We start from the raw sequence: 54,922 nt of genomic DNA, 5'->3' as shown, positions 1-54,922 counted from the left end.
GGCAGCGGCCACGATCGCTTTTTCGTCCATCGGGGGTTCAGTCGGCATCATTCCCATCGGGACCTCCTTCGGCTTCATCCAGCTTGCGAATCGGCGCTAATTCACGTCAGCGACCTAGAAATGTAAAGGTAAGACGATAGAACGGGCTGACAAGCAAGTTTTGAATGACTATCTCGTGACGGTTGCTGCCTTAAACGCAAACCGGGACAGAAGAATGGCAAGCGAAGGTTTTCCCACATCTGACGCTATCGGCGGTTTATCGGCGTTGATTACACGCGCTGCGGAGCAAAGCGATGGGAAAAAGCGCGGGCTGCCCCCTGTCGAGCTTTGGAATCCGGCTTTTTGCGGCGATATCGATCTGGAAATTCGCGGTGACGGCAGTTGGTATTACATGGGCACGCCCATCGGCCGTCAGCCGCTTGTCCGGCTTTTTTCAACCGTGTTGCGGAAGGACGAAGATGGGAAGACCTATCTTGTCACGCCTGTGGAAAAGCTCGGAATTCGGGTTGAGGACGCCCATTTTGTTGCGGTCGAGGTGGATAAAAGCCTGCGCGACAGCGAGCCGGTGCTGACCTTCAGGACCAATGTCGGCGATGTGGTGGAAGCGGGCGCCGATCATCCGCTAAGCTTCGTCGTTAAAGCTGGCAGTGGCGAGTGGAAGCCCTATCTAAGGGTTCGTGGACGTCTCGATGCATTGGTTTCACGCGCGGTCACCTACGAACTTGCCGAGATGGGCGATATCGAGACAATCGAGGGCGTCGATACGTTTTGCCTGCGATCAAACGGAGCGCTCTTTCCTATTATGCCGGCTGATGAGTTGGATGCGTTGTCTCGATGAACACTGTTGCCCCGGAACGCTTTCCGCTTTTTTCTGCGAGCGAACTTCGCCGCCGCGCTCTTCATCAAGTGGGTAGTCCGTTAGAGGTTGCTTGGCGCGAACATGGCGATCATTTGCTGAACCCCGATATGTTCGAGATGATAGAAGCGATGACGCTGCGCAAAGCAGCGGTTCTCGTTCCCGTCGTCGATGACGGCGAGGAAGCCAGCGTAATTTTTACGACAAGAACGGCGACCCTTAAAAAGCATTCCGGACAGGTTGCTTTTCCAGGCGGTTCGATCGATCCGCAGGATGCCTCGGCGGAGCGTGCCGCCATGCGTGAGGCAGAAGAGGAGATCGGTTTGCCAGTCGATTACGTCGAGACGGTTGGGCGCCTTCCCGATTACCTTGCTGCCAGCGGGTTTCGCATTACGCCTATTCTTGCCATCATTCGGCGTGGTTTTGATCTTAAACCCAATCCCGCAGAAGTTCACGATGTCTTCGAGGTGCCGCTGTCCTTCCTCATGAACCCCGACAACCATCAGCGCGACAGCCGCGTGTGGAATGGCTATGAGCGTCACTTTTACCGCGTTCCCTACCAAGATCACATGATCTGGGGCATTACCGCGGGAATCGTGCGAACTCTCTATGAAAGGCTTTATGCATGACCAGCCTCGCGCACCATGACTGGTTCAAGGACCCCGCCTTGCAACGCGTTCTATCGCTGTTGAACGGGGCAGGGGCCGAGACCCGCATTGTGGGTGGCGCCGTGCGCAACAGCCTGATGGATCTTCCGGTCGGGGATATCGATCTTGCAACGACGCTCATGCCGGAGGAGGTCATTGCGCGCGCTGATGCCGCTGGCATCAAAGCCGTTCCGACCGGTATCAGCCACGGAACGGTTACGCTTGTTGTTGATGGCGAACCTTTCGAGGTAACCACATTGCGAACCGATATGCAGACCGATGGTCGCCATGCTCAGGTGGTCTTTGGCCGGGATTGGGAGGCGGATGCGCACCGACGGGACTTCACCGTCAACGCGCTTTATCTCGATCAGGACGGCCGCGTTATCGATTTTGTGTCCGGTCTCGCCGATATCGAGCGGCGCAACATCAAATTCATCGGCGAGGCGTCGAGACGGATTGCCGAGGATTACTTGCGTATTTTGCGCTTCTTTCGTTTCTTTGCCTGGTACGGAACGGGCCGGCCCGATGCAGATGGCCTGCGTGCCTGCGTTGCCGCACGAGGGCGCCTGTCGACGCTTTCTGCAGAGCGCATCTGGTCTGAGACGCGCAAACTTCTGTCCGCAGACGACCCTGGTCGGGCTCTGCTTTGGATGCGGCAGGTCGGCGTCTTGACAGAGGTCCTTCCTGAGACAGAAAAATGGGGCATCGACGCCATGCCAGGATTGGTTGCCGCTGAAACCGCTTTGGGTTGGTCTCCTGATCCGCTCCTGCGGCTCGCATCGATCGTGCCGCCTGACGCCGAACGCATTTCTGCGATGTCACAAAGGCTGAAGATGTCCAAGGCCGAAGCCGGCTTTCTCCAGGATTGGGCGAAGACACCAAACATCGACGATGAAATGTCCACCGCAGGCTTTAAGCGATTGCTCTATCGCCGTGGGACGGCCGGGATCCTTGCAAAGCTTAAACTATCGACTGCCGTTGCGCGCTCCAAGGCGGAAGGAGATACGCGTGAAATGGCCCGAACCGCTCGCTTGATTGCGTTTTTGGACGAGGCTCGGCGGTGGGAGAAGCCACAATTTCCGCTGAGCGGTGCGGATGTGATTGCCTTGGGGGTACCTGCCGGTCCAGAAGTCGGAAAGATGCTGACTGCTTTGGAAGATCAATGGGTTGAAGAGAATTTTGCAGCTGACCGCGCAGCGCTTCTTGGCCGCTTGAAAGACGCTCCGGGTATTTCAGATAGATAACCTCGCTCGAACTATCGGTTCAAGCGAGGCGCCTCTGGTTCAATATGAGGCTTTCTTATCTCTTCAAGCTTTCAACGTCTTTCGTCGAACAAGCCGATTAGGCAGCGTTGGCCTCGTCGCGAATGCGTGCCTTGATATTGTCCACCATATTTTCCCGGATGACAGTCTCTCCATGGGCTTGGCGCATATGCTCGACGGCGCGGCGCACCACTTCCGCATCATCGCTTGCACGCGTATGCCAGTCGCAACCTGGGACAAGAGTACCACATTCAAAAAGACGCATTGTCTCCTCCAACATCTCTGGCGCGATGTGCGATGTGATCCTGTGCAAACACCGCACCGACTGAATGACTTGTTATGCCAGATGTCTTGAGGGCTAGTTTGACCCCTCAAGCCACTCCGCTGATCGAAGATGTCGGCCCTTACGCTATCGTCTTGTGCCGCTAAACCTTCGACATTCATGCAACGTCGAATGGAAACGTCTTGTTCCCGAGATCGGCATGTTTCCGCATGCCTGGGTTCGCAGATGAAGGAGCTTTCCAAGGCTCGGTGTCAGTCTGGATAAATCGAAAAATGTCGACGCTCCTTCGAGCATCGACATCCTTCTTTAATTTATTCGCCCAAGGCCCAAGCGCGATAGCAGCTGTCGAAATTGTTGTTGCTTGCTTCCTTAACGGTTCCCGCAAGCTCCTCCGGCGATTTGCCGCTTGCCAGTTGCAGTTTCACCTGCTCGACGTAGCATGACAATGGCAGATCCGATCCGCTCTTCATGCGCATATCTTGCGCGATCCGCGTCAGGAATTCAGGCGTATCGATTGCCCGAGATTTCTCCATGACGCTTGGATAGGCTGGCGAGCCACTCTGTATGGTCATTGATCTCCTCCTCAAATGTAACGCAGATTAATCTATAGTTAGAACACACTCCCAATTCGGAAAGATCACGCGGCGACGCGTTTTGCCAATGTTCTCTACCGTACATTACGCAAAGCGAACGAAGCAGGTCTCCTCAAAACGCCTTCCGTCTCACGCTCTATAACGCATTGCCATACGCAACCCGGCATCAAGAACCTAGGAGGCACGGAGGCTTGCGAGCCTTCATCTATGCCTCGATATGGCCGCACTGAGCTTGCGGCAAGTCGTCAGCGCATCCCTATCAAGGCCATCTCACCATAGGCGGCATTGATGACAGGATGGAGTCAACATTTCCGCCGGTTTTCAAACCAAACACGGTGCCTCGATCATAGAGAAGATTGAACTCAACATACCGCCCGCGTCGAATCAATTGTTCCTCACGATCTTGTTCCGTCCACTGTTTATTGAAATTTGCCCTGACGATCCGTGGGTAGACATCTGCAAAGGCTCGACCAACATCCTGCGTGAATGCAAAATCGGCATCCCAGCCGCCGGCTTCTTCACTGGAATGAAGCCAATCATAGAAAATTCCGCCGATGCCGCGCGACTCATTGCGATGCTTCAAAAAGAAATAATCGTCGCACCACTTTTTATAGGTTTCATAATTGGCGACACGGGCATGTGTACGGCATGGAGCTTCCAATGCTCGATGGAAGAGGATCGAATCTTCGTCTTCCTGCGTTCGGCGCCTGTCCAGGACCGGCGTCAGATCGGCGCCGCCGCCGAACCAGCGACTTCCGGTCACCACCATACGTGTGTTCATGTGAACCGCGGGCACATTCGGATTGACCGGATGGGCAATCAGCGAAATACCGGAGGCCCAAAACGCTCCGTCTGCGGCTGCTCCAGGCATCTGCGCTCTGATGTCCGGAGCGAAAGTGCCATACACCGTTGACGTGTGAACGCCGACTTTTTCAAAGACGCGCCCCCTCATCATCGACATGGTTCCGCCGCCGCCTGCGCCTTCTTCCCGCGACCAAGCGGTGGCGACGAAGCGCCCCGGCTCGCGATCCGACAGGGGACCCGTCAATTCGTCTTCCAATTGCTCGAAGCTCGTGCGTATTTGGTCCCGCAGGCTTTCGAACCATGTTCGAGCGGCCATTTTCTTTTCTTCGATATCCTCTGGTAAACCGAGCGGTAGATCCGGTCTTTCCATCGAGAACTCCATCTCACTTGCGCGTTGCGACGCGATTGCGTCCAAAACCTGTTGTCTTCTTCAAAATTGTAGGAGACGACAGGTGGGCGATAAGATCCGATTGGCTGGCGCTATTCCAAACCGGCGCTTTGGTAGCAGGTCGTTAGCTCTTCTTCCATCCAAAAGCTCGTTCTGGTCGCGACAAGGCTGAAGCGAGGGGAGGTCCCTGTTCGATATTGCAGCATCTGATTCCTCAAGTATTGGAATCGACTCGCAAAAATCATCTTTCGGCACTACCTTGATTGCCAGAGGTAGCTTTGATGACGAAAATCCCAGGACCACCGTCTTTCGAAGGGCTGAAGCGCAGAATTGCCCAACATCGCGAGCGTCAGGATAGTGGGCGCAGCCGTGATCACTTTGTGCGAGAAACCTACCGGCTCGGCGTGTTGGACGCACGAGCCAAGGCCCGTGAGTGGTTTGACCGGTATCCGAAGGCAGCCTATTGGACAGAGGTGGAAAGTTGGCGCAAGCTGGATGGCGACCAAATCGAGTTCACGATGCGGCGGCTACCTTCTGCCGACTGATTTCGGATATTCACTCTGCCGCCGGGCGCAACCGGCTCTCGATCAACAGGCCGCTTTCGTCGAGGATGGGGTGAGCGACCGAGATGATGTGCGCATTGACCCGCTTGAGGTCGCGCAGAAGGTCGAGGTGCAGCGAACTGGTGCGCAAACTGTCCGGCCGTCCATCGCGCAAGCGCTCGAGATGCCTTTCCGAGGATTGCTTTTCCATTCTGCGCACTTCCACTTTCACTTCCATCATCTGTCGGGCGAGATTGAAGTCGCGGGTAACGAAAATCGTCTGTGCAATGCGCAAATTATTGATCGTTAGCGTGAATAGCTTCATCAGTTCCGCATAGCCGTCGGACGAGAAGCTGAGGCCATTTGCGATCTTCTTATTGATCTGCTCGGCAAGGCCCTTCTCGATGATATCGCCGATATGTTCGAGATTGATAGCGTAGTCGATAATGATAATCGAGCGACGCGCATTTGCCTCATCGAGACCGTCACGGCCAAGCTTTGAAAGATAGAGCTTTACCTCCTGCTGAAGCTTGTCGACGCGCCGCTCGAGTGACGGAATGTCCCGGAGCTTGGAAGCGTCGGTTTTTTCGAATGCATCCGAACAATCGAGCAGCATCCTTTCAATGATATCGCCGACTGCAAGAACCTCACGGGTGGCGCTGGCCAAAGCGACCACGGGCGTCGAAAGCTCGTGATCATCGAGATATTTTGGGCCATCGACAGGCTCGGCACTATCGGGAATGACCCTTGCCATCAGCTTGGACTGGCTTTTTGAAAACGGCCAGGCGAGGATGGCAAGGACGATATTGAATGCCAGGTGCGCATCGACGGGCAGGCGCTCCGGGGATAACGACAAATGCGCAAGCCATCCTGCATTGAGATCGGCGAGCGGCATAGCGATGAGACAGCCGGCTGCTCGCGTCAAAAGGTTGCCGAGCGTTACGCGTCGCGCTGCCGGTGTGCCACCAATGGAAGCTAGTACCGGCGGAATGGCACCGCCGAGGTTGGCTCCCAGCACAAGAATGACAGTCAGGCTTGGAGAGACCGTGCCGGTTGAGGCGAGTGACAGAACCAGCATGATGGCCGCAAGGCTCGAAGACGATAGCGCCGCGATCGCGGCAGAAAAGGCCAGTGCCACCGGCCACGCATTGTCCAGCAACGTGACGAACGCGGCGAGGGCAGGCGAGTGGCGGATCGGCCCGGTCGCGGCATCGAGAAGGTGTAGGGACAAAAGCATCAACCCGATACCGATCAACGCGACACCGCCGCCTTGGCGCGCTGTTGATCCGGCTCGATAAAGAATGAGGCCAGCAAAGATAAGAAGTGGAGAAAGCCATCCGATCCCGGCAGCAACGATCCAAGCTGTGACCGCCGTCCCGACATTGGCCCCCAGCAGAACCACTTGAGCCATTCGCGGGTTCACAAGAGAGCGCTCGATGAAGGATGAGACCATCAGTGCGGTGGCCGTCGAGCTCTGCAGCGCGACCGTGGCAATGAAGCCGGATACGAACGAACGAAGAGTGCTGCGCGTGCCCGTCGCAAGCCCGGTGCGCAGCTTTGCGCCAAACGCGCGTGAGACACCGTCCTTAACCTGGGCGAGACCAAAGAGCAGGAGCGCAATCGCACCCAGCAAATTGATCATGACGACGGTGGATTCCATTGATTATGCCTGCAAAGTAAAGCGCGTGGTGATCGGATAGGAGACTGAACCGAACGCGTGACCAGCGCTCATGTTTCCGGCGAAAATAATTGCCCGGCTAATAACTATATACCTGTTTCGGTCGTCTGCAACCGCTGTTTGCGACATTGTCTTTTCAGCTTGACCCGGCCGTCGAAAGGCATCGTTTCAAAGGTGCAAGATCAACAATTTAGCGTGTTGCGGCTTTATCGCCAGACCGTTTGCCGCATGGCTTCGCCGAGCACCATCGCGGCCGAAACGGCAAGGTTAATCGAGCGTAGGCCCGGCTGCATTGGAATCACAATGCGCGCATCCGCCATTTCGTGTACTTCATCCGGTACGCCTGCACTTTCCCGGCCGAACAGCAGGGTATCACCGTCGCGGAACGTGAAGTCGGTATAACGCTCAGCGGCTTTGGTGGTCGCTAAAACCAGACGATGGCCTTCTTTTGTGCGCCAGGCATTGAAATGTTCGAAATTGACATGCCGGATCAGCATAGCGGCGCTGATATAGTCCATTCCGGCTCTCTTCAGATTACGATCCGAAATGTCGAATCCAGCCGGTTCTATGATGTCGACAGCGCATCCCATGCAGGCAGCAAGGCGCAAGATCGTGCCGGTATTGCCGGGGATATCGGGCTGGTAGAGGGCTATGCGCAGTTTGGGGGTTGGTTGTGACATGGCGTGTCTTTAGCAGGATAAACGGCAAACAATAAGATTGAGGTGGCGCGCCAATGCTCCATTTGTTGCCTGAACGCAACAAATTTGACCGTAATTTTCTTTTCTCATCCGCTTCCACTTTCCTTTGGGGAGGCTTTCGGGTTACTAAGAAAGTGTTATGAACCTTCAGCCCTCAAGGAGGCTTCCATGGATAATGCCGTGCGTATTCGCCTCCCTCGCCAGATCAATACCATCTGGTCATAGGCGCCTCGCGGTTTCACGCAATTTTCCCTTCTTTATCTCATTCTGAGGCCGGCATATCGGCCTTGCCCTGATAGTTCTGTCGCCGTGGCCCGATGTGGTTTGAGAGGTGGCAGGCAGATAAGACTATGGAGCATTCCCTATGGTCCTCACGAACCTGTTTTCGTGGTTTGAACGGCGGCTTGATCCTTACCCGCAAGAAGCCCCAACACTGCCGCCCAAGGGGCTGCTTGCCTTTTGCTGGCACTATACCAAGGCGGCATGGCCGTGGCTTCTGTTGCTCGCCACCTGCTCCATGCTCATCGCGTTTGCCGAGGTGATGCTCTACCAGTTCCTCGGCAATATCGTCGATTGGCTGTCCGGCGCAGATCCTGCCCACTTTCTTGAAAAGGAGTGGCTCCGTCTGATGATGATGGCGCTCTTGCTGCTCGTCGGTTTGCCGCTTACGGGTGTGGTCCACACCTTCACGATGCATCAGGTTCTGGCCGGCAATTTTCCGATGATCGCGCGCTGGCAGATGCACCGCTTTTTGCTGCGTCACTCGATCAACTTCTTTGCCAACGAATTTGCCGGCCGCGTTTCGACAAAGGTCATGCAGACCTCGCTAGCCGTTCGCGAAGCAGTGATGAAGATCATTGATGTCTTCACCTACGCAATCAGCTTCTTTATCTCGATGCTGGCGCTCGTCATCGCCGTCGACTGGCGCTTGGTCTTGCCGCTTGTATTCTGGGTGGTGGTCTATGGATTGATCCTGTCGCACTTCATCCCGAAGCTGCGCAAGCTATCCAGCGAGCAAGCAGATGCCCGTTCGATCATGACGGGGCGGGTCGTCGATAGCTATACAAACATCGGCACCGTCAAGCTCTTCTCTCACGCCGGACGTGAGGAGGCCTATGCGCGCGAAAGCATGGACGGCTTTCTTTCCACCGTGCACCTGCAGATGCGGCAAATCACGCTGTTAAATATTTGCGTTGATCTCAACAACGCGGTTGCTCTCTTTGCGGTGGCAGCTTCCGGTATCGGCTTCTGGATGGGAGGCGGTGTGACCGTGGGATCGATCGCCGTTGCAATCGGTCTTGCCATGCGCATCAACGGTATGTCACAATGGATTATGTGGGAAGTCGCGGCGCTCTTTGAAGCTGTTGGCACGATCTACGACGGTATGTCGATGATGACCAAACCTCATGAGGTCGTCGATAAAAAGCAGGCTAGCGAGCTTGCCGCGAAGCAAGGTCATATCCGCTTTGAGAAGATCAAATTCCATTATGGCAAAGCCCGGGGCGTCATCGAGGATCTAAGCCTCGACATTCGGGCCGGCGAGAAGGTCGGTCTTGTCGGACGTTCCGGCGCGGGCAAGACGACCTTGATGAACCTCTTGTTGCGATTCTACGATCTCGAAGCTGGTCGTATTACCATCGACGGTCAGGATATTGCGGGGGTTACGCAGGATAGTCTTCGCTCTCTTGTCGGCGTGGTGACGCAGGATACGTCTCTGCTGCATCGCTCGATCAGAGACAACATTGCCTATGGCCGGCCGGACGCAAGCGACGCCGAGATCATCGATGCTGCAAAACGTGCGAATGCATGGGAGTTCATCGAGGGGCTTCGCGATATGCAAGGACGCATGGGACTTGAGGCACATGTCGGCGAACGCGGCGTCAAGCTGTCAGGAGGCCAGCGTCAGCGCATCGCCATCGCCCGCGTCTTCCTCAAGGATGCACCGATCCTGGTCTTGGACGAGGCGACTTCGGCGCTCGACTCAGAGGTGGAAGCAGCTATTCAGGACAACCTGTTTGCGCTTATGGAAGGCAAGACCGTTATCGCGATTGCCCACCGCCTTTCCACGCTGACGCAGATGGACCGCCTCATCGTGCTCGATAAGGGGCGCATCGTTGAGACCGGGAACCATCACGAACTGGTCGCAAGTGGCGGAATCTATGCCGACCTGTGGATGCGCCAGTCCGGCGGTTTCCTTGGAGATGAAGCGCACGACGCGGAGGAGGCAGCTCAATAGCCGACCGGGTAAGCGCCTACGATAAACAATAAAGCACCGCACCCGGCATCGGGTGCGGTGCTTTGAAACCAAACGCTGTCGTCAAAGACTATCGGCCCAATCGATCGCACGATCCCTATGGATGCGGATGACGGAGTTGCACAGTGACGGCATTTTCGGCGCGTCGTTTCTGTCCAGCCACTCCTGGAGAGCCTCCATCATCAGGGCGTCGACGTTCAAGCCAAGCCGCATGCTGGCGAGCTTCAGTTGTTCTGCCAGTTGAGAAGGCAGCTGAAAGCTGGACATGCCGGTTTCCATCGATCTCTCTCCGTCTCAAATAACATGCAGCGCTTTAACGACCCAACGACGTCGATCCGTCGCTTCTATTCAAATCTTACGAAAATATAAGTTTTGCGGATCACGTGCCTGGCTTTGCTCATTGACGCGAGAGGCCTATATCCGTTGCATGCTTCTTAATCCGCTCTTCCGGCTCTTTGAGCGCTGGGTCGATCCTTTCAAACCGCGAGAAGATCTGAGGCCGCCGTCTTCGGCGTCGGGCTTCATTCTCTTCTATGTTCGCCAAGCCAAATGGGCTTTCCTGGCCATGCTGGCCTTGGGGGGCATTTCTGCCGCGATCGAAGCATCGCTCTTCTGGTTCGTCGGACGGCTCATCGATATTCTTGCAACCGTTAAGCCATCGGATGGATGGAGTGGATTGCTTGCTGATCACGGCGGCGAACTCTTCAGCATGTTCGTCATCATCGGTATTGGCCGGTTCATGGTGATTTTCCTGATCGCGCTGGTCGATCAGCAGGTTATCACGCCAGGATTTTACAACATGGCGCGCTGGCAGGCCTATTTGCATGTTTCGCGCCAGTCTCTTTCCTTCTTTCAAAGCGATTTTTCAGGGCGTATCGTAACAAAAGTCTGGTCTGGGGGCCAGGCTGCCGGCGATCTTGTCACGACGTTGATGGAAAGCGTATGGTTCGTCGGGATTTATGCCATAACCACCCTGGTCCTGGTGGCGCGTCTCGATATTATCCTAGCGCTCGTTGTTCTTTTCTGGCTGGCGGCCTTTTCCGGGCTGGCGCGCTATTTCGTACCACGGATCCGCATCCATTCGCGGGAGACTGCGGAGTCGGCATCGCTTTTGAATGGTCGTATGGTCGACGCCTACAGCAATATCCAGACCCTGAAGCTTTTTGCGCGCAATGAGGAAAACGACCGCTATATGCGGCATGGCTTCGATATCTTTCAAAAGACGGTGCTTCGCTTCACCCGCTTCATTACGGGCGTTCGCGCCTCGATGGCCCTGCTGTCCGGCATCATGATCGTGACGATGTCGGCGCTGAGCGTCCATCTTTGGCTCAGTGGGAAAATCAGCGCCGGCGCGGTCGCCTTTTCACTTTCACTCGTTCTTCGGCTCAACTTCCTGCTCGGGCGCATGATGACGCAGTTCAACGGTATCATGCGAAATCTCGGTACCGTGCAAAATGCGGCCGAGATGATTTCGCGACCGATCGAGATGGCCGATCGCCGCGATGCACCCGATCTTATCGTTCGCAAGCCCTCGATTTCGTTTCAAAACGTGCGCTTTCATTATGGCAGGGCGGGCGGCGTCATCGACGATTTTTCACTTGATATCGGCCCTGGGGAAAAAGTTGGCCTAATCGGTCGCTCTGGCGCGGGAAAATCCACGCTCGTCAATCTTCTACTGCGTCTTTATGGGCTTGAAGGCGGGCGTATCTTGATAGACGGGCAGAACATCGCTGAAGTCCGGCAAGAATCGTTGCGCATGCAAATCGGCGTCGTCAGCCAGGACACCGCGCTTTTGCATCGCTCGGTCCGCGACAACATTATGTTTGGGCGCCCAGATGCCAGCGAGGCCGATCTCGTCGAGGCCGCACGCCGTGCCGAAGCGCTCGGATTCATTGAACAGCTTCGCGATCAGCAGGGCAGGGTGGGCTTTGATGCTCATGTCGGCGAGCGCGGCGTCAAACTGTCCGGCGGCCAGCGCCAGAGAATTGCCATCGCGCGCGTGCTTTTGAAGGATGCGCCGTTCCTCGTGTTGGATGAGGCGACGTCTGCGCTCGACTCTGAGGTTGAGGAAGCTATTCAATCGAACCTTGAACAGATCATGCAAGGAAAGACGGTTCTTGCCATCGCGCACCGGCTTTCGACCATCGCAGCGCTTGACCGACTTGTCGTGATCGATGCAGGAAAGATCGTAGAGCAGGGGAGCCATCGCTCCCTGCTTCTGGCAGGTGGGCTTTACGCTGAGTTATGGGCGCGTCAGTCTGGCGGTTTCCTGACGACCAACATTCCCGAAGCAATCTAGGGAGCCAGAGAAAAGGATGCCTCTAGTCCGTAGTGGTTCGAGCCAGCATTGTCTTTGATCCTACTTACTTTGATGAGCTGAAGCGGGTTTCTGGCAAAGATGTGATCAATAGCGATCCCGAACGGACCTGCTCTGATCGGCCACGTGGCTGGTTCGGGAAAGACCGTTTTTAGCTGTTCTCTGCGCATGAAGCGCTGAATGCCGGGCGTCAGGACAGACGAATTGAAGTCTCCCGCAACCACGAGAGGTTCCTTGATGGTCCCAATCTCGTAGGAAATGTCCTTCAGTTCGTCGAGCTGGAAGTCGTCGAAGTATGGCTTCGTCAAATGCACGGCAAGAAAATCGACACGCTTGCCGGCAAACTCGATGGCGGAATGGATCATGCGGTTTTGCCAGAGTTCGCCAATGCTCATGATCTTTTGTTCGAGGAATGGATGCTTGGAAAGCACGAGAGTGTCGCAGCTTTCGGCCGTGCTTTGACATCCAATGCTGTAGGGGTAGGTTGCCTTTATTTGCGGCAGATCGGCGAAGATGGGCTCAGCCTCGAAGACGTTGACGACGTCGGCACCGGACTTGCGAATGATCTGCGTGATCTTGTCGGCATTTTCATAATTCTCGTTCTCGATGTTGAACGAGATCATGGAAAAAAGCTGCGGTGCTTGAGATGGTGGCGTGGCAAATTCTTTCAGCATGATGACGCCATGGACAGCAAGTCCGATCGCGGCTGCGAGCATCACGTAACCGTACCAGTGGCGCTTGATCATCAAAGCGAGGATAGCCCCGCAAGCGGCTGCAATCGCAAAATGAACCTGAAAACTGTAGATGAAGGCAAATAGCCAGAAGCTCGTGCCGTAGCGAAGGGAAATGGCGGCAAGAAGCAGAGAAACAAGCACGCTGATGATACAGAACAGGGTGTCTCTCATGCCTTGCGATCAACCCCATAATCAGGACCGGCTCTGTGTCTTTGGGCTATGGGCGGTAGCATAGGGCTACATCCGTTGCAACGCGGCATGGCATGGCGGCGGCTTTTGTGCGGAGATCCTAAAAAATTAGCCGCGACATAGTGCCGTCCCTCTCTTGCCAAGGCTGGACATAATCTGCAATCAATCCTAGAACGCGTCAGATTGGTGGGGAATCTATGGCGGAAATATGTTGCGATTCGCCACCATGGTCTGAGGAGGGGCAGGGCGGCATGCCGCTGGATGTGCTTGGAGGATGGACGTCTTGAGTAAAGACGAAGCGATGGGCGAGCCAACTCGCCGAGATTTCCTTTATTTGGCCACGGGTATGGCTGGTGCTGTTGGTGTCGTATCGGTTGCCTGGCCGTTTATCGACCAGATGCGGCCTGATGCGTCGACCCTTGCGCTTGCATCGATCGAAGTGGATGTATCGAGCCTTGAGCCCGGTATGTCACTGACGGTGAAGTGGCGCGGCAAGCCGGTTTTCATCCGCAACCGTACGCCGGAGGAGGTGAAGGCGGCGGAAGAAGTTCCCATGGCGGATCTGAAGGATCCTTTGGCGCGCAATGCCAATCTTGGAACTGACGCCACCGCTTCGGATCTTGATCGCTCTGCAGGCAAGGGCAAGGAGAACTGGATCGTGATGATCGGTTCTTGCACCCATCTGGGATGCGTGCCTTTGGGTCAGGCTGGCGAATATAATGGATGGTTCTGTCCCTGCCACGGCTCGGTTTACGACACGGCTGGCCGGATCCGCAAAGGTCCTGCGCCGCAGAACCTTGCCATTCCGACCTATGCTTTCACTTCGGACAAAGTCATAAAAATCGGTTGAGGGGGACTGATTAATGAGTGGCCATTCCACCTACGAGCCTTCGACCGGCTTTTCCAAATGGCTCGATGCGCGTCTGCCTTTGCCGCGTCTCGTCCATGACAGCTTCGTTTCTTATCCGGTCCCGCGCAATCTGAACTACGCCTATACGTTTGGCGCTATGCTCGGCGTCATGCTGGTTGTTCAGATCCTGACCGGCGTCGTCCTTGCCATGCACTATGCCGCCGATACGTCGATCGCATTCAACTCGGTCGAGAAGATCATGCGCGATGTCAATCACGGCTGGCTGCTGCGCTACCTGCATGCGAACGGTGCGTCCTTCTTCTTCATCGCCGTCTATCTGCATATTGCCCGCAACCTCTATTATGGTTCCTACAAGGCGCCGCGAGAAGTCCTGTGGATCCTAGGTGTCGTCATCTATCTTCTGATGATGGCAACTGCCTTCATGGGCTACGTCCTGCCTTGGGGCCAGATGTCGTTCTGGGGTGCCACCGTCATCACCGGCTTCTTCTCGGCCTTCCCATGGGTGGGTGAGTGGGTTCAGCAGTTCCTTCTTGGTGGCTTTGCCGTCGATCAACCGACGCTCAATCGCTTCTTTGCACTGCACTACCTTTTGCCCTTCATGATCGCCGGTGTCGTGATCCTGCATATCTGGACACTGCACATCACGGGGCAGACGAACCCGACGGGCGTTGAAGTAAAGACGAAGACCGATACAGTCGCCTTCACGCCCTATGCGACGCTGAAGGATGCTCTAGCGGTTTGCGTGTTCCTTTTAGTCTACGCCTATTTCGTCTTCTACCTGCCGAATTTCCTCGGCCATGCCGATAACTATATCCCTGCCGATCCGCTCAAGACACCGGCGCATATCGTTCCAGAATGGTACTTCCTGCCGTTCTACGCCATGCTTCGTTCGATCACCTTCAATGTCGGCCCGATCGACTCAAAGCTAGGTGGCGTTTTGGTCATGTTCGGTGCGATCATCGTGCTCTTCTTCGTGCCTTGGCTCGATACATCGAAAGTGCGTTCGGCGGTTTATCGTCCTTGGTACAAGCTTTTCTACTGGCTGTTCGTTGCCAATGCGATTCTCTTGGGTTGGCTTGGTTCTCGTCCTGCGGAAGGCGTCTACGTGACGATCTCGCAGCTCTCGACCCTTGCTTACTTCTCGTTTTTCCTGATCGCCATGCCGATCCTCGGTCTTTTGGAGGTGCCGCGCCGCATTCCGAATTCCATCACGGAATCGGTTCTGGAGAAGCGTCTCGGCGCTGCGGCGACCGCACGGGCAGAAGCATAGGCAGGAGATGGATATGAGAAACAAGCTGATCGCATCCATTCTGCCCCTCATGCTGGCAACGGCGTTTTCCGTCTCCGCTCTTGCACAAGACCCCAAGGCGACTGACAAACATGTCGAGGCGGAGGCGCCGCATTATCCACTCAAGGAGCCCCGTGAGGTATCCTGGAGCTTCTCCGGCCCCTTGGGTCACTATGATAAGGGTCAGCTGCAGCGCGGCCTGAAGGTCTACACGGAAGTCTGTTCCGCCTGTCACTCGATGAAGCTCGTGTCGTTCCGTACGTTGCGGGACCTCGGCTATTCCGATGCACAGGTGAAGACCTTTGCGGCCAATTACGAGGTCGAGGACGGTCCTAACGGCAGCGGTGAAATGTACAAGCGCAAGGCTGTACCTTCGGATCATTTCCCATCGCCGTTCCCGAACGCTGAAGCGGCAGCGGCCGCCAACAACGGCGCCGCTCCGCCCGATATGTCGCTGCTGGCCAAGGCCAGAGAAGTCGAACGCGGCTTTCCGCGCTTTATCTTCGACATCTTTACGCAGTATCAGGAAGGCGGCCCAGACTACATCTACTCACTGCTGACAGGTTACGAAGAACCCCCAGCCGGTGTGCAGGTGCCGCCAGGTGGTCATTATAATCCGTACTTCCATGCTGCAGCATCATTTGCCATGCCCAAGCCCCTTTCGGACGGGCAGGTGACATATGACGATGGTGCGCCAGCGACCGTCGATCAATATGCAAAGGACGTGTCTGCATTCCTCATGTGGACCGCAGAGCCGCATTTGGAAGAGCGTAAGCGTACCGGCTTCATGGTCATGGTGTTCCTGGCCATCTTCGGTACCTTGTTGTTCTTCACCAAGCGTACGGTCTACGCCGGAAAAGATCATTGATCTCGGAAATCATTTGAGAAAAGAAGGCGACTTCGGTCGCCTTTTTTGTTGGTTCGGCTGATTGGCCTTGCTAGGGTGCGGCGGTTTGGTTTCCCGCAGCATCGCGCCGACGATTTCGGAATGCGGGAAAGCGGAAGCGAAGATGAATACGTGCATTAGACATCTATCCGGATGCGTAGCGCGTTATAAGAACATGGACACTTTATGAACAATACTTCTGCTGACCTGGCCGGCAGCATCCGAGCCATTCTCGATTATCCCAAGCCGGGAATCGTGTTTCGCGACATCACGACGTTGTTGGGAAATCCCCGTGCGCTCCGCCAGGCAATCGATGGACTTGTGCAACCTTATGCGGGCTTGAAAGTCGATCAGGTCGCTGGCATGGAGGCTCGTGGTTTCATCCTGGGCGGCGCCGTTGCTTATGCTTTGTCCGCAGGCTTTGTTCCGATCCGTAAGCGGGGCAAGCTTCCGCACGAGACTGTCCGGATTGCCTATAGCCTCGAATACGGCGTCGACGAGATGGAGATGCATCTGGATGCGGTCAAGCCGGGGGAGAAGGTGATCCTTGTCGATGATCTCATCGCCACCGGAGGCACGGCCGTGGGTGCTACTCAGTTGTTGCGGCAGATGGGTGCAGAGGTGATTTCAGCCTGCTTCGTCATCGATCTTCCCGATCTTGGCGGGCGCGCAAAACTAGAAGCCCTCGGTGTCGAAGTTCGGACCCTGGTCGAATTTTCTGGGCATTGATGTGTGCGGCCCTTGAGCGCATTTGCGCACATTTGCTCGGGGGCCGCACCAATCTCTTTTATCTAGGCTCGTTGAACTCGTTTTGGAATGAGACGGCGAGAGCCCCGTCCTCGAAAAAGCCTTCGGACAAGAACCTCGTCACAAGCAAGGCCGGGTCGTCGGGATCGGTTTCGCTTGAGACCAAGGTCGCGGCATAGGTGAGTGTCGATCCGGCAAAAACGGGTCTTAGCCATTTCAGCTCTCGGAACCCGCGGTTTCGGCCAATATGAGAAGCACCAGTGCCATCAGCTGCTCGCGCCTCGTTCCCGGCAGCGAGATAGTCTTGGAAACAGCGCGACCAAGCCGCGCATGTATGCCAACCAGAAGCGCACAAACCGCCAAAGAGTGAGATTTTGGCTGCCTCGGCATCCATGTGGAACGTCTGTGGGTCGAATTGTCTGGCGAAGCGCGTGATCGTACCTTCGTCGAACAGGTAAGTGCCAATCGTGACGCGCTCGCCAAGCGGAAACAGATCCATCAGGGTCATGCGGATGTCTCCGGCTGATGGCGCGTTGCGAACATCACGGCGTTCTCACCGAGGCAGACCAAATCGCCATGCTGGTTACGGACTTCATGGCGAAGGCGGACGATGCCGATACCCGGCCTTGAGCGTAGCGGCCGCCTTTCAAGCACGGTCGAACGACCCGAGAGCCGGTCGCCGGCAAACACAGTCTTCTGCCACTCCATGAAGTCTATTCCTGGTGCGCCCTGCGAAGTTGAATTGAGAATATAGCCGTCGCACATCATCCGCATAAAAACGGAAGAGACGTGCCAGTTTGATGCGACGAGATCTTTGTGATTGTCCTCCTCGACCAACTTGACCGCGCTACGCGTCAGCAGGGGATCAAATTCCTCGGCAAAGGCCAAAATATCCTCGGCCGTGACGGTTTTTGCGGGCAGCTCAAAACACCGGTTCGGTTCAAAATCTTCGAATGCCAGTTTCTCTTGCAGCATGATCTCCTCCTGCAGTCAGAGGCCTATCGCAATGAAACGGCCTCTCGCGTTGGCGCTATGCAATGGCAGGAACGGATCCTTATCGCGGACACGGCACGCTCTTAAGCGCGCCGATGCCACTTTTCAGTCTCCGATTCCCGTATCATTTCACCGGCATTTGTTGCCGTCGGCTGTCTTTGCTCGATCAGGTATTGAAGCGGAAGTGTATGACGTCACCGTCCTGGACGACATATTCCTTGCCTTCGTCCCGTGCCTTGCCAGCTTCCTTTGCTCCGGCCTCGCCATTGTAGGAAATGAAATCGTCATAGGCGATGGTATTGGCGCGAATGAAACCGCGCTCGAAATCGGAGTGGATGACGCCAGCTGCCTGGGGTGCCTTCGTCCCGCGGCGTATGGTCCACGCGCGGCACTCCTTGGGACCCACGGTGAAGTAGGTAATGAGGTCAAGGAGTTTGTATCCAGCGCGGATCAGCCGATCAAGGCCAGCTTCTTCAAGCCCAAGAGCTGCTAGAAATTCGGTCGACTCATCCTCGGGAAGCTGAGCGACTTCCGCCTCGATGGCTGCTGATATTATGACAGTTTCCGCGCCTTCAGCCTTTGCCATGGCTGCAACGGCTTCCGTATAGCGATTGCCGCTGACGGCGTCTGCTTCCGCTACGTTGCAGACATAGAGAACCGGATGGGCCGTAAGGAGGTTCAGGCCTTCAAGGACCCGCTTTTCTTCTGCGTCCAAAGTGGCGGTCAGCCGGCGAACCGGCTTTCCCTCCTGAAGCAGTTTAAGCGAGGCTTCCATGATCGGCAGGGCCGCCATCGACTCCTTGTCTTTGCCGGTGGCGCGCTTGCGGGTCTGCTCTGTACGCCGTTCCAGACTTTCGAGATCGGCCAGCATCAGTTCGGTTTCGATGGTCTCGGCATCCGCAACCGGATCGATGCGACCTTCAACATGGGTAATGTCGGTATCTTCGAAGCAACGCAGGACGTGAACGACGGCATCGACCTCGCGGATATTGGCCAGGAACTGATTGCCCAGCCCTTCGCCCTTTGACGCGCCGCGCACGAGACCGGCGATATCGACGAAAGATATGCGTGTTGGGATGATTTCTTTTGAGCTTGCAATGGTTGCAAGCTTCTTCATTCGTCCATCGGGAACCGCGACTTCGCCTGTATTTGGCTCAATCGTGCAGAACGGATAATTTGCCGCTTGCGCTGCAGCCGTCTTGGTCAGCGCGTTGAAGAGGGTCGATTTGCCGACATTCGGCAGACCGACAATACCGCATTTGAAGCCCATGAGTGAGATCCGCTTTCTTAAAATCCTTGCCCTGCCTATGGGATAAAGGAGCCATGGGGTCAAGCGTCCAGCGACTTGGCTGGTCTGTTAGCCGCTGGAAAGGATAATTCCTGAGGAGGACGCAGTTTCTGGCGTTAGTTTCATTCAAGGTCATAAACGAGCCCGAATGACGTTCCATTCGTTATAAGCGCCAGCTATTTGTCGCATCTACAGTCCGTTATTCAAAGTTTTCTTGAACATCGTTCCAGCCAATGCGAACATGAAGCAAGGACAGCATCTTCCCTCCTGTCATGAAAAAAGGGATCGAATGCGATGCCGAGAGACGACATTGCCCTGAAACCGAAACAGATCGTGAAGCCAAAGCTCGAGAAGCCGAAGCTTTATAAGGTCATTCTCTTTAACGACGATTACACGCCACGCGAATTCGTCGTTCTTGTACTGAAGGTGGTGTTTCGCATGGGCGCGGACATCAGTCAGCGCGTCATGATGACGGCGCATAAGCTGGGTTCGAGCGTCGTTGTGGTCTGCACCAAGGATATTGCCGAAACCAAGGTCAAGGAGGCCATGGATCTCGCGAAAGACGCTGGCTTTCCGTTGATGTTCAAGGCGGAGCCCGAGGAATAGTATCCTCCAGCGCATATGCACCGAAAGCGCCTTATGTCGCTTTGTTGCCGAGGATGGATCTGGATTTCGATCCCGCGCATCCGTTTGGAGCTTGAGGGCGCGCTAGCGTTCCAATGCATCAGCCCGGCGGATCTGGAACCCTATCTTGTTGCGCAAGAAGCCGCAGGCTTCGTAAAACCGATGTGCCGCCAGATTCGTATGTCCGCTCAAGAGCATAGCCTTATAACAACCTGCCGCCCAGGCGGTGTCGATTGCCTGGATGATCACTCGTCTCCCGTAACCGCGTCCACGGTGATCGGGATGGGTGACAACGTTTTCGATCAGAGCGTAAGGTGCTCCATTGCGGGTCATGTTGGGAACGACGACGAGTGTCGCGGTCGAACTAAGCTGACTATCCGCAAATCCCAGGAATACCGTCAAACCAGGATGGAGCAGCAATTTATCCAGGTTTCGCAGAACGGCTTCGTCGTCATGAACTGGGTCGCGTGGATTAAGGTGGCCATAGAGCGATTGAACTGCCAGGGCATCGCGCCGTTCGGCCGGGCGGACGGTAAAATTCACGGTTGCCGCTCCTCATTCAGCGCTTTTAGAACAGACATGCAATTGCACAAGGCCGTAATGCGCAGATGCGGAATAGCCTGGCCGTTCGTGTAGAAGCGCTTTTCAACTCATCCTCAGCCGATTATTTCTTATCCGCGAAAAGTTTCCGCAGCATGTCTGCCATTGGGCCGCTTTCAGGAAGCTTGATGGAATTGCCGCCGCGGGCCTGCCGGATATGTGATTGCTGGGCCGGCTTTTTCTCCGGCTTGGCTTTTTCTGCGTCTTGGCCAAGTGCAAGCGCAAGCTTGTTCTGCAACTGGGAATCCTCGCCCTTCACCAGCATATCCGCATTTCGCGCAAGTTCATCAAGCAGATGTTCAAGCCATTCAGAGTCAGCTTTGGCAAAATTGCCGAGGACATGCCCGTTCACAGCTTCTTTGCTGCCAGGGTGGCCAATCCCCAAGCGGACGCGCTTGTAATCTTTGCCGCAATGGGCATCGATCGACTTAAGTCCGTTATGGCCACCATGGCCACCGCCGACCTTGAGGCGCACTTTGCCTGCTGGCAGGTCGAGTTCATCATGAATAACGATGAGGTCTTTCGGAGCGAGCTTGTAGAAGCGCATGGCTTCGCCGACGGCTTCGCCCGACAAGTTCATGTAGGTTTGCGGCTTCATCAAGAGAACCTTCTCTCCCGCGATGGCGCCTTCGGCAATTTCAGCTTTGAATTTTTTCGACCAAGGGGAGAACGATGCGGATCGTTGGATCTGATCCACAGCCATGAAGCCGATATTGTGACGATTGGCGGCATATTGGGCGCCCGGATTACCCAGACCTACGATAACAAGCATGACTCTAGCTCCTAGCCAAGCAGGGTTCGTTCACCACCGCGAAAGGACCTGGAAGTCAAGCCCTATCGCGAAAGAGGGACGAGAAACAAAAAAGCCCGGCCTGAAAAGACCGGGCTTCGTATCAAGATGCGCCGTAGCGATCAATCTTCAGACTTTTCTTCGCCTTCAGCTTCGACAGTTTCCGTTGCTTCGTCTTCGACTGCGACCAGCGGAGCAACGATCGTCGCGATCGTGAAGTCGCGGTCGGTGATGACTGGCGAAACATTCTTCGGCAGCGTGACGTCCGAAATGTGGATGCTGTCGCCAACCTTCTTGCCGGTAAGGTCCACAGTGAAGGCTTCCGGAATCGCATTGGCGGGGCAATGAACTTCAACATCGTGACGTACAATGTTGAGCACGCCACCCGACTTGATGCCCGGGGCCTTATCTTCGTTTTCAAAGTGAACCGGGATAGCAACAGTCACCTGGCTGTCGCGCGAAACGCGAAGGAAGTCGACGTGCATCGTGAAATCGCGCACTGGATCGAGCTGGTAGTCCTTCGGCAGAACCTGGTACTTCTTGCCATCGACATTGATCGTTGCAATCGTCGTCATGAAGCCGCCGGCGTGGATACGCTTCGTGACTTCATTGGTGTTGATTGCGATAGAAATGGGGGCCTGCTTGTCACCATAGATGACAGCGGGAATCATACCGTTGCGGCGAAGTTCACGGGCGGACCCCTTACCGACCCGTTCGCGCGCCTCGGCCTTGAGCTCGTAAGTTTCCTGGCTCATGACTTTTCCTTCCGAGGTTGTTATGGAGAGTCCGACGGGCTGGAAAAACAAGCCGGCGGACCGAAGCGGCAGGCCGCTCCATCCGCGTTGCCTCCAAGGGTGTCTGCACGGACGGGGGCGCTATAGTACAGATGCCGGGCGAAAACAAGTATTGCTGCCGGTTTCGATCGCAAACATCCCGAAAATTCGGCATTGCTAAGCGAATGGGTCCAAATTCCATGCCGTCTTGCTTATGGATGTTAAAGCTGTAACAATTTCATGAGAGCAAGGAGGCAGTCCGAACGGATGTCACGTTCGGTCGGTCTTTCCAAGCTTGCGGGCTAGAATCTGTGCTTTGGGAGGAGCCGATGTCGATGTCCAACGAAGTCGCGCATATCGAGAATGTTTATGCCAGCGCAGAACAAAAATCTGCTGCTGCGAATTCGCCGATCGTTGCTTCTTGGCGGCGGTGCATCACGATGCATCATCTTGCCCCGGAAGAGGCGCGTCAGCCCGAGCGGCTGAGCGAAAGCGAATTCTTGCAGGCGCGCGAGCGTGCATCCTCGCTCATTGCTGAAGCCGCCGAAGAGATGGATCGCCTTTTTTCGACCGTCGGCCGCGCGGGCTGTTGCCTTGTCCTTACCGACCGCGACGGTGTTGCGCTGGAGCGTCGGGGTATTTCCAGCGAAGACAAGGATTTTTACAGGCTGGGCCTTTGGACAGGTGCCCTTTGGAGCGAGGCCAGTGTTGGCACCAATGGAATTGGTACCGCGATTGCCGAAGATCGGCCCGTTGCTGTTTTTCGCGACCAGCACTTTCTGTCTGCCAACATCAATCTCAGCTGCACGACGGCGCCGATCCGAGATCATCGGGGGCGACTGACGGCAGCTTTAGACATCTCCACATGCCGCGAAGACGTGAACGAAGTGGCGCTCTCCATTCTTTCTCAGGCCGTCCGCGACTCTGCGCTTCGCATTGAGACTAATCTGTTTCGAAGCGCATTTTCCGGTGCGCGTTTTGTCATGGTTCCTTTTGCCAATAATCCGGCGGCAGCGTTGATTGCCGTTGACAAAGACGACCTGATCCTCGGAGCGACCCGTGCGGCGCGGATCGCTTTGAAACTTGACGATCGCACTTTGGAAGCCGGTGTTGCCGCAGCCGACGCGCTTCATGAGCAGCCGCGTGAAGCAAGCCATGACGATCTTGCCGAGGCGGAGCGTGCTGCCTTGCGCCGCGTTCTCACGCGAACAGGCGGGAACGTCTCGCAGGCGGCGTTGCTGCTCGGCATTAGTCGGGCGACCATGCACCGAAAGATGAAGAAGCTTGATCTACACTGAGCATGCTGCAATCGCGCAATCGTGAAGCAGGGCCGCGTGATGCTGTCGCAGTATTGCGACAGTGTGCGCTGCGGTATTCATGGGCTCGCCTGTATTCTGCCGCCAAAGGCGCGCAGATTGTCCTCCGCTGGTTCCCTAGCGAACCTCATCATCAAGGGAGGATGATATGCTTCATCAAAAAATCGTCGAGTCACCCTTCAAGCTCAAATACGGGAATTACATTGGTGGCGAATGGCGCGATCCTATTGGTGGACGCTATTTCGAAAATACAACGCCTGTCACAGGCGGCAAACTTTGCGATGTCCCTCGTTCCGATGAGAAAGACATCAACGCAGCGCTCGATGCGGCGCATGCGGCAAAGGAAAAGTGGGGGCAGACCTCACCAGCCGAAAGATCAAATATCCTGCTGAAGATCGCCCAGCGGATGGAAGACAAGCTGGAACTGCTCGCACAGGCTGAAACCTGGGATAACGGCAAGCCGATCCGCGAGACCATGGCCGCCGATATTCCGCTCGCCATCGATCACTTCCGTTATTTCGCTTCCTGCATTCGCGCGCAAGAAGGCTCGATCGGCGAGATAGACCACGACACTGTCGCCTATCACTTCCATGAACCGCTTGGCGTTGTCGGCCAAATCATTCCATGGAATTTCCCAATCTTGATGGCAGCATGGAAACTTGCGCCAGCGCTCGCTGCGGGCAATTGCGTGGTCCTGAAACCCGCTGAACAAACACCGGCCTCTATTCTGGTTTGGATCGAGCTCGTGGGCGATCTTCTGCCGCCCGGCGTTCTCAATATCGTCAACGGTTTCGGCCTGGAGGCCGGCAAGCCTTTGGCCTCCAGCTCTCGCATTGCAAAGATCGCGTTTACCGGTGAAACGACGACCGGCCGGCTGATCATGCAATATGCCAGCCAGAACCTCATTCCAGTGACGCTCGAACTGGGTGGGAAGTCGCCGAACATCTTCTTCTCGGACGTCATGGCGGAAGATGACGACTTCGTTGACAAAGCGCTGGAAGGCTTTGCCATGTTTGCCCTCAATCAGGGCGAAGTCTGCACCTGCCCAAGCCGCGCCTTGATCCAGGAGTCGATCTACGATCGGTTCATGGAGCGCGCCGTCAAGCGGGTGGAGGCAATCAAGCAAGGCAATCCGCTCGATCCCGATACGATGATCGGGGCGCAGGCCTCTTCCGAGCAACTTGAAAAAATTCTCGCTTACCTCGATATCGGCAAGCAGGAAGGCGCAGAAGTCCTTACCGGCGGTTCGCGCAACAGTCTCGATGGCGATCTGGCAAACGGCTTTTATGTGAAGCCGACCGTCTTCAAGGGGCATAACAAGATGAGGGTGTTCCAAGAAGAGATCTTTGGCCCGGTCGTTTCCGTCACGACTTTCAAGGATGAAAAGGAAGCGCTCGAAATCGCCAACGACACGCTTTACGGTCTCGGCGCAGGTATCTGGACGCGTGATGCGAACAGGGCCTATCGCTTTGGCCGCGGCATCCAGGCTGGTCGCGTCTGGACCAACTGCTATCATGCCTATCCGGCGCATGCGGCATTTGGCGGATACAAGCAGTCGGGTATCGGTCGTGAAACCCACAAAATGATGCTCGATCATTACCAGCAGACCAAGAATATGCTGGTTTCCTACAGCCCCAAGAAGCTCGGCTTCTTCTGAGTCTTTAGGGTCAAGGCGCTTCGGCACCTTTCGAGATTGCAACCATCGGCACAGCGCATCGTTGGATGTGCTGTGCCGATGAAGCTTTGCAGGCGGCCCCTTTCGAAATTTTTGTTTTGAAAGATGGCTGAGGCGCGGACAAGTCTTCGAGGACCTGCTGTCGGATGAGACGGCAAGCCTTGTATCAGCATGGGAGGTGCTTATGGACGAAAGTGTGAACGGCGAGCCGCGTGTGGTGGCAACCGATAGCGCCATTGCTCTGATCGAAGAGATCCGTCGCGACTATCCGAATATCCTGTTTCACCAGTCGGGCGGCTGCTGCGACGGCTCATCGCCCATGTGCTACCCCGCAGATGAGTTTCTCGTCGGCGATCAGGATGTGCGACTTGGCGAAATTGCAGGCGTGCCGGTCTATATCAGCGCGAGCCAGTTCGAAGCCTGGAAACACACGCAGCTTATTATCGACGTCGTGCCGGGCAGAGGCGGCATGTTCTCGTTGGATAATGGCCGGGAAAAGCGTTTCTTAACGCGCTCTCGTCTGTTTGGAGGAGGCGAGGCTTGTCTGGTTCCAAGTTCGGCGCCTGTTTGAGCGTCGCAAACAAAGAAAAAAGCGCTCGTCGAGCGCCTATTCTCTGATGCCGTGCAGTTTGCAGCGCTCAATCGAAGAGGCTGGAAACCGATTCTTCCTGGCTGGTGCGGCTAATGGCCTCCGCAATCAGGGTCGAGGTTGTGATGACGCGAACATTATGAGCCGATTGGACAGCCGTTGTCGGCTGTATCGAATCCGTAATGACAAGCTCGCGAAGGCGCGACGACGTGATCCTGGTAACAGCGCCGCCCGACAGAACACCATGGGTGATATAGGCTGTCACGCTGGCTGCGCCTTGCGCCAGAAGAGCATCGGCGGCGTTGCAAAGTGTGCCGCCTGAATCAACGATATCGTCGATGAGCAGACAATCCTTGCCTTCCACTTCGCCAATGATGTTCATGACCTCCGACTCGCCCGGACGGTCGCGACGCTTGTCGACGATCGCGAGCAGACAGTCCAGCCGCTTGGCCAGCGCACGCGCACGCACAACGCCGCCAACGTCAGGCGAAACCACCATGACGTTGCTGATGTCGTAATTCGCCTTGATGTCTCTCGTCAAAACAGGAATAGCAAACAGGTTATCTGTCGGAATATCGAAGAAGCCCTGGATCTGACCGGCATGCAGGTCGAGCGTCAGAACGCGGTCCGCGCCAGCTTCGGTAATCAGGTTTGCGACAAGCTTTGCCGAGATCGGCGTGCGCCCCGAGGCGCGGCGATCCTGGCGGGCGTAACCGAAATAAGGAATGACGGCGGTGATACGTTTTGCTGACGAGCGACGGAATGCGTCGATCATGATCAACAATTCCATCAGGTTGTCGTTGGTTGGATACGACGTCGATTGAATGACGAATACGTCTTCACCGCGCACGTTTTCCTGAATTTCTACGAATATTTCCTGGTCTGCAAAGCGTCGAACGCTTGCTTTACCAAGAGGTACGTTGAGATAGGTGCAGATCGCTTCGGCAAGGTGCCGGTTCGAATTACCCGCGAAAACCTTCATCTTGGCCCGCCTGTTGCCTTATGGTAGGCGCGCTCTATATCCGCGCACTCTCGAATGCAATAGCAAAGCCGCAACTCGTTTTATATTTCTGCAACGGATGAGTTCGGCAACCGGCGAAACCACTTTGGCTGTCCGCCATCAGCCCCCTTCGGATGTTCGCCAAGACGAAAATTCTGTAATCGTGCTGGAGGCTATATCCTGCATCGTAGACGCGGGAACGCCCGCCCAGGGATCAGTGCCGCCAGCCGGTACAGTCTTTTCACCCTGGATGCGGTGCAGCCTGTTGCCGCCGTTGTCGAGAACGTCCCAGACATATGTGACCGTCACCTTGTCCTTGTCTTTATATGCCGAAAGGTACCCTTTCAGGATGTAATCGCTGCTTGCGTCGTTCGATGCTTTGATTGCAAGACCATGCGAGCGTGCCTCGTTGCCAAGCTGGCGCGACAATGGTGTAACTGCTTCGACCGGTGCGCCAATGATCGGCAGGAAGCGAACCGTGTTCCCGCGTTGGATCGTGGCTGTCTGCTGTTCGGCAGGCGCTGGTGCTTCGGACGGCGATACATGAGCCTTTTCACGCCGTGGCGTCGTGCCCATGTCCTCTTCCTCGGCCTGCGCATTCGAGACCACTGGCGGCTCGGCTTCCAAAGGCTTGGACGCGGACGGCGAACGCTCGCCGCGCTCAATCGCTTCGGCCTGGGCTTCCATGCTTGTCGTCGATGTTCCCGCCGGCGGTTCCTGATAGGCGTTTGCGAGTTCGCTGCCTCTCGACTGCGCTGGGAACGGGCGACGTGATTCCGTTTCCGCCATTCTTTCTGCATCGGGCTGCGTGATCGGGGATGAGGCAATGTGTTGCTGTGACTCACCGATATCCGCCAGAGGCGTCAGGGTATCGGTTGTCGTACAGGCCGATGTCATGATGGCGCAGCCGAGCAACGCCGATAGGCGCGAGGAAAGGCGGGCCATTTTGGCATCGCCCTTTTCGTCTTCATCATGATCTGTCTTTGCGACGAACCTTTTCTTCATCGAACGGCCCAAGCCTTTCATCGGTAGGTCCTCGTCATGAGCGCGACTTACACTCAAACAAGGGCACAAAGGCCGCGCTCACCCTTTGAGCCCCAGCATGGGCTTTTGGACATTTGCCGCTCATGCCATTGCCCTCTAGTCTACCCCGGTGCTCCTAATTTTTCGTCAACTTGAGGTTTTCTTGGAGCATGGCGGTCGCTGCAAGACCAACCGTCATCACCCGCCGTTGTACAAGACGGTGTCTGTTTCGCTCAAAGCGGGGCGGTCAAGACGTCGGCGCAGTCGCGTCAGGGAAGTCCCTACTGACTATGGATGATTGGAATGGTGTCAGACCGCGAGGAAATCCAAAGAATGGCGCGAAAGGGGGCGGGGATCTGCATCGGCAGTCAAATAGGTCTGCCCCAGCGTCATTGCCGTTTCTGCTTCCGAATCCATGATGATCATATGCACGAAAACAGACATGCCAGGTACGATCTCTTCTGAGTTGCCCGCGTAAAACATCTGGTGCTCCATCCAGGTTGGCGAGAAGCGCGCGCCCAGAGAATAACCGCAGGCATTCAGCCGGTGGCGTGCAAGTCCCCGCTCATCCATGATGCGGGCATGCGCATCAAAAACGTCGCCGAAATTGTGCCCTGGCCGCAGTACCGTCTCGACCGCTTGGATTGCTTCAAGGCAAGCAGCATAGAGTTCACGATGGCGGTAGCTCACATCGCCGATCACCGCAGTACGCACCATGGCGGCATGATAATGCGCGAAAACACCAGCCCATTGCAGTGTCAACTGGTCATTCGGCTCAAGCGTGCGGCGACCCGACTTATATCGACAGAGCAGGGCGTCCGGGCCGGAACCCACTGCAAATTCATTCGCAGGGTAATCGCCACCGCCCGCAAAAATAGCGCCCTGCATCGCGTTCAAGATCGCAGATTCATTCGTACCCGGCTTTATCAACGGCATGGCGGCATCAAGCGCATCATCGGCAAGCGCCGCCGCCCGTTCCACATAGGCAATCTCGGCCGGGCTCTTTATCAGTCGGAGACGACTTACGATGTAAGACGCATCGACCAGATGGCCGAATGTCGAAAGCTGTGCATCCACGAGACGCGCAGTTCTGCCTGTCATTCCGTGCGTGTCATATTCGACGCCAATCCTCGATCCCAGTAGATTGAGGTCGGCGAGAAGATTTTTAAGGTCGACGGTCGGATCGGCGTTTACCCGGTCGATCCAGATTTGTATCTCGTCGATGATCGAGGTCTGCCGCGCCTGACGCAAGTCAGCCGATCTGGTCAGAAGCGTCATTTTTCCGTCGACGGTCACAACGAGTGTTTGAAAGATGCAATAGCCAAATGTGTCATAGCCGGTCAGCCAATGCATGCTTTCCTGCGCGAAAAGCAAAAGCGCATCCAGCTTTTCCTCGCGCATGCGCTCCGTCAGTCTCGTCATTCGATGTTCGTATTCGGACCGTTCGAAGTGCAGCGCCATGAGCCTCAAAGCTCCTTCAAAGCAATTGCGGAAATCTGCCTGCCGTAGTCGGGCTCATTGTGATGTGTGGTGCGTCGATAGGAAAAGAAGCGTTGCGGATCTGCATAGGTGCAGATGCCGAGGCTCTCTGCCCTAACACCAGCGAGCTTAAGCCGGTAAACCGTCAGAGCCGGCAGATCAAACATGGCGTGCCCGGGGCGTTCCGAAGGCGAAAAAAATCTCTCGTAGGACGGATCATGTGCCAGAAACCGGTCTTTAAATTCAGGCCCAACCTCATAGTTCGTGCGGCTGATGGACGGGCCGAGGCATGCGTCGATCGAAGAGCGCTCGGCGCCGAGCTTTTCCATTGCTGCAATTGTATTTTCCAGAACTCCCGTTAGCGCACCTTTCCAGCCGGCATGCGCAGCGCCGATCACGCCATGCTTTGCATCGGCGAAGAGAACCGGACCGCAATCGGCTGCCAATACACCTAAAACAACTCCGCCGGTTGCCGTCACCATGGCGTCCGCTTGCGGAGTACTCCCATCGAACGTCTCGTCGATGACAACAACATCCGGAGAGTGGATCTGGTGAACCGTTGCAAGCTTTTCGGGCGAAAGACCAAACCAGGCTGCGACACGGCGTCTGTTTTCCTCGACCTTTGCACGATCGTCTTGAGAACCCCTCCCGACATTGAGGCTCTCATATATGCCGTCGGAAACGCCGCCTTGGCGCGTGAAGTAGCCGTGGCTGCAAATCTGCGCGGCTTCTTCGCTCAAGAGTTGGCTTCTGATTGGTTCCAGAGTTTCGTTTGTCATCGCATATCCATGCTTCTGGCCGACTTGTCGGGGCCATTCTGTTCTAGCGGGCGCGCCTTCGCTCAACTGAGGATAAACTTACGCTCTATCTTAAGACCGCAAAACTCACCTTCAAGCTGCGAAGGCGAGCATTTCCGCTCTCGTCAGTCGATCTTGTTAAATGGCATTACATCGATCACCGGGTAGGAAACTGCGATGGCTTTGAAGAGCGCGCCCATCCGCCCTTCACCTTCTCCAGCGAGACGATCCACTGCAGTCTGTAGCACAGAGCGGGTGTGTGCTTCACGGTCACGACCGAGCGCCGCTGCACGATCCAGAATGCCGAGGCCGACAAGCAATTCTCCCTGCGTCAGCAGCCCGTTTACGTGCACGCCGCAATCTTCCGCCACGGCCGCAAGAGCCTCAAAATCCACATGGCTGGTAAGGTCTGCTTCCCCCGGATGTGCAAGCGGCGGGTCGAACTCGTGCATGCGCACAGCTTGAAGCGTATCGCCAAAGTCGGTGAGGAGATGACCGTAGTCGATGGCGAGCGCACTACCATGGAAGCTGCGCAGCCTCTCGCAGATGGCCTGCATAACGGCTTGCCTTGCCGGAGCGATCTCAAAGATGGTGCCAACAGGCGCTTTGTTCGCGCCCTCCGGAAGAGCTGCAGGATCCAAACCGGCAACGCCGACGGCAAAAGTCAGGTCGTCGTTGATATCAAGACCGACCATGCGCTCGCGAAAACCATTGGCGGTTTTGACGAATTGGCGGATTGGAATGGCGTCAAACAACTCATTGGCGACCAGCAGGGTGAAGCCTTCCGGAAGATCGTCAAAGCTCTTATGCCAGGATATCTTTTGCGAATAGTCGGCCAGCGTTTCGCCCTGGATGTCAGAAAGCCGTTGACTTGTTTCCACAAGATGAACGCTCATCGTGTCGAACAGCGGCGGCGCGAGACGCGCAATGACGCGAAGCATGTCAGCCATCATCGTTCCGCGACCCGGTCCAACTTCGACCAAACGAACATTGGCAGGCGTATTGTGTCGTTGCCAGGCATGAACGGTAAAGACGCCGATCATTTCGCCGAACAATTGGCTGACCTCTGGCGCTGTTACGAAATCGCCCAACCGACCGAACGGCTCGCGGGTCGCGTAGTAGCCGTATTCGGGATCGGCGAGGCACAAAGAGAAATAATCCGTGACGCTGATCGGTCCGTTCGCACGAATGATCGCTTTGATCTTTTCGCCTAGTGTGGTCGTCATGGCTGTATGCCCTGATTTATTTCTGCTGGTTCGCCGCGCTGCGACGCGCCCGCCAGATCGCCCAGATGCCAAGGAAAACCATCGGCGTGGAAAGGACCATGCCCATCGTCAGCCAATTGGTGCCAAGAAGATAGCCGAGTTGAACATCCGGTTCGCGGAAAAACTCGACAAAGATTCTGGAAAATGCATAGCCGATCACGAAGACGCCCGAGACCAGCCCCGGCGTTTTGAGTGCGCGAAAGACGTAAACGAGCACCGCAAGGATGCTAAGCAGAACGACACCTTCGAGACCGCCTTCGTAGAGCTGGCTGGGATGGCGAGCGAAAGGTCCGCCGCTCGGAAAGACTACGGCCCAGGGTACATCCGTCAATCGCCCCCACAATTCGCCATTGATGAAGTTTGCCATGCGGCCAAAGAAAAGGCCGATCGGCACAACTGTGGCGACGGTGTCGAACAGGCTCCAGAGGGGAATCCGGTGGCCACGGGCGAAGAAGAACATGGCAATGACCGTGCCAGTAAGGCCGCCGTGAAAGGACATGCCGCCCCGCCAGATCTGCACGGCGCGCAGAGGATTATCCAGAACGGCCTGCAAATCGTAGAACAGCACATAGCCAATGCGGCCACCGAGCACGATGCCAAGCGCCACCCATACGATAAAGTCGTCGATTTGTGTTTTTGTGATCGGTGACCGATCATGGGGCCAGAGCCTGTCATTGCCCACCAGCGTTCGGGCATAAAGCCAGCCCAACAAAATGCCGGCAACATAGGCCAGACCGTACCAATGCACGGCCAGCGGACCTATGGAAAAGGCGATCGGATCGATATTTGGAAACGGCATGATTGCCGCGAGATAGGCTGTTGTCGGCAAGTTTTGCTCACCCCTTGATGCCGTCGGAACATGGCTCCGAGATTGCATAGGGTCAAGTCGAATGTTGGGCAGGTGAGGGCATCCGCAGGGCTTATCCCATGCAAAACGCTTGCATCCGTAAGGGCGAAGCCCTACCTCACTCACATGAGGCCGCGCCTGGTTGCAAGGGGTTGCGGCGTGACTTTCAAAAGGGAGACATTGCCGTGACGACTGGAACGAACCGCATCATGGACGAGTTCGCCAAGATGATGACCGATGCAGCTGGTGCTGCCCAAGGCGTTAAGAAGGAAATCGAGACCGCGTTTGCCAGCCAGGCCGAGCGTTGGCTGAACAGCATGGATGTGGTGCGCCGTGAGGAATTCGAAGCTGTTCGTGAGATGGCAATCAAAGCCCGCGAGGAAAATGAAGCCCTCAAGGCGCGAATAGAAGCTCTCGAAGCCAAGCCCGCAAGGGCGGCCAAGGCCGACAAGCCCTCGCAACAGTCCTAAAACTCAAGCACCTCGAGATCGAGGTCACGGTCATGCAATTCGTTTAAGGCGCTGCTTGTGAAAGTGGCGCTTTTATCTTTTCTGAAACGCAATTTGCCTCGCAACGAGCCCATCGGGTCGCAACGGTTGTATCCCGCAGGTGAAAATCAGGCTGCCTGGCTAATTTTTTTGCAGCCTGTGGATACGTCCGAAAAATTCAATCGCCAGAGTCGTTTAAAGCATCCTTCTGAATCGGATTGGCAAGAGCTTTCCACAGCGTCCTTGCCGAAAAGGCGAGTGAGGGGGTGGCATGAGCGGAGGCCCATTATAGACTGATTTTAAATGATGATTCGAAACGACGGTGGTAAGCTCCAGGCAGGTTCAGCGTGTCAGCCTGCCATTGGTTCAACGATCATCCGAATGGTAATTCCGATCGAGCTTTTGTCTTGCGTTGTTCGCTTGGGGGAAGTGCTTCGATTCGGTCAAGAAGGTGCTGTATGAGCCTGATGGAATTCGAGATCGAGCGTCAGTCGAACCCGGTCGACATGATCGAGTTTGTTGCGACGCATAATGACTGGTCCTTCGAACGATCAGGCGAAGATGAAATCGCCATGACGGTAGAGGGCCGATGGGCCGACTATCATGTGTCGTTCTCCTGGATGGAGCAGTTTGAGACGCTGCATCTAGGATGTGCCTTCGACATTCGCGTGCCAGATGTGCGCGCGAACGAAATCACAAAGCTTCTGGCGCTTATCAATAGCCAGGTCCTGATGGGGCATTTCGATCTATGGCGGCAGGAAGACGTGATCATCTTCCGGCAGTCGCTCCTGTTGTCAGGGGGCGCGGAGCCCACCAATCGGCAGGTTGAGGTGCTCTTGTCGAGCGCGGTCGATACGTGCGAGGCCTATTATCAAGCCTTCCAATTTGTTATCTGGTCCGGCATGGAAGCCAGCAAGGCGATGGAAAGCGTTCTTTTCGAAACGGTGGGCGAGGCCTGATGCATCGCTTGGGTCCTATTGTTCTCGTTGGCGCGGGAAATATGGGCGGCGCCATGCTGTCCGGTTGGTTGAAAAGTGGCGTTGCAGGCGGCTCGGTGATCGTGGTCGATCCCGCTCCGTCGGCAACAATTATGCAAACGATCAATGAAGCGGGCGCCTCACATATGACCGCCCTGCCGGAAGATTTTAAGGCAAATATCCTTTTCCTTGCCGTGAAGCCGCAGATCATGGAGGCAGCTTTGTCTCCATTGAAGTCTGCCGTGGGCCCAGATACCGTTGTGGTGTCGGTGGCAGCCGGCAAGACTATTTCTTTTATGGAGTCTCATTTGGGCGATGCGGCCATGGTGCGCGCCATGCCCAATACGCCGGCAATGGTCGGTCGCGGTGTCACGGGCGCTTTTGCCAATAGCCGCGTAAGCTCCGCACAACGTCAATCTGTGCATTCTCTTCTGAGTGTATCTGGTCCAGTGGAATGGCTGCAGGCCGAAAGCGAGATAGACGCCGTCACGGCGCTATCGGGCAGCGGTCCAGCCTATGTGTTTTATCTCGTCGAGTGCATGGCGGAAGCAGGCCGAAAACTCGGGCTGCCGGCGGACCTTGCCATGCGACTCGCCCGGGAAACCGTGGCGGGGGCTGGTGAATTGCTGCACCAGTCCCCCGACGGCGCTACAAAGCTTCGTCAGAACGTTACCTCGCCAGGCGGGACCACAGCGGCTGCGCTTTCCGTCTTGATGAGTGACGAGGGCATGCAGCCTCTTTTCGATAAGGCTCTGGCCGCGGCGCGCCAGCGCGCGGAAGAGTTGTCGAACTGACGGGGTCGGGGATGGAAGAAATCAACTACCTGGATTTCGAGCGAGTCGACATTCGCGTCGGTACCGTTGTCGAAGCCAAGCCCTTTCCAGAGGCTAGAAAGCCGGCTTTCAAGCTGTTGATCGATTTCGGTCCCGAAATCGGTCAAAAAAAGTCATCGGCGCAGATCACCGTTCATTACACGCCAGAAACGTTGATTGGCCGCCAGGTCTTGGCGGTCGTCAACTTTCCTCCGCGTCAAATCGGGCCTTTTCGTTCCGAGGTTTTGACACTCGGCTTTGAAGATGAGACCGGTGCCATTGTTCTTGCGCAACCCGAACGCGCGGTGCCGAACGGCCGAAAAATCATGTAGGACCTCGCTGGACCTGCAGTATCGACGTTAAAAGTCGAAAGATCCTCGCTAACTTCAGGGTTCGTCAAAAAAATTGCCTTGTTGATCCTGCTTGCGTCCGCGTCAAAAACCCCTCGAGTTGTAGTTGACTTTCCTTGGCGCAAGACAACGAAGATAAATGGTTGTTCTATTTGCTAAACGCAAAGTTGCATATTACTTTACGAAATGTTCGGGATAGTTCTGATTTTTGAATTGCTTGCTTCAGTAGGTTGTTGAAGCTGAAGAGAGCTCTACTTATGATCTCCTTAGTTTCAGAACGTGCGCGCTGTATTTTTCGGGGGGATGGATGGCGGCTTTGCAGGCGGAGGGGCAGCGCGAACGCTTCGGCGTTGCAGCTTGTTTGAAGGCAACGTTCCTTCCTTTCGCCAAGCGCCCACTCTTCTTTCTGGTTGCCGTTCTGCTCATCGGCGTTGGCTTTCCCTTTGCCATTGTGTCGGGTGCCATCTCGCTGCTGCTTAGCCAAGGGGTAGCTGCGGACGAGTTTGCTGGAAATATTGGCTGGACCTCAATCATCTGCTGTTTCCTTTGCCAATGCTTCTTGCTCGCAATTGCTTCAATCGCGGCATATGACGTCCACACACAAGGGGGACGTTCAGTTCAGCAATATATTTCGATTGCGCTGAGGCGCTATCTTCCGCTTGTTCTTATCGTTGCAATCGTACTTTTGCTCATTTTGATGGGGCAATCGATTTTTCCGATCGTGGGTCTTTGGGTCATGGCGAGTTTCACCCCAATCCTGCCGATTCTACTCGTGGAGAAAGCAAATTTTGCGGCGGTGCGGCGCGCAGGCGTTTTGACCCAGTATTATCGCTGGCCGATCATCTGTTATAACTTCATTCTTATTATGATCTGCCTTGTCATCATTGTGCCGATGACCTTTCTTGTTCTTGACCTCGACAGCAGATTGGTAGCCCTTGTCGCGCCCAAAGCTTTCTATTTCGGGTTTGCTGTTGTTGCGACGTTTTCTGCACTCGGTTCGACGGCAGTTTACCAAAGATTACGTGCCATCAAGGAGCATCGGAGTATGGTCGATGTCTTTTCTTGATCTTAAGAGGACGTTCTGCGCAGTTTTTGCTCTCGTCATCTTCATCCCCCTTACAGCAATGGCGCAGGATGCTGCGCAGGCGCCGCCGCCGCAAAGCCAGGCTGGAAAGGATTACATAGAATCAGTGTTCGGCAAAGGGCTGCAGACGTCCGTGGTTTACCTTCGCCCGGATGCGGATCTGGATGAAAAGCCTGTTGAGGAGCAAAACCCGGCCGAATTTTCGGACACCGGCACCCTGACCTTCGTTTCCAGAGGAATCCTCGGCGTTTTCCTCGTCTTGTGCGTCGGCGCGCTCATATACTGGCGGCGTTCTATCATCGGTCTCTTCGAGAGGCGCGATCGGGAGTTTGGCGAGACCTTCAAGGAACGAGGCAAGCAGCCCGTGGCAGCGCCGGTTGATCTCGACCTCGTCTCCAGGCTTGAGTCCCTTCAAGATCCACGCGAGGGCTTGCGGATCATTTTACAGCGCTTTCTCGATCTTGCAGCGCGCGATAACGCGATCAACAGCAAGCGAAGCTTGACGACGCGGGAGCTGATGCAGCGACTACCCGGAAGCTGGCAGCACCGGGAAGCGCTTGAGCAAGTGGCGCGGCAAACCGAGCTTGTTGTTTTTGGCGGGCGCCATATCAGCCGCGAAGCCTATGAGGAATGCCTTCGGCTTGTAAAGCCGTTTCTGCACCGGGTCGGTCCAGCATGACCACCAACGCGACAGCGATACCCACAAGCAGCGCAGCGCCGCGAGAAAGTATTTTTTCGCTTGTTTTGATCGGCGTAGGCGCCGTTGTGCTCATCCTGCTTTTGCTCCTTTTCGGAGGCCCCGATACGCTAGGAAAGTCAGCCATCGGCTTTGACGGCCTTGGTGTTTGGCTCAAGCATCAGGGTGTACAAGTTCCGGAAACGCCGCCTCGAACCAAGGATAGTGGTTGGAAAAATCTGCTCAGAATCGTGCCGATCTACGACAATGATCTGAGCGATAACAACAACGAAGATTTAACGGGAGAAGAGCGTAAGCTTGGGTCTTCGGCGCCTCGACCTCTCAGCCTTGACAATTTCGAGGCCAAAGCAGCGAGCGGTCCGGTTCTCGCAGTTCTACCAAAATGGCGCACCGGCTTCGTGTCTCTCGGCAAAGCTCATCCTTCACTCCTAATTCCCGAAGACAAGATCGATTTCTACGGAGAATCCGTCGCCAGGGGAAAAGTCGTGGGGCTTGAGAGCCTTTCCCTTAACGGTGCTGACGGTAAACCTCTTGGTACCGCCACCATCTATGGGCTGCAGGTTTTCGGTGAGGAAATTGAAGATTATTGCGAGCCGCTGGTCAGCGTCGACAAACGAGGGGCCATCCTAGCCCAATGCAGTGATGCCGGAACAAACGGCGAATCTTTTTTTGTTCTTTCCGATCCGGATTTTCTCGATAACCATGGCCTTGCTCTAGGGGATAATGCAGGCTTGGCAACCAAGCTCATTGCGCTCACGGGTGCGCATGCTGGGGGCATTTACATCGATAATAAGGCCGGTACCGGCCACCAGGCTGCATCCGAGGGAGGCGAGGTTCCGTCGTCCGAAGAGGGAGAGGATACGCATCAACGCAGCATCGCCGATCTGTCGCGATTTTTCGTCTATCCGTTCTCCTATGTTTGGGCTGGGCTGGTCATGATGATGGCGCTTGCCTCGTGGCGCGGCATGCGTCGCTTCGGAAGCGCTGTAGAGCCTGTCGAGAGCAGCGGTGCTTCCAAGCGTCGGACAATCGAAGCCTCTGGGCGCATTCTGCGGCTTTCCGGCAGCGAGAGTGATCTGGTGGCGGTGCATGTTCAGGCTCGTCTCGAGACGCTTGCGGGTGCAATCCTGCCGGCCCGGAAAGCGAATTCCGACGGCGAGTTATCGGATGAGGTCCGCATTGGACGGGTATTGACGCGCCGATCTCCCCCTCTTGCCCGACAATTTTCGGACGCACTTGAAGGCGTGCGGGACCCAAGCAGTGCCGATCATCAACGCTTTGCAGCCCTAGACCTTTTTGAACGAACGCTTCAGGAGATATGGAATGAATTTGGACGATCTGCGAGTTCTTCGAGACGCGATCGCCGGTGAGATCGAGAAGGCTGTCCAAGGACAAAAACATGTGATTGAGCATCTGCTCGTCTCTCTTTTTGCCCGTGGCCATTGCCTACTCGAAGGACCGCCCGGAACAGCCAAGACACTGCTTGCGCAAAGCCTATCTTCGGCGCTTTCGCTTGAGTTCAAGCGTATCCAATTCACGCCGGATCTTATGCCCGGCGACGTGATCGGCTCCAACATTTATGATTTTGGTGCGCATCGTTTCCAACTTGTCAAAGGGCCTGTCTTCACCGACATTCTTCTTGCTGACGAAATCAACCGCGCGCCCCCCAAGACGCAAGCAGCCTTGCTGCAGGTGATGAACGAGCGACGCGTGACCATCGATGGCGTTGATCATCGCGTGGGAAATATGTTCTTCACCATCGCGACGCAAAATCCTATCGAGCAGCAAGGTACTTATCCGTTGCCGGAGGCCCAGCTCGACCGGTTTTTATTCAAGCTCGTTCTCGATTTCCCATCCGAAGAAGCGGAATTCTCTATTCTGAGCCGGCATGCGTTGCAGGCCCTTGATCATGATGCGCGCCGCGCCGCAATCACGCCTGTTGCCGGACTTGCCGAGTTGCAAAGCGCGCAGCAGCTTGTGGACTCAATCCGCCTCGACGAAACAATCTTGCGCTATGTACTGTCGCTGGCGCGTGCAACGCGCAACGACGCAGATATTGCCTACGGCGTTTCGACCCGTGCCGCGGACGCGCTTTGCGGGGCAGTGCGGGCACGGGCGGCGTTACATGGACGGGATTACGCCATACCAGACGATGTCAAAACCCTGTTCGTGCCGGCGATGCGTCATCGCATCGTGCTGTCACCAAGTGCGGAGATCGATGGTCGCGATCCGGTCGGCGTGCTGGAGGCTCTCCTCGACCAAGTCGAGGCGCCGCGCTAATGCGTCCATCCTGGCAGTTGCTTGCCATTGCAGGTCTGATCACGCTGCTTTCTATCGCCATCATTGCATTTCCGGTGGTTAGCCCAGAGAGCCTGCTGCTTATCTGGGCGCTTTTGGTGTTGTGCATGATCGTCGATATTGCACTGACGCCCGGATCGCGGCGCTTTAAGCTGGGTCCTGCCGGCCGCCACGAAGTCTTCGTTGGCGAGAACGCGGCGCTTATGCTGCGTCTATTCCGGACGCAAAAAGGCAAAGCTCTGCCGAAGAACAGTGTCGCCCGTATTTTGTGGCCGGAGGGACTGACGGGACCCAATGAAGTTGCGCTGTCGCGCAACCTTGACGTCGCTTCTGCAAATATTGCTCTCCACGCTGCACGCAGAGGAACGTGGGTCGTCGACCGGGTGTTCGTGCGACGGCCGGGGCGGTTGCGGTTGATCGATCGGATCGGCAGCTACCAATGGGATGCCATGATCTCCGTCATTCCGAATGTTCGTTCGATCGTGTCCGGTGAAATAGACCTTCAGATCGTTGCGCAGTCTTTTGGAGCCAAGGCCTCTTCTCTGAGAGGAGAAGGATCGGAATTCCACCAGCTCAGCGATTTCGTCACAGGCATGGATAGCCGAAAGATCGATTATAAGCGGTCTGCCCGTCACGGCTCGCTTGTTGCACGCGAGATGCGCGCCGAGCAAAATCAGCATGTCATCTTGGCGCTCGACAACGGGCATCTGATGCGCGAAGACATTGAGGGTTTGCCGAAGTTAGACCACATGATCAAGTCGGCGCTTGCCCTTGCCTGGGCTGCTGTGCAAGGCGGCGACCTCGTAGGCCTCTACGGGTTCGACGCCCGTCCCAATCTCTTTATTCCACCAAGCGGGGGCAGGGCCGCTTTCTCGCGCATTCGCTCGCACACAGCCAGCCTTGCCTATCGTTCGGTTGAAACCAACCACACCCTTGCGATCAGTCACCTTCATCACCGTCTCGGGCGACGAGCGCTTGTTGTCATCTTCTCCGACTTCGTGGATACGACCACTGCCGAGCTGCTTGTAGAGAACGCGGCTGTCCTGATCCGGCATCATGTCCTGGTCTTTGTCAGTGTTCGAGATCCGCTTTTGCAGATTTACACGAGAGGCGCTGCTCGTAACCTCACAGGTGTCGCCGAGGCAGTTTCCGTCGAGGGGCTGCTGCGAGAGCGTCGTATGGTGCTGCAAAAGCTGTCGCGGCTTGGTGTTTTCGTGATCGATGCCGACCCGAGCGGCATCACGCCGAAGCTTATCTCAACCTATCTGATGATCAAGGCGAAGGATCTCATATGAGCGCAGAGGGCGACCTGATTAGATCCAGCCGGTTTCGTGCGGAGCGCGAGCCAGGATGGCGACGGCTAGCGGCAATCGTCGACACGGTCGAAAAGGGCGGCTTCTCCAGCCTGGCCTTTGAGGATGCACGTGATCTCGTGATGCTTTATCGGCAGGCGGTCAACTCTCTGTCTGTGGCGCGGGCGATTTCGCTCGATGCGGGCGTGGTGGCTTTTCTCGAAAGCCTCTGCGCGCGTGCTTATCTCGTGGTCTATGCTCCCCGCCAGAGCTTGCGTGGGATCGTATGGCGCTTCATCAGCGTCGGCGCGCCCCAGGCCGTCCGTCGCTCTTTCGTAGCCATTCTTGCCTCTTTTGCTTTCCTGGCGTTCGGCGTTGCCATTGCCTACGCCCTGACGAATTCAGATCCCGAATGGTTCTATGCCTTCGTGCCGGCTGGACTTGCGGGAGGCCGCGGCCCTGCGGCGACTGCCGAGTCCCTTCGCGCCGGGCTTTACGACCGTGATGCTGACATCAGCCAACTCTCGTCCTTTGCGGCCTATCTCTTTTCGCACAACACCTCGGTCTCTATCACGATGTTCGCCCTTGGCGTCATCGTGTGCGTTCCGGGCGCGCTCTTGATTATTTTCAACGGAGCGACGGTCGGAGCGTTCGCCGCGGTTTTTGCCGATAAGGGCCTTCTTCCTGATCTGCTTGCATGGCTTTCGATCCATGGCGTCACTGAGCTTACGGCTTTCGTTCTCAGCGGGGCGGGCGGGTTGCGGCTCGGATTTGCCGTCCTGTTTCCCGGTCTGCGAAGCAGGGGCGGTGCCCTGCGCGAAGCTGCTGTCGATGCGACCAAGCTCGCCGTCCTTGCGGCCTTGATGCTCGTGGTTGCAGGATTGCTCGAAGGGGTGGGCAGACAGGTCGTTACCGATTTTTGGGCGCGCATTGCCATTGGATGGGGAATGGGCGCCATGTGGTTCGCCTGGTTCATGTTCGGCGGGCGAAACATCGTCCCGCCCTATGATCGGCCCGGCGCTCTACAAAGGAATGGCTGATGGCAAGATTCTGGCGAAGAAAGAAAAAAGCCGACCAAAATCAGCGCCGGCGTCCCCTTGAGCTTGGTGCACCACTCGGCAAGACACTCGAATTTCTTCCTCCAGAGGGGGTGGTGCTGAAGCTGAATGTTGCCAGCCTTGGCTCCCGACTTGGTGCTTATCTGCTTGACGGCTTGATACTGAACGTCGTCTTCGCGATCCTTGTCTATTCGCTGGTCTTCGCGTTCGACTGGAGTATGCAGGCTTTCAGTGCTCTCGTGACGCTGCTCTATCTACTCTTCGGCGTCCCATATTATGTCATCAGCGAGCTTTTGATGAACGGACGCACGCTCGGCAAGAAGATCGTCGGTATCCGCGTGGTTTCTCGAAGCGGCAAGGGCTTAACGACGCATGCGATCACCGTGCGCAATTTGATGAAGCAGGCAGAGCTCTCCATTCCATTCGGGATTATGTTTGAAGGCAATGGAGTGACGACGCCGCTCGCCTGCCTCTGGCTGTGTTTTGTTGCTTTCGTGCCCTGGCGTAGCAAGATCAACCAGCGACTTGGCGATCTTGCAGCCGATACCGCCGTCGTCGAGCAGCCGCGGGCAGTGCTCCTGCCGGATCTGGCAACGGACAAGAGTTCCGTCGCCTTGGATCACTTTACCTTCACCACGGCGCAGCTTGACCTTTACGGTGCTTATGAACTGCAGGTCCTTGAAGGTCTTCTGCAGGCAAGTAAGCGCCTTGAGGCGCAAGGCAGGTCAGACCCCGCGCACATCACCAATCTTCATCAGGTCGCAGAAAAGATCAGGGCCAAGATCAACTATTCCGACCAGGTCCTCACTGGCGATGAGCGCGCATTCCTACAGGCCTTCTACACCGCCCAGCGCGGATATTTGGAACAGAAAAAGCTCTTTGGTGAGGAACGAGCCGACAAATTTCACAGCGAGAAAGTAGATTAATCTGGGATGTCAAGGACGGACGTGGGTTTGCCTGCGATGCGCGAAGGGTCTTGGTGCTGCACCGCCGCCCCAAAAATAGAAATCTAGCTGAGGCTATATGCCATCACAAAAATGGTAAGCCTCTTCATATTGCAAGCCGAGGGGAAACTATGGCGAATATCCATCACGAAGCGAGCGATCTGAGGCTCGGTGTTTTCACCCGTTTATCTGAAGCCTTTGTCTGGCTCCGTAGCAAGCTGCTGTTTGTGTTGATGGTCGATATCGTCGCTCTCATTCTGGGCGGTCTGCCGTTTGTTCTTCTGTTCGCCTATTACATGGGCGCAGCACAAACGCCATCAACCGTGCTCTTCATGTCTGTTGCCGGCCTTTGGAGCTTCCTTGTCCAGCAGGTCGCAGTGGGCATGCTCACATTGGCTGCTGAAGATGCCAGATTGGGTTACCCTTCGCGTTTCAGCGCGTATCTTTCCTCTGTTCTACCGAGGTTGTTTGTTCTTATCGTCCTCAGCCTTGCTGTCTTCATTTTGATTATGGTTGGGATAATGGCATTCTTCGTGCCGGGCCTCTGGCTGCTAGGCGTTTTTGCCGTCATACAGCCAGTTTTACTGATCGACGACGCTCGCTGGGACGCGCTGTCGCGATGCTGGACGCTGACTAAGGGCTACAGGTGGCCGATCATAGCGGCCTTCGTTATCTTCTATATCGGCTGGACTGTCATTCGCGTGCTGGCAGGGTTGATTGCGTTTGGCTCTCCCCTCGTTAGCATCATTATTGAGGTTACCCTCAGTATCGTAGCCTACTCCTATTTGCCAATCTTGATGGTTTCAGTTCATGCGCGGCTAAGGGCGATCAAGGAAGGCGGCGCACAGGGAGTTGCCGGTGTCTTTGAGTGACCTAGATGCGGCGTTCAAGCAAAATGTTGAAATGAAGAAGCGGAAAAAATTTAAAATGATGCATGATCATGCAGGTTTACAATTTTTCCATAAAGGTAAGTTTTCATGGCTCTTTGTCTGCTTCTGCCTACAACTGCTCCTGGCCTTCAGTGCAGATGCCGTCTTTGCGCAAACTCCATCTTCGAATGCTTTGCCACCTATCGCTTCGTCTCGCGAGGGCTTCGATAAAAGTCTTTTGGAGCCTGTCGACGGGATCGACTATCGTGCCTATGGACATGCCACCTATGCCCTGTTTCGAGATCCGAATGGCGACCAGGAGGCCATTCTTGACAAGCTTGGCCTCACCAAGGCTCGGTTTGACGAGGCCAATAAAATCTATGGCGAAAGGATGAAGGCCGATCCAACCTTCGCCATGGTCGAAATGTTTGGCGCTTACTTCAACGAGACTGCAGGCGGGCCCTATGCTGCCTACGCTCGCGATGCCGCTCGCTCGGTTCTTGATCAGGTTCCGCTCCAGGAAAAAGAGCCGATGCCCGAGGAGAAGTTTCGAGAGATACAAGTTTACTATGCCCGTAAAGCCTCCGTTGCCGGGACCGATCTTGCGAAGCAGGATGAGGTTCTCAAACCCTACGGGCTGACATTCAATGATTTCAATATCCTCGGTTCCTGGTTCAGTCGTCGTTTGACGTTGCAGGCTGGGGGATTGGTGCAACAGGGATCGGAGACGAAGCCCCAGGACCAACCGGCCAAAGAACACCCGGAATGGGGCGGGTTGTGGCACTTCACCTATCAATTGCTGGAGCGCACCGATCAGGACATCAGGGTGAAGGAGCAGACGCGCGATGTTTGTTTGAAACCCGATATGACCGAAGCGACCTTGCCCTTGATGCCAAAACCTCAGGACGCAAAATGCGTGCTCAACCATCTCAACTTCTTTGAAACAGGCATTGAGGTCGACGCCCAATGCGATCACGGCGATTACGGGAGTGACTGGGGTCTTTCACTGCGTCCGAAAGGTGAGGGCCAGTTCGCCGGCGAAATATCCTACAATGAGACGAATGAGAATGATGACGATCTTCCGCAGCCCACAACGCCGGTTACTGCCAAACGTTTAGGAGACTGCCAATGAAGTCTCTTCTTCTGTCGTTTTGCTTGTTCGTCATTCCTCTGTCGGCTTTCGCGGCGTCCAATGATTCGACACTTCCGCCCGGCTTGTGGAAGGTTCGCATCTTTGCACCCGGTCTGACGCCGGCCATGGCCAATGACGAGCAGACCTACCAAATCTGCTACAGTGAGGCGGATGCCAAAAATCACGTGAACCCGGTGTTGCCGAAGGCGGAGGCCAAGGGCTGCCAGGCGGATTTTATGGATCTTGGAGATCTTGCCTTTGACGCATCATGCCCGGATTCCGATCATCGTTTGCGCATCTCGCAGGCGGGGGAAGATTCTTGGCGCGGAACATATCGCTACGTCGCCAAAGATAGCAATCTGATGCTTGAACCTGCTGTCGAACTCACTCGGATTGCACCAACCTGCCAATAGCCGGGCTGAGGCATCCTCTTGTTGACCCCATAGTTGATTTCGAAGCGAATTTGCTTCGGCTTGACATCTACTAACTCTGATTGTGGCAGGTCTTAAGCCGGCACGCGTATGATGGCACGTAAGCCACCAAGCGGACTGTCGCCAAGCGTGACGTCGCCGCCATGGCTTCGCGCGATATCGCGGGCGATGGCAAGGCCAAGCCCGGTGCCGGAATCGTCGAGATTGCGTGCTTCATCCAGTCGAAAAAAGGGTTTGAAGACATCTTCACGGTTCTTCTCCGGGATGCCGGGCCCATCATCATCAAAGGTGATGGTGAGCCACCGCACGCCATGCTTTGCCTCTATTTGCAGTTGGCTGGCATAGCGACGCGCGTTCGACGCAAGATTATGCACGAGGCGGGTGAAGGCATTGGGTCGTACGGCGACTTCTTCGTCCCCTTCCATCGTGTAGCTGAATGTCTTGCCATGCAGGGAAAAATCCTGGGCAATTTTTTCGAAGACTTCCCGCAGACGGACTTCGCCGACATCTTCCTCGATTTCGTTCTTTGCGAAGGCCATGTAGGCTTCCAGCATCGACTGCATATCGTCGACATCCTCGCTCATGCCCTGGAGATCTGGATTATCTCCGGCCAGCGCGAGCTGCAGCTTGAAACGCGTGAGGATGGTTCTGAGGTCGTGGCTGACGCCTGTCAGCATGGCCGTACGCTGTTCGATCTGTCGCTCTATTCGTTCGCGCATGAGGATAAAGGCAAGACCGGCGCGGCGTACTTCATCTGCACCGCGCGGATGATAGCCATCGGCACGTTGGCCCTTACCAAAGCTTTCCGCCGCCTGCGCAAGGCGCAGGATCGGCCGGATCTGTCCGCGCAGGAACAGAATAGACAGGCCGATCAGGACAAGCGATGTCACCATCATCCAGACGATGAATATATGCGTGTTTGAGGCGTAGGTCTGACTGCGGCGCGCCAGAACACGTAGGATCTTATCGGGCAGCTTGATGCGGATTTCTACCAGGCTGCTGTCGCCCACGGTGTCGATCCAGAAGGGCCGCTTTATCTGATCCTTGATTTCATCACTCAAAATGCCGTCCAAGATCGAAAAGAACGGCTTGGCCCGGGGAGGGGGTAGCTCGCCATCAGGCTCGATGGAAATCTGTAGATTGAGCTGATCACGCGCGATGCGCGTGATCTGGTTATAATCGGCATCCTGGGGATAGGTTTCGATGATTTGGATGATGGCAGCAATGTCGCGTGTCACGGCGGAGGAAAGACGCTGGGTGACCATCTGCCAATGCCGCTCCATGAAGAGGGCGACCACAACGGCCTGCAGGATGACCATCGGAATGATGATGATGAGTAGCGAGCGCGCATAAAGTCCGGTTGGCAACAGACGTCTGAGCCGACGTGTAAACCATCGCCAGCCGTTCAGCGGCATGCGCGGATCGCGGCGCAGAGTTTCCCATGTCACCATGCGCTTTTCACTCTCTCATGCCTTCCTAATCGATACTTAGACGGTAACCAATACCACGAACAGTCTGAAGCCATACCGGGTTGGCCGGATCTTCCTCGATCTTGCGGCGAAGACGGTTGATCTGAACATCGATGGTTCGCTCTCCGACCTCGATATCATTGCCGATCAGTTCATGGCGCGGGATCGTGTCTCCAGCGCGGCGTGCAAACAGCAGCATGATTTCCTGCTCGCGGTCCGTCAGGCGAATGATCTCAGCCGATTTCTTCAACTCACGGCGCGTCAGCGAGAAGGTGTAGGGACCGAACATGATCTGTTCGATCTTTGGAGTATCGTTGCTGACATTGCGTCGTAGAATGTTGTTGACGCGCAGGACCAGTTCACGAGGATCAAAGGGCTTCGACAAATAATCGTCTGCGCCGGCTTCAAGGCCCGCGATCCTATTGTCGGATTCGGAAAGTGCGGTCAGCATGATGATCGGGACATTTTTGATGGTCCGCAGATTACGCGTAACCTCGATGCCCGATTCTCCCGGCATCATAATATCCATGATGATCAGATCGAAATCCAATCCCTTGAGCTTTCGCTGCGCTTCTGCGCCATCGCCTGCCACCGTCACGCGGAAACCGCTTTCCGTCAGGTACCTGTTCAGCAGCGCACGGATACGGGTATCGTCGTCAACGACAAGAAGATGCGCCGCATCATCGGAGATTACAGTTTTTCCCGGCATAAATTCAGCCCCCTGACTTTTCTTGGTCACGCATGCCTTGCAAGAACGCTCTGACCGCTTCCCGTGCCGTATCCGGTGCCGCTTCGAATGCGCGCTCTATGCGGCGCGACTGCGGTTCGGCAAGAGCAAGCGCCAGTTCGCGGCCTGCCTTCGTCGGATAAAGCTTGCGCTGGCGACGATCTTCGGGGCCTGCAACCTGGTGTATATATCCTGAATCGATCAGCTGTTTGAGCACTCTTGCGAGGCTTTGCTTGGTGATCTTCAGCGTATCGAGAAGATCAGCAACGGTCATTCCGGGATTGCGGTTGACGAAATGAACGACCCTGTGATGCGCACGGCCGAATTCTTTCTTCGCCAGGATCGCATCAGGGTCCGATACGAAATCGCGGTACGCAAAGTATAAAAGTTCGATGATCTCGAAATCGATGATACCGACATTGCCCATGGGGGTGGACAGAAGTTCCGATTTGACTGGCTTTCGACTGGGTTGTCGTCCCAAAGCTGTTCTTCCTTCCCTGTTCGAAACACCATCTTCAAAAAATCATGTGATGAGGCATAGCGTCGAAACAGTGGCCGGATCAACTGGCTGCGATGTTCAATCATGATTTCATTACAGAACGAACACGATTTTCCCACCAAAACAAAAAGAGCCGACCCGAAGGCCAGCTCTTTCTGCAAATATTCAGCCTATATCAGTTGTAGACATAGACGATGCGGCGTGTGCCTGGATCAACCAGAACGGGACGATCGTTGATGCGTGTATAACGATATTGGTAGTCCGGAACATCGTAGAATGTCACATTCTGCGGAACCTCTGCGCCAACGACGACATCTCCGTTCAGTCTAACACTATCGGCTTGCTCCGTGCTGATATAGGTGCGCACGGTTTCAGGCGGTGTGACGGCCTCAACGGATCCAACCGGTCCAATCAATTCATCGCCTGGCGCTGGCTGCGGTTCGGATGGAACGACGCTCGCCGTCGTCTCATAAGTCACTGTAGGTACGCCGAGTTCTGCGCGATGCTCCTCAACCACGACCGGTGCGCCGGAGTGATCGACCTGCAGATACTGTGCATAGACCCATCCTCGCATGCCGTTAACATCGACGCGGCACCACCGGCTCCCTTCCATGCACCCGTCGAGCATTGTGGTTGAGCCGCGGGTTGCGACGCCCACCGACGGATACTGGGTGCCCGGGCCGCTGCGAACATTAAGGTCGTTGATCGCGGTTGCGGTCATGTCTGCTTTTGCAACACCAGCGGTTGCCGCCAGCGTCAAACCGGCAATCAGAATGTTTCTGGCAAAAGTCATTTCTTCTCTCCGTAGTTGTTCTGGCAGTTGAAATGCGTTTGCCTTGAGGTTGTTCCGGCTTGGGGAGTTTAATAGCGTCCACGCAGAAGAGGACGGAGCGATCAGTCCAAGTTAGGTAGAACGATCATCAATTGCCTCGTATCTTCGATATGCTGTTGATTTTACTGATGATGATGACGTTTCTTGGTTATGCTTTCTTTGATCAGCGGGACCGCCGTTTTGTATTTCATTTAATGACATTACGAAGCGATCAACTGTTTTTTCATGTTGTTGCAAACACCCAAATTCACGTGAGGACTGGCGGGAGCGATACGCCGCCTGTATGAGGTGGATAGAGTTACATGAGGGTTTCTATGTCTATGCTTCAAGCTGGCATCATTCCGGTGACGCCATTTCAGCAGAACTGCACCATTCTGTTCGATCCGCAGACGAAAGAAGGCGTTGTCGTCGATCCAGGTGGGGATGTACCGAAAATTCTCGAGGTAATCCAGGAGCAGGGGCTCGATATAAAGGCTATCTGGCTGACCCATGGTCATCTCGATCACGCCGGGGGCGCAAAGGATCTGAAAGCGGCGCTTGGCGTCGAGATCATTGGGCCACATAAGGACGACTTACCGCTGCTGGAGCGGATCGAAACGCAAGCTGCGACATATGGAATCGATGGGTTGAAGTCGGTAACGCCAGATCGCTGGTTGAACGATGGTGACAAGCTGTCGATTGGAGCCCATGAGTTCGAGGTTTACCATACGCCCGGTCACGCTCCGGGTCACGTGATCTATGTGAACAGAGCTCAAAAATTTGCGCATCTGGGCGACGTGCTCTTCAATGGGTCGATCGGGCGCACCGATCTGTTTGGCGGGGATCACGCGCAGCTTCTTCACTCCATCAAAACCAAGGTTTTACCCCTCGGCGATGACGTTGGCTTTATCTGCGGTCACGGACCGGGGAGCCGCATTGGCGACGAGCGACGCAGCAATCCATTTCTACAAGGACTGTAGACGGCCAACGGAACAGTAGAAGCAATAACGCCGCCCTGAGGGCGGCGCGACATCTATTACAAGCAATTCATGGTTCGGAGCTGTTGGCTCAAGCTCTCATCAATTGGCCGTGCAGAAATGGCTTCGGCCGTCATTGCCGATAAATGTCCCGCTTCTGGGATCAAAGGAGCGATAGCGATAGGCGCAGTAGCGCTGCCACTGTGGTGTCCATGGCTCCAGGCCTGAACGAACAGGGGCGTAGTAGCGACGTTCTTCCACGTAAACGGGACGGGCGCGATACACGACCGGTGGAGGCGCGGCTTCATAATAGCCGTCGTCGTAAACCGGCGGATCGATATAACGAGGACCCTCCACGTAGCGGGGACCCGAATTGGCGATTGCAGAACCGACGACCAAGCCAGTCGCCAGGCCCACTGCTCCGCCTATCAAAGCATCGTCGCGATGGCGATGACGCCAGCCATCGGCCGATGCGGCCCCAACGGAGCCCAGCGTCAATGCCGCTGCGGTAACCGCCAATGTAGCTGCTTTAGCGAAACCGTTCATATGCATCTATCCTTTACATCGTGGAGAGAATGTCTCAACCTGATGGTAAATAAATAGCGATAAGCACCTGAACGGGCGCTGAATAAAAAACCCGGCTTATTAGCCGGGCTTCAACTCCAAAGGCGATTTCAGCCTACGGTGCTTACCCAGCAATTTGCAGGTTGACTGCCTTCGGTCCCTTGCCGCGGCGGTCCGGCTCCGTGTCGAAGCTTACCTTCTGATTTTCAGTCAAGCCGGCCAAGCCTGATGCCTGCACTGCGGAAATATGCACGAAGATGTCCGCTCCGCCCTTGTCGGGTTTGATAAATCCGAAGCCTTTGTCGGTATTAAAGAATTTTACAGTGCCAGTCTCGGCCATGCCTCAGGTCCTTTTCTCTCTACCCGCCATCCACACGGGTAGCATTGCAGTATTACCCCGTAACGGGACGTTGGCAGGCAGTAATGGAATGTGAGAAAAAGGTCCCCTCTATTTCGGCAAACAACCTACGGAACTAACGCCCGCTTTTTGTGCCTGGCCGACCGGAGAATTAACGTCTCCGGCTCGCATTTATAGGACTTCCCATGCTCGCAAAATGCCCGAACAGCAGAAACACTGATGCGATTATCGGTATTTGGCAAGCAAAAGTTTTTTTACGATTTGGGCAGAGCGCAGCACGTCAGAAGCAGTGTTTTTTTTGCGCAAAAAAAAATTCCAAGATGGTGCCTAGATTCTGCCTCTTTGTCATTGATCGGACGATTTATACGAGGAGATTTTTGCCGAATCTGCTTCGCACAGCTGTGCATGTGCCGATACGAATTTTTATCGATACTCGCTGGGAAAATAGGCCCTGACCGTCAATTCAAGTGGATTTTCTTGCCAGCTGGCGGCGTTGAGCAAGCTCAGGAACGAGTTCCGTCACCAGCATTGCAGCAAGCATGAGTGCACAACCAGCATAACCAAGCACCGTTATCCGCTCGCCTAACAGCAATGCTCCCAGGGCGGCGCCGAAAACGGCTTCAGATGAGAGGAATATGGCTGCCTGGGATGGTGTCGTGTAGCGTTGCCCAACGATCTGAAGGGAAAATGCCAGGCCAGACGAGAACAACCCAAGATAAAGGATCTCAGGCGCAGCCTGGACAACAGCACTCCAGCTGAAGCTTTCGGTCGCCAAGGCGACTGCACCTCCGCCAAGAGCGGTAACCGCAAATTGGGCACAGGACAAAGAAAGCGGGCACTCGGTGACTTTAACCGCCATACCTGCCAAGGTAATCTGAGCAGCCCAGCAGAGCGCGCATAGCAAGGTGAAGCCATCGCCTTTCGTGAGGGCTGAGAGCGACCCGCCGGAGAGCAGGAAAATACCGGTTGCAGCCATGATCGCTCCCGGCCACACAATCCAATGCGGTGGCTTTTTCAGGAAGATGACAGCGATGAGCGGCACGAAGATTACATAAAGGCCCGTTATAAAGGCTGAATTGGTCACGGTCGTTGTTTGGAGGCCAACCTGTTGTGCCGAAGCGCCGCCAAAAAGCGCAATACCGACGCAGATAAATAGGAGTTTTTTCGAACTCGTCATGCGCTCGGTAAACTTGCGTTTTTCGAAGAGCGCAAATGGAAGAAGCAGAAGCGCCGCGATGGCGAACCGCAGGCTGATAAACCAGAACGGACCGATCGCTTCCATTCCGGTGCTCTGGGCCACGAAGCCGCCGCCCCATATGGCCGCCGCCAGCAAAAGCAGCAGGTTCGCCTGAATGCGCGTCATATCGATCCTAAAGTCGGGTCTGTTGAGGGGTATTGCGCATAATGCGCCGCAATTTCTGTCCCCTAACAGCTGAACAGGATGCCGACAAGACTGGGTCTGCAACCAGACTGGCTATTCCTGCGCTCGCGCAATGCGAAGCAATGCCCCGTTACTCTCATCCGTTACCACGAGAAGGGCTCCATCCGGCGCGACGACAATATCACGCAACCGTCCATATTTATTCGCAAGCATGCGTTCTTCCGTAAAGGTTCCATCGCCATTTCGATGAAGGCGGGACAGGAGTTGGAACTTTAGAGCCGCAACCAGAAGATCACCTTGCCATTCTGGAAACATCTTGCCGCGATAGACGGCAAGTGCGCCCGGTGCAATTGAAGGGTCCCAGTAGTGTATGGGTTGCTCCAGACCGGCTTTCTTGGTTCCTTCGCCAATCTTGGCACCAGAATAGTCGACGCCATAGGTGATGACTGGCCAGCCATAATTTCTGCCGGGTTTGATCAGGTTTATTTCGTCGCCGCGACGCGCGCCATGCTCAGCCGTATAAAGCGATCCGTCGGCGCTATCGAAAGCAATCCCCTGAGGGTTTCGATGACCTTTCGACCATATTTCAGGCAGAGCCTTTCCATTGTCTTTGAACGGGTTGTCTGAGGCAATCGCGCCATCAGCAGTGATGTGGATGATTGCGCCGGCATCGTCGTTCCAATCCTGCGATCGATCTCTGTCGCCGCGATCGCCAAGGGAGACGAAGAGAGTACGATCCGGTGCAACTGCGATACGCGCCCCATACTGGATGTTCCCGCTTGTGAAAGGACGCATCTTGAAGATCGAGCGCACTTCGCTCAGTTCTCTGCCATCGTCGGCGAGACGGGCTCGAAACACCTCGGTTCCTGATCCGTCTTTGGCGCTCGTTGATGCTGTAAAATAGATGATCCGGCTTTGGGCGAAATCGGGAGAGATTGCGACGTCCAGCAAGCCGCCTTGGCCGCGATGAAAGACCTTGGGTACGCCATCGATCGGTGCGCCTACTATTCCATTTCGAATAAGACGAAGGCTCCCTGAGCGTTCGGAGACAATGTAGCTTCCGTCGGGCAGAACTTCGACAGACCACGGATGATCGAGACCCGTTGCGATCGTCTCAATTTTCAGTGCCACCTTCTCCGTCTTGACAGTCTCTGCGGCGAAACTCGTAACGCCAGGCAGTGATGCGCTGATCAAAAGCGCACTCAGCAATATCTTGACTCGTAGCAAACCTATTCCCCCGTGACGCGTAGACCTTGCAGGTCATATGCCCACACGATCTCACCTTTTGAAGGTGGCATCGATTTTCGAAGGTTCAAGGTGGGACGGAGTTGCTCACGAACAAGTTTACGGAAAGTGCGGTGCCTGCGGCTTGCAAGGATTTTCGTAGGCCGGACTAGCTATGCAGTAGTCCATCGCAGATCAATGCAATGCCCAACAAGGCGATAGCCACAATGAAGGTGGCGGCGATCCGTTCGCCGCGCGAGAGTTTTTTCAGCGGTCGAGACTGATATCCTGCCGTGGCTTTATCGGCTAGTTCCTTGCGCGCCGAAATGAGTTCGCCATAAGACGGAAGAGGTTCGAAATGCTCATCTGCCTCAACCTCAGCATGGGACCTATTTTGCATGGACATGGTCGCCTGGGAAAACCATGTCACGGATGCGACGACGCCAGATCGTGAGGAGGCTGAGGCCCGTCATCGCAACGACAAGAAGCGTCATGCCGCGCATGACGTTGCCATTGATTTCATGATGTTTGGGAAAAGCCGTTGTGGCGGAAGCGGGACGAGCGAAATTGTGAATCGTCTGATTGATCGAGGCCGGCATGTTGATCAATTCGATCGTTGCGCGCGGTGCTTCCTCAGCTCTCGCCGTCGAGATGAAGCCAAAGCCCGTCATCAGCGAGGCCGCGACCGCGATCACGGCAATCGTCAGCGAGGTCCGCATTCTGCGAACTCGTATGCGGTTTACGGCAACTTCGTCTTCCAGAAACATTGGCATACCCTCTATCACCAATCTTCGTATGGTTTGTTCGCTCTTGATCCAGGCGCGGTCACGACCAAAATGCGGCATGCCGCAGCATTTGTTGGGGCGAATTCATGGCAGCCGCGCGCAGCGCACCGATCATTAAGAATCATGGCACCTATCAGCCCTTTGCGCTTGAAATGCCTGAGCATATTGGACATAGAGCTATCGCAGCTTGCCGATATCAGCAGTCTGCTCTCGTCAACCTACAGGATCGATGATCATGGCCTTTCTTGCCGATGCCCTTTCCCGCGTGAAGCCTTCAGCCACCATTGCCGTCACCCAGAAAGCACGAGAGCTGAAAGCCAAGGGACGCGACGTCATCGGCCTCGGCGCTGGCGAGCCTGATTTCGACACGCCCGACAACATCAAGAAGGCTGCGATTGACGCGATCAATCGCGGAGAGACGAAGTACACGCCAGTCGCGGGCATTCCTGAATTGCGCAAGGCGATCGCCGCGAAGTTCAAGCGCGAAAACGGGCTTGATTACACGCCGGAGCAAACGATCGTCGGTACGGGCGGAAAACAGATTCTCTTCAACGCCTTCATGGCGACGCTTAACCCTGGCGATGAAGTTGTTATTCCTGCTCCTTACTGGGTGTCCTATCCGGAAATGGTGGCACTTTGCGGCGGCACTCCGGTTTTCGTTTCGGCGACACAGGAAAACAAATTCAAGCTTCAGGCAGCCGACCTTGAAAAGGTCATAACGCCGAAGACCAAGTGGTTCATCTTCAACTCGCCATCCAATCCATCAGGCGCTGCTTATTCACACGAAGAGTTGAAGGCACTGACTGACGTGTTGCTGAAGCATCCGCATGTCTGGGTTTTGACCGACGACATGTACGAGCATCTGACCTACGGGGACTTCAAGTTCGTCACGCCCGTCGAAGTCGAGCCGCAGCTTTATGATCGCACATTGACGATGAACGGCGTCTCCAAGGCTTATGCCATGACAGGCTGGCGCATCGGTTATGCCGCTGGTCCGCTGCAACTGATCAAGGCTATGGATATGATCCAGGGGCAGCAGACCTCGGGTGCGACCTCCATCGCACAGTGGGCTGCTGTCGAGGCGCTGAACGGAACACAGGACTTCATCCCAAAGAACAAGAAGATTTTTGAAGGTCGCCGCGACCTTGTCGTATCCATGCTGAACCAGGCCAACGGCATCGTTTGCCCATCGCCTGAAGGTGCGTTCTATGTTTATCCATCCTGCGCAGGGCTGATCGGTAAGACGGCTCCTTCCGGCAAAGTCATTGAAAGCGATGTCGATTTCGTTTCGGAATTGCTGGAAACCGAAGGCGTTGCCGTGGTTCAGGGATCCGCTTTCGGCCTTGGCCCGAACTTCCGCATTTCCTACGCAACATCGGAAGCTCTACTGGAAGAGGCTTGCAAGCGTATCCAGCGTTTCTGCGCTGCCTGCCGTTAATTTCTTCTGAGAACCTGGACAACGGGCTCGCCTCGACAGCGAGCCCGTTTTCTTTTGATTGCCGTGCGTGACGCTTGGCCTTTCTCGGCAAATGCTGCGAGCCCTAAAGGTTGAGAAAGGTCAGCATCAGGAAGGTGGCGAAGAGGATAAAATGCGTCATA

At 55.5% G+C, this 54,922-nt stretch carries 61 protein-coding genes (2 of these 61 cut by a window edge); 30 read left to right on the top strand and 31 right to left on the bottom strand.

Going from position 1 to position 54,922, the window contains the following annotated elements; translation table 11 throughout:
• Positions 1-57, bottom strand: the 5' end (the start) of a protein-coding gene (locus VQ830_RS15200) for an AAA family ATPase (protein WP_337268975.1). It extends 954 nt beyond the left edge of the window; only the first 57 of its 1,011 coding nucleotides appear in the window; its start codon is at positions 55-57; the stop codon falls past the left edge of the window.
• A gap of 157 nt (positions 58-214) precedes the next feature.
• Here VQ830_RS15200 and VQ830_RS15195 point away from each other — a divergent pair, with 157 nt between their 5' ends.
• Genes VQ830_RS15195 through VQ830_RS15185 form a run of 3 tightly spaced genes read left to right on the top strand, consistent with a single transcriptional unit; the run spans position 215 to position 2,747 of the window.
• The gene (locus VQ830_RS15195) at positions 215-838 is read left to right on the top strand and encodes a DUF1285 domain-containing protein (RefSeq protein ID WP_337268974.1); all 624 of its coding nucleotides are present in this window, start codon (positions 215-217) and stop codon (positions 836-838) included.
• On the top strand, positions 835-1,485 hold the full coding sequence (locus tag VQ830_RS15190; RefSeq protein ID WP_337268973.1) for a CoA pyrophosphatase: 651 nt from the start codon (positions 835-837) through the stop codon (positions 1,483-1,485). Before VQ830_RS15195 ends, VQ830_RS15190 begins: the two co-directional genes overlap by 4 nt.
• The gene (locus VQ830_RS15185; protein ID WP_337268972.1) at positions 1,482-2,747 is read left to right on the top strand and encodes a CCA tRNA nucleotidyltransferase; all 1,266 of its coding nucleotides are present in this window, start codon (positions 1,482-1,484) and stop codon (positions 2,745-2,747) included. The genes VQ830_RS15190 and VQ830_RS15185 overlap by 4 nt, the downstream gene beginning before the upstream one ends.
• A 97-nt stretch (positions 2,748-2,844) precedes the next feature.
• Here the strand turns inward: VQ830_RS15185 and VQ830_RS15180 are convergent, their stop codons facing one another.
• From VQ830_RS15180 to hemF, 3 genes are all read right to left on the bottom strand, one after another.
• On the bottom strand, positions 2,845-3,030 hold the full coding sequence (locus VQ830_RS15180) for a DUF1059 domain-containing protein (protein WP_337268971.1): 186 nt from the start codon (positions 3,028-3,030) through the stop codon (positions 2,845-2,847).
• 329 nt (positions 3,031-3,359) lie between these two features.
• The gene (locus tag VQ830_RS15175) at positions 3,360-3,620 is read right to left on the bottom strand and encodes a hypothetical protein (protein ID WP_337268970.1); all 261 of its coding nucleotides are present in this window, start codon (positions 3,618-3,620) and stop codon (positions 3,360-3,362) included.
• Positions 3,621-3,900: 280 nt separating this feature from the next.
• Positions 3,901-4,815 (bottom strand): oxygen-dependent coproporphyrinogen oxidase, encoded by a 915-nt coding sequence (hemF, locus tag VQ830_RS15170; protein ID WP_337268969.1) that lies wholly within the window; start codon positions 4,813-4,815, stop codon positions 3,901-3,903.
• Between the two features lie 299 nt (positions 4,816-5,114).
• Here hemF and VQ830_RS15165 point away from each other — a divergent pair, with 299 nt between their 5' ends.
• Entirely contained in the window at positions 5,115-5,378 is a 264-nt protein-coding gene (locus VQ830_RS15165) for a hypothetical protein (protein ID WP_337268968.1), read from the top strand.
• Between the two features lie 10 nt (positions 5,379-5,388).
• Here VQ830_RS15165 and VQ830_RS15160 read toward each other — a convergent pair whose 3' ends face one another.
• Together VQ830_RS15160 and VQ830_RS15155 are read right to left on the bottom strand one after the other, a co-directional pair.
• The gene (locus VQ830_RS15160) at positions 5,389-7,035 is read right to left on the bottom strand and encodes a Na/Pi cotransporter family protein (RefSeq protein WP_337268967.1); all 1,647 of its coding nucleotides are present in this window, start codon (positions 7,033-7,035) and stop codon (positions 5,389-5,391) included.
• A 224-nt stretch (positions 7,036-7,259) separates the two neighbouring features.
• On the bottom strand, positions 7,260-7,733 hold the full coding sequence (locus VQ830_RS15155) for a tRNA (cytidine(34)-2'-O)-methyltransferase (protein WP_337268966.1): 474 nt from the start codon (positions 7,731-7,733) through the stop codon (positions 7,260-7,262).
• Positions 7,734-8,130: 397 nt separating this feature from the next.
• Between VQ830_RS15155 and VQ830_RS15150 the strand changes: the two genes are divergently transcribed.
• Positions 8,131-9,987 carry an ABC transporter ATP-binding protein gene (locus VQ830_RS15150; protein WP_337269078.1) on the top strand — a complete coding sequence of 619 codons (1,857 nt, stop codon included), beginning with the start codon at positions 8,131-8,133 and terminating at the stop codon, positions 9,985-9,987.
• 81 nt (positions 9,988-10,068) lie between these two features.
• On the opposite strand, the gene VQ830_RS15145 is transcribed toward VQ830_RS15150, so the two are convergent.
• Positions 10,069-10,272, bottom strand: a complete 204-nt coding sequence (locus VQ830_RS15145) for a ribbon-helix-helix domain-containing protein (RefSeq protein ID WP_337268965.1) — start codon at positions 10,270-10,272, stop codon at positions 10,069-10,071.
• A 160-nt stretch (positions 10,273-10,432) separates the two neighbouring features.
• Between VQ830_RS15145 and VQ830_RS15140 the strand changes: the two genes are divergently transcribed.
• A complete protein-coding gene (locus tag VQ830_RS15140; RefSeq protein ID WP_337268964.1) occupies positions 10,433-12,304 on the top strand; it encodes an ABC transporter ATP-binding protein in 1,872 nt (623 codons plus the stop codon).
• Here the strand turns inward: VQ830_RS15140 and VQ830_RS15135 are convergent.
• Positions 12,301-13,227: an endonuclease/exonuclease/phosphatase family protein gene (locus tag VQ830_RS15135; RefSeq protein ID WP_337268963.1), complete on the bottom strand. Its 927-nt coding sequence runs from the start codon at positions 13,225-13,227 to the stop codon at positions 12,301-12,303. The two genes, VQ830_RS15140 and VQ830_RS15135, sit on opposite strands and share 4 nt — an antisense overlap.
• A 319-nt stretch (positions 13,228-13,546) precedes the next feature.
• Here VQ830_RS15135 and petA point away from each other — a divergent pair, with 319 nt between their 5' ends.
• From petA to VQ830_RS15115, 4 genes are all read left to right on the top strand, one after another.
• Positions 13,547-14,095: a ubiquinol-cytochrome c reductase iron-sulfur subunit gene (petA, locus tag VQ830_RS15130; protein ID WP_438617998.1), complete on the top strand. Its 549-nt coding sequence runs from the start codon at positions 13,547-13,549 to the stop codon at positions 14,093-14,095.
• Between the two features lie 13 nt (positions 14,096-14,108).
• Entirely contained in the window at positions 14,109-15,386 is a 1,278-nt protein-coding gene (locus VQ830_RS15125; RefSeq protein WP_337268961.1) for a cytochrome b, read from the top strand.
• Positions 15,387-15,399: 13 nt separating this feature from the next.
• Positions 15,400-16,272 (top strand): cytochrome c1, encoded by an 873-nt coding sequence (locus tag VQ830_RS15120; protein ID WP_337268960.1) that lies wholly within the window; start codon positions 15,400-15,402, stop codon positions 16,270-16,272.
• Positions 16,273-16,476: 204 nt separating this feature from the next.
• Positions 16,477-17,019, top strand: a complete 543-nt coding sequence (locus VQ830_RS15115; RefSeq protein WP_337268959.1) for an adenine phosphoribosyltransferase — start codon at positions 16,477-16,479, stop codon at positions 17,017-17,019.
• Between the two features lie 58 nt (positions 17,020-17,077).
• Here the strand turns inward: VQ830_RS15115 and VQ830_RS15110 are convergent, their stop codons facing one another.
• From VQ830_RS15110 to ychF, 3 genes are all read right to left on the bottom strand, one after another.
• Positions 17,078-17,545, bottom strand: coding sequence for a MaoC/PaaZ C-terminal domain-containing protein (locus tag VQ830_RS15110; RefSeq protein ID WP_337268958.1), 468 nt, complete (start codon positions 17,543-17,545; stop codon positions 17,078-17,080).
• Positions 17,542-18,012 (bottom strand): hotdog family protein, encoded by a 471-nt coding sequence (locus VQ830_RS15105; protein WP_337268957.1) that lies wholly within the window; start codon positions 18,010-18,012, stop codon positions 17,542-17,544. The genes VQ830_RS15110 and VQ830_RS15105 overlap by 4 nt, the downstream gene beginning before the upstream one ends.
• Positions 18,013-18,196: 184 nt before the next feature.
• Positions 18,197-19,300 (bottom strand): redox-regulated ATPase YchF, encoded by a 1,104-nt coding sequence (ychF, locus tag VQ830_RS15100; RefSeq protein WP_337268956.1) that lies wholly within the window; start codon positions 19,298-19,300, stop codon positions 18,197-18,199.
• A 312-nt stretch (positions 19,301-19,612) separates the two neighbouring features.
• Between ychF and clpS the strand changes: the two genes are divergently transcribed.
• Entirely contained in the window at positions 19,613-19,924 is a 312-nt protein-coding gene (gene clpS / locus VQ830_RS15095; protein WP_337268955.1) for an ATP-dependent Clp protease adapter ClpS, read from the top strand.
• A gap of 102 nt (positions 19,925-20,026) precedes the next feature.
• On the opposite strand, the gene VQ830_RS15090 is transcribed toward clpS, so the two are convergent.
• The 3 genes from VQ830_RS15090 to VQ830_RS15080 form a co-directional block, all read right to left on the bottom strand.
• Entirely contained in the window at positions 20,027-20,485 is a 459-nt protein-coding gene (locus VQ830_RS15090; RefSeq protein WP_337268954.1) for a GNAT family N-acetyltransferase, read from the bottom strand.
• Between the two features lie 121 nt (positions 20,486-20,606).
• Entirely contained in the window at positions 20,607-21,314 is a 708-nt protein-coding gene (gene pth, locus VQ830_RS15085) for an aminoacyl-tRNA hydrolase (RefSeq protein ID WP_337268953.1), read from the bottom strand.
• Positions 21,315-21,454: 140 nt separating this feature from the next.
• Entirely contained in the window at positions 21,455-22,087 is a 633-nt protein-coding gene (locus VQ830_RS15080; protein WP_337268952.1) for a 50S ribosomal protein L25/general stress protein Ctc, read from the bottom strand.
• 353 nt (positions 22,088-22,440) lie between these two features.
• On the opposite strand from VQ830_RS15080, the gene VQ830_RS15075 reads away from it, so the two are divergent.
• From VQ830_RS15075 to VQ830_RS15065, 3 genes are all read left to right on the top strand, one after another.
• Positions 22,441-23,403: a helix-turn-helix domain-containing protein gene (locus tag VQ830_RS15075; protein ID WP_337269077.1), complete on the top strand. Its 963-nt coding sequence runs from the start codon at positions 22,441-22,443 to the stop codon at positions 23,401-23,403.
• 166 nt (positions 23,404-23,569) lie between these two features.
• Positions 23,570-25,078 (top strand): aldehyde dehydrogenase, encoded by a 1,509-nt coding sequence (gene adh / locus VQ830_RS15070; protein ID WP_337268951.1) that lies wholly within the window; start codon positions 23,570-23,572, stop codon positions 25,076-25,078.
• Between the two features lie 202 nt (positions 25,079-25,280).
• The gene (locus tag VQ830_RS15065; protein WP_337268950.1) at positions 25,281-25,667 is read left to right on the top strand and encodes a DUF779 domain-containing protein; all 387 of its coding nucleotides are present in this window, start codon (positions 25,281-25,283) and stop codon (positions 25,665-25,667) included.
• A 67-nt stretch (positions 25,668-25,734) separates the two neighbouring features.
• Here the strand turns inward: VQ830_RS15065 and VQ830_RS15060 are convergent, their stop codons facing one another.
• The 6 genes from VQ830_RS15060 to lgt form a co-directional block, all read right to left on the bottom strand.
• Entirely contained in the window at positions 25,735-26,667 is a 933-nt protein-coding gene (locus VQ830_RS15060) for a ribose-phosphate pyrophosphokinase (protein ID WP_337268949.1), read from the bottom strand.
• A gap of 138 nt (positions 26,668-26,805) precedes the next feature.
• Positions 26,806-27,630 carry a hypothetical protein gene (locus tag VQ830_RS15055; protein WP_337269076.1) on the bottom strand — a complete coding sequence of 275 codons (825 nt, stop codon included), beginning with the start codon at positions 27,628-27,630 and terminating at the stop codon, positions 26,806-26,808.
• A gap of 387 nt (positions 27,631-28,017) precedes the next feature.
• A complete protein-coding gene (locus VQ830_RS15050; RefSeq protein WP_337268948.1) occupies positions 28,018-29,169 on the bottom strand; it encodes a M24 family metallopeptidase in 1,152 nt (383 codons plus the stop codon).
• Positions 29,170-29,174: 5 nt separating this feature from the next.
• Positions 29,175-29,966 (bottom strand): peptidoglycan editing factor PgeF, encoded by a 792-nt coding sequence (pgeF, locus tag VQ830_RS15045; protein WP_337268947.1) that lies wholly within the window; start codon positions 29,964-29,966, stop codon positions 29,175-29,177.
• A 143-nt stretch (positions 29,967-30,109) separates the two neighbouring features.
• Positions 30,110-31,210 (bottom strand): class I SAM-dependent methyltransferase, encoded by a 1,101-nt coding sequence (locus VQ830_RS15040; protein ID WP_337268946.1) that lies wholly within the window; start codon positions 31,208-31,210, stop codon positions 30,110-30,112.
• Between the two features lie 16 nt (positions 31,211-31,226).
• On the bottom strand, positions 31,227-32,078 hold the full coding sequence (gene lgt / locus VQ830_RS15035) for a prolipoprotein diacylglyceryl transferase (RefSeq protein WP_337268945.1): 852 nt from the start codon (positions 32,076-32,078) through the stop codon (positions 31,227-31,229).
• 203 nt (positions 32,079-32,281) lie between these two features.
• On the opposite strand from lgt, the gene VQ830_RS15030 reads away from it, so the two are divergent.
• From VQ830_RS15030 to VQ830_RS14965, 14 genes are all read left to right on the top strand, one after another.
• Positions 32,282-32,566, top strand: coding sequence for an accessory factor UbiK family protein (locus VQ830_RS15030; RefSeq protein WP_337268944.1), 285 nt, complete (start codon positions 32,282-32,284; stop codon positions 32,564-32,566).
• A 476-nt stretch (positions 32,567-33,042) separates the two neighbouring features.
• Positions 33,043-33,543 (top strand): type III secretion system chaperone family protein, encoded by a 501-nt coding sequence (locus VQ830_RS15025; protein ID WP_337268943.1) that lies wholly within the window; start codon positions 33,043-33,045, stop codon positions 33,541-33,543.
• Complete coding sequence (proC, locus tag VQ830_RS15020) at positions 33,543-34,355, top strand: pyrroline-5-carboxylate reductase (RefSeq protein ID WP_337268942.1); 813 nt, start codon at positions 33,543-33,545, stop codon at positions 34,353-34,355. The genes VQ830_RS15025 and proC overlap by 1 nt, the downstream gene beginning before the upstream one ends.
• A gap of 11 nt (positions 34,356-34,366) precedes the next feature.
• A complete protein-coding gene (locus VQ830_RS15015) occupies positions 34,367-34,705 on the top strand; it encodes a tRNA-binding protein (RefSeq protein ID WP_337268941.1) in 339 nt (112 codons plus the stop codon).
• Between the two features lie 325 nt (positions 34,706-35,030).
• Positions 35,031-35,789, top strand: a complete 759-nt coding sequence (locus VQ830_RS15010) for a hypothetical protein (protein WP_337268940.1) — start codon at positions 35,031-35,033, stop codon at positions 35,787-35,789.
• The gene (locus VQ830_RS15005) at positions 35,776-36,486 is read left to right on the top strand and encodes a DUF4129 domain-containing protein (protein WP_337268939.1); all 711 of its coding nucleotides are present in this window, start codon (positions 35,776-35,778) and stop codon (positions 36,484-36,486) included. The genes VQ830_RS15010 and VQ830_RS15005 overlap by 14 nt, the downstream gene beginning before the upstream one ends.
• Entirely contained in the window at positions 36,483-37,874 is a 1,392-nt protein-coding gene (locus tag VQ830_RS15000) for a hypothetical protein (RefSeq protein ID WP_337268938.1), read from the top strand. Before VQ830_RS15005 ends, VQ830_RS15000 begins: the two co-directional genes overlap by 4 nt.
• Entirely contained in the window at positions 37,828-38,784 is a 957-nt protein-coding gene (locus VQ830_RS14995; RefSeq protein ID WP_337268937.1) for an AAA family ATPase, read from the top strand. The genes VQ830_RS15000 and VQ830_RS14995 overlap by 47 nt, the downstream gene beginning before the upstream one ends.
• Positions 38,784-40,097 (top strand): DUF58 domain-containing protein, encoded by a 1,314-nt coding sequence (locus VQ830_RS14990; RefSeq protein WP_337268936.1) that lies wholly within the window; start codon positions 38,784-38,786, stop codon positions 40,095-40,097. Before VQ830_RS14995 ends, VQ830_RS14990 begins: the two co-directional genes overlap by 1 nt.
• The gene (locus VQ830_RS14985) at positions 40,094-41,134 is read left to right on the top strand and encodes a stage II sporulation protein M (protein ID WP_337268935.1); all 1,041 of its coding nucleotides are present in this window, start codon (positions 40,094-40,096) and stop codon (positions 41,132-41,134) included. Before VQ830_RS14990 ends, VQ830_RS14985 begins: the two co-directional genes overlap by 4 nt.
• On the top strand, positions 41,134-42,078 hold the full coding sequence (locus tag VQ830_RS14980; RefSeq protein ID WP_337268934.1) for an RDD family protein: 945 nt from the start codon (positions 41,134-41,136) through the stop codon (positions 42,076-42,078). The genes VQ830_RS14985 and VQ830_RS14980 overlap by 1 nt, the downstream gene beginning before the upstream one ends.
• Before the next feature lie 149 nt (positions 42,079-42,227).
• Positions 42,228-42,968, top strand: coding sequence for a hypothetical protein (locus VQ830_RS14975; RefSeq protein ID WP_337268933.1), 741 nt, complete (start codon positions 42,228-42,230; stop codon positions 42,966-42,968).
• A gap of 55 nt (positions 42,969-43,023) precedes the next feature.
• Entirely contained in the window at positions 43,024-44,097 is a 1,074-nt protein-coding gene (locus VQ830_RS14970; protein WP_337268932.1) for a DUF3617 domain-containing protein, read from the top strand.
• Positions 44,094-44,510, top strand: a complete 417-nt coding sequence (locus VQ830_RS14965; protein WP_337268931.1) for a hypothetical protein — start codon at positions 44,094-44,096, stop codon at positions 44,508-44,510. The genes VQ830_RS14970 and VQ830_RS14965 overlap by 4 nt, the downstream gene beginning before the upstream one ends.
• Before the next feature lie 92 nt (positions 44,511-44,602).
• Here the strand turns inward: VQ830_RS14965 and VQ830_RS14960 are convergent, their stop codons facing one another.
• The 4 genes from VQ830_RS14960 to VQ830_RS14945 all read right to left on the bottom strand — a co-directional run bounded on the left by VQ830_RS14960 (position 44,603) and on the right by VQ830_RS14945 (position 48,016).
• On the bottom strand, positions 44,603-45,979 hold the full coding sequence (locus VQ830_RS14960) for an ATP-binding protein (protein ID WP_337268930.1): 1,377 nt from the start codon (positions 45,977-45,979) through the stop codon (positions 44,603-44,605).
• Between the two features lie 25 nt (positions 45,980-46,004).
• On the bottom strand, positions 46,005-46,706 hold the full coding sequence (locus tag VQ830_RS14955; RefSeq protein ID WP_337268929.1) for a response regulator: 702 nt from the start codon (positions 46,704-46,706) through the stop codon (positions 46,005-46,007).
• Positions 46,707-46,710: 4 nt separating this feature from the next.
• Positions 46,711-47,151, bottom strand: coding sequence for a MarR family winged helix-turn-helix transcriptional regulator (locus VQ830_RS14950; protein ID WP_337269075.1), 441 nt, complete (start codon positions 47,149-47,151; stop codon positions 46,711-46,713).
• A gap of 247 nt (positions 47,152-47,398) precedes the next feature.
• On the bottom strand, positions 47,399-48,016 hold the full coding sequence (locus tag VQ830_RS14945) for a DUF1236 domain-containing protein (protein ID WP_337268928.1): 618 nt from the start codon (positions 48,014-48,016) through the stop codon (positions 47,399-47,401).
• A gap of 353 nt (positions 48,017-48,369) precedes the next feature.
• On the opposite strand from VQ830_RS14945, the gene VQ830_RS14940 reads away from it, so the two are divergent.
• Positions 48,370-49,014, top strand: a complete 645-nt coding sequence (locus tag VQ830_RS14940) for an MBL fold metallo-hydrolase (RefSeq protein WP_337268927.1) — start codon at positions 48,370-48,372, stop codon at positions 49,012-49,014.
• 99 nt (positions 49,015-49,113) lie between these two features.
• Here VQ830_RS14940 and VQ830_RS14935 read toward each other — a convergent pair whose 3' ends face one another.
• The 6 genes from VQ830_RS14935 to VQ830_RS14910 all read right to left on the bottom strand — a co-directional run bounded on the left by VQ830_RS14935 (position 49,114) and on the right by VQ830_RS14910 (position 53,305).
• Entirely contained in the window at positions 49,114-49,557 is a 444-nt protein-coding gene (locus VQ830_RS14935; protein ID WP_337268926.1) for a BA14K family protein, read from the bottom strand.
• A gap of 142 nt (positions 49,558-49,699) precedes the next feature.
• Positions 49,700-49,915 carry a cold-shock protein gene (locus VQ830_RS14930; protein ID WP_007534130.1) on the bottom strand — a complete coding sequence of 72 codons (216 nt, stop codon included), beginning with the start codon at positions 49,913-49,915 and terminating at the stop codon, positions 49,700-49,702.
• A 481-nt stretch (positions 49,916-50,396) separates the two neighbouring features.
• Positions 50,397-51,296 carry a DMT family transporter gene (locus tag VQ830_RS14925; protein WP_337268925.1) on the bottom strand — a complete coding sequence of 300 codons (900 nt, stop codon included), beginning with the start codon at positions 51,294-51,296 and terminating at the stop codon, positions 50,397-50,399.
• A 111-nt stretch (positions 51,297-51,407) separates the two neighbouring features.
• Positions 51,408-52,526, bottom strand: a complete 1,119-nt coding sequence (locus tag VQ830_RS14920; RefSeq protein WP_337269074.1) for a PQQ-dependent sugar dehydrogenase — start codon at positions 52,524-52,526, stop codon at positions 51,408-51,410.
• 181 nt (positions 52,527-52,707) lie between these two features.
• Positions 52,708-52,938, bottom strand: coding sequence for a hypothetical protein (locus VQ830_RS14915; protein WP_337268924.1), 231 nt, complete (start codon positions 52,936-52,938; stop codon positions 52,708-52,710).
• Positions 52,928-53,305, bottom strand: a complete 378-nt coding sequence (locus VQ830_RS14910) for a hypothetical protein (RefSeq protein WP_337268923.1) — start codon at positions 53,303-53,305, stop codon at positions 52,928-52,930. The genes VQ830_RS14915 and VQ830_RS14910 overlap by 11 nt, the downstream gene beginning before the upstream one ends.
• A 253-nt stretch (positions 53,306-53,558) precedes the next feature.
• On the opposite strand from VQ830_RS14910, the gene VQ830_RS14905 reads away from it, so the two are divergent.
• On the top strand, positions 53,559-54,761 hold the full coding sequence (locus VQ830_RS14905; RefSeq protein ID WP_337268922.1) for a pyridoxal phosphate-dependent aminotransferase: 1,203 nt from the start codon (positions 53,559-53,561) through the stop codon (positions 54,759-54,761).
• Positions 54,762-54,864: 103 nt separating this feature from the next.
• Here the strand turns inward: VQ830_RS14905 and VQ830_RS14900 are convergent, their stop codons facing one another.
• Positions 54,865-54,922: the 3' end of a calcium:cation antiporter gene (locus VQ830_RS14900; protein ID WP_337268921.1), read on the bottom strand. Its footprint extends 1,040 nt past the window's final position; 58 of the gene's 1,098 nt are visible here — the last part of the coding sequence; its start codon lies beyond the right edge, outside the window — the gene reads right to left on this strand; its stop codon occupies positions 54,865-54,867.

The organism is Oryzifoliimicrobium ureilyticum (assembly GCF_037199735.1).
GTDB lineage: Bacteria > Pseudomonadota > Alphaproteobacteria > Rhizobiales > Rhizobiaceae > Rhizobium > Rhizobium ureilyticus.
Note: the sequence above shows the minus strand (reverse complement) of the source record. Positions and strands in the feature narration are given on the sequence as shown.

Bases quoted from the DNA above. Each gene is read 5' to 3' on its own strand.
- VQ830_RS15195 (WP_337268974.1), top strand. From the start codon at position 215: ATGGCAAGCGAAGGTTTTCCCACATCTGACGCTATCGGCGGTTTATCG.
- VQ830_RS15190 (WP_337268973.1), top strand. From the start codon at position 835: ATGAACACTGTTGCCCCGGAACGCTTTCCGCTTTTTTCTGCGAGCGAA.
- VQ830_RS15185 (WP_337268972.1), top strand. From the start codon at position 1,482: ATGACCAGCCTCGCGCACCATGACTGGTTCAAGGACCCCGCCTTGCAA.
- VQ830_RS15180 (WP_337268971.1), bottom strand. From the start codon at position 3,030: ATGCGTCTTTTTGAATGTGGTACTCTTGTCCCAGGTTGCGACTGGCAT.
- VQ830_RS15175 (WP_337268970.1), bottom strand. From the start codon at position 3,620: ATGACCATACAGAGTGGCTCGCCAGCCTATCCAAGCGTCATGGAGAAA.
- hemF (WP_337268969.1), bottom strand. From the start codon at position 4,815: ATGGAAAGACCGGATCTACCGCTCGGTTTACCAGAGGATATCGAAGAA.
- VQ830_RS15165 (WP_337268968.1), top strand. From the start codon at position 5,115: ATGACGAAAATCCCAGGACCACCGTCTTTCGAAGGGCTGAAGCGCAGA.
- VQ830_RS15160 (WP_337268967.1), bottom strand. From the start codon at position 7,035: ATGGAATCCACCGTCGTCATGATCAATTTGCTGGGTGCGATTGCGCTC.
- VQ830_RS15155 (WP_337268966.1), bottom strand. From the start codon at position 7,733: ATGTCACAACCAACCCCCAAACTGCGCATAGCCCTCTACCAGCCCGAT.
- VQ830_RS15145 (WP_337268965.1), bottom strand. From the start codon at position 10,272: ATGTCCAGCTTTCAGCTGCCTTCTCAACTGGCAGAACAACTGAAGCTC.
- VQ830_RS15140 (WP_337268964.1), top strand. From the start codon at position 10,433: ATGCTTCTTAATCCGCTCTTCCGGCTCTTTGAGCGCTGGGTCGATCCT.
- VQ830_RS15135 (WP_337268963.1), bottom strand. From the start codon at position 13,227: ATGAGAGACACCCTGTTCTGTATCATCAGCGTGCTTGTTTCTCTGCTT.
- petA (WP_438617998.1), top strand. From the start codon at position 13,547: ATGGGCGAGCCAACTCGCCGAGATTTCCTTTATTTGGCCACGGGTATG.
- VQ830_RS15125 (WP_337268961.1), top strand. From the start codon at position 14,109: ATGAGTGGCCATTCCACCTACGAGCCTTCGACCGGCTTTTCCAAATGG.
- VQ830_RS15120 (WP_337268960.1), top strand. From the start codon at position 15,400: ATGAGAAACAAGCTGATCGCATCCATTCTGCCCCTCATGCTGGCAACG.
- VQ830_RS15115 (WP_337268959.1), top strand. From the start codon at position 16,477: ATGAACAATACTTCTGCTGACCTGGCCGGCAGCATCCGAGCCATTCTC.
- VQ830_RS15110 (WP_337268958.1), bottom strand. From the start codon at position 17,545: ATGACCCTGATGGATCTGTTTCCGCTTGGCGAGCGCGTCACGATTGGC.
- VQ830_RS15105 (WP_337268957.1), bottom strand. From the start codon at position 18,012: ATGCTGCAAGAGAAACTGGCATTCGAAGATTTTGAACCGAACCGGTGT.
- ychF (WP_337268956.1), bottom strand. From the start codon at position 19,300: ATGGGCTTCAAATGCGGTATTGTCGGTCTGCCGAATGTCGGCAAATCG.
- clpS (WP_337268955.1), top strand. From the start codon at position 19,613: ATGCCGAGAGACGACATTGCCCTGAAACCGAAACAGATCGTGAAGCCA.
- pth (WP_337268953.1), bottom strand. From the start codon at position 21,314: ATGCTTGTTATCGTAGGTCTGGGTAATCCGGGCGCCCAATATGCCGCC.
- VQ830_RS15080 (WP_337268952.1), bottom strand. From the start codon at position 22,087: ATGAGCCAGGAAACTTACGAGCTCAAGGCCGAGGCGCGCGAACGGGTC.
- VQ830_RS15075 (WP_337269077.1), top strand. From the start codon at position 22,441: ATGTCCAACGAAGTCGCGCATATCGAGAATGTTTATGCCAGCGCAGAA.
- adh (WP_337268951.1), top strand. From the start codon at position 23,570: ATGCTTCATCAAAAAATCGTCGAGTCACCCTTCAAGCTCAAATACGGG.
- VQ830_RS15065 (WP_337268950.1), top strand. From the start codon at position 25,281: ATGGACGAAAGTGTGAACGGCGAGCCGCGTGTGGTGGCAACCGATAGC.
- VQ830_RS15060 (WP_337268949.1), bottom strand. From the start codon at position 26,667: ATGAAGGTTTTCGCGGGTAATTCGAACCGGCACCTTGCCGAAGCGATC.
- VQ830_RS15055 (WP_337269076.1), bottom strand. From the start codon at position 27,630: ATGGCCCGCCTTTCCTCGCGCCTATCGGCGTTGCTCGGCTGCGCCATC.
- VQ830_RS15050 (WP_337268948.1), bottom strand. From the start codon at position 29,169: ATGGCGCTGCACTTCGAACGGTCCGAATACGAACATCGAATGACGAGA.
- pgeF (WP_337268947.1), bottom strand. From the start codon at position 29,966: ATGACAAACGAAACTCTGGAACCAATCAGAAGCCAACTCTTGAGCGAA.
- VQ830_RS15040 (WP_337268946.1), bottom strand. From the start codon at position 31,210: ATGACGACCACACTAGGCGAAAAGATCAAAGCGATCATTCGTGCGAAC.
- VQ830_RS15025 (WP_337268943.1), top strand. From the start codon at position 33,043: ATGAGCCTGATGGAATTCGAGATCGAGCGTCAGTCGAACCCGGTCGAC.
- proC (WP_337268942.1), top strand. From the start codon at position 33,543: ATGCATCGCTTGGGTCCTATTGTTCTCGTTGGCGCGGGAAATATGGGC.
- VQ830_RS15015 (WP_337268941.1), top strand. From the start codon at position 34,367: ATGGAAGAAATCAACTACCTGGATTTCGAGCGAGTCGACATTCGCGTC.
- VQ830_RS15010 (WP_337268940.1), top strand. From the start codon at position 35,031: ATGGCGGCTTTGCAGGCGGAGGGGCAGCGCGAACGCTTCGGCGTTGCA.
- VQ830_RS15005 (WP_337268939.1), top strand. From the start codon at position 35,776: ATGTCTTTTCTTGATCTTAAGAGGACGTTCTGCGCAGTTTTTGCTCTC.
- VQ830_RS15000 (WP_337268938.1), top strand. From the start codon at position 36,483: ATGACCACCAACGCGACAGCGATACCCACAAGCAGCGCAGCGCCGCGA.
- VQ830_RS14995 (WP_337268937.1), top strand. From the start codon at position 37,828: ATGAATTTGGACGATCTGCGAGTTCTTCGAGACGCGATCGCCGGTGAG.
- VQ830_RS14990 (WP_337268936.1), top strand. From the start codon at position 38,784: ATGCGTCCATCCTGGCAGTTGCTTGCCATTGCAGGTCTGATCACGCTG.
- VQ830_RS14985 (WP_337268935.1), top strand. From the start codon at position 40,094: ATGAGCGCAGAGGGCGACCTGATTAGATCCAGCCGGTTTCGTGCGGAG.
- VQ830_RS14980 (WP_337268934.1), top strand. From the start codon at position 41,134: ATGGCAAGATTCTGGCGAAGAAAGAAAAAAGCCGACCAAAATCAGCGC.
- VQ830_RS14975 (WP_337268933.1), top strand. From the start codon at position 42,228: ATGGCGAATATCCATCACGAAGCGAGCGATCTGAGGCTCGGTGTTTTC.
- VQ830_RS14970 (WP_337268932.1), top strand. From the start codon at position 43,024: ATGATGCATGATCATGCAGGTTTACAATTTTTCCATAAAGGTAAGTTT.
- VQ830_RS14965 (WP_337268931.1), top strand. From the start codon at position 44,094: ATGAAGTCTCTTCTTCTGTCGTTTTGCTTGTTCGTCATTCCTCTGTCG.
- VQ830_RS14960 (WP_337268930.1), bottom strand. From the start codon at position 45,979: ATGGTGACATGGGAAACTCTGCGCCGCGATCCGCGCATGCCGCTGAAC.
- VQ830_RS14955 (WP_337268929.1), bottom strand. From the start codon at position 46,706: ATGCCGGGAAAAACTGTAATCTCCGATGATGCGGCGCATCTTCTTGTC.
- VQ830_RS14950 (WP_337269075.1), bottom strand. From the start codon at position 47,151: ATGGGCAATGTCGGTATCATCGATTTCGAGATCATCGAACTTTTATAC.
- VQ830_RS14945 (WP_337268928.1), bottom strand. From the start codon at position 48,016: ATGACTTTTGCCAGAAACATTCTGATTGCCGGTTTGACGCTGGCGGCA.
- VQ830_RS14940 (WP_337268927.1), top strand. From the start codon at position 48,370: ATGTCTATGCTTCAAGCTGGCATCATTCCGGTGACGCCATTTCAGCAG.
- VQ830_RS14935 (WP_337268926.1), bottom strand. From the start codon at position 49,557: ATGAACGGTTTCGCTAAAGCAGCTACATTGGCGGTTACCGCAGCGGCA.
- VQ830_RS14930 (WP_007534130.1), bottom strand. From the start codon at position 49,915: ATGGCCGAGACTGGCACTGTAAAATTCTTTAATACCGACAAAGGCTTC.
- VQ830_RS14925 (WP_337268925.1), bottom strand. From the start codon at position 51,296: ATGACGCGCATTCAGGCGAACCTGCTGCTTTTGCTGGCGGCGGCCATA.
- VQ830_RS14915 (WP_337268924.1), bottom strand. From the start codon at position 52,938: ATGCAAAATAGGTCCCATGCTGAGGTTGAGGCAGATGAGCATTTCGAA.
- VQ830_RS14910 (WP_337268923.1), bottom strand. From the start codon at position 53,305: ATGTTTCTGGAAGACGAAGTTGCCGTAAACCGCATACGAGTTCGCAGA.
- VQ830_RS14905 (WP_337268922.1), top strand. From the start codon at position 53,559: ATGGCCTTTCTTGCCGATGCCCTTTCCCGCGTGAAGCCTTCAGCCACC.